The sequence below is a fragment of the Daejeonella sp. genome (assembly GCF_030684675.1).
Lineage (GTDB): Bacteria > Bacteroidota > Bacteroidia > Sphingobacteriales > Sphingobacteriaceae > Daejeonella.
Genome location: NZ_JAUXXZ010000081.1, coordinates 115,344 through 165,273 on the forward strand (window position 1 = coordinate 115,344; position 49,930 = coordinate 165,273).

General features: G+C 39.1%; 41 protein-coding genes (1 of these 41 running past the window's edge). 12 read left to right on the forward strand and 29 right to left on the reverse strand.

Translation table 11 applies throughout. The features are described 5' to 3' along the window. The 5 genes from Q8M41_RS17610 to Q8M41_RS17630 all read right to left on the reverse strand — a co-directional run. Window positions 1–790, reverse strand: the 5' portion of a protein-coding gene (locus Q8M41_RS17610; protein WP_305366618.1) for a site-specific integrase. It extends 440 nt beyond the left edge of the window; only the first 790 of its 1,230 coding nucleotides appear in the window; its start codon is at window positions 788–790; its stop codon lies beyond the left edge, outside the window. Window positions 791–1,281: 491 nt separating this feature from the next. Beyond that, the gene (locus Q8M41_RS17615; RefSeq protein ID WP_305366619.1) at window positions 1,282–1,893 is read right to left on the reverse strand and encodes a hypothetical protein; all 612 of its coding nucleotides are present in this window, start codon (window positions 1,891–1,893) and stop codon (window positions 1,282–1,284) included. Between the two features lie 710 nt (window positions 1,894–2,603). Next, complete coding sequence (locus Q8M41_RS17620; protein WP_305366620.1) at window positions 2,604–4,364, reverse strand: arylsulfatase; 1,761 nt, start codon at window positions 4,362–4,364, stop codon at window positions 2,604–2,606. Window positions 4,365–4,573: 209 nt separating this feature from the next. Next, on the reverse strand, window positions 4,574–4,957 hold the full coding sequence (locus Q8M41_RS17625) for a hypothetical protein (RefSeq protein ID WP_305366621.1): 384 nt from the start codon (window positions 4,955–4,957) through the stop codon (window positions 4,574–4,576). Between the two features lie 47 nt (window positions 4,958–5,004). Next, window positions 5,005–5,190 carry a type II toxin-antitoxin system HicA family toxin gene (locus Q8M41_RS17630; protein ID WP_305366622.1) on the reverse strand — a complete coding sequence of 62 codons (186 nt, stop codon included), beginning with the start codon at window positions 5,188–5,190 and terminating at the stop codon, window positions 5,005–5,007. A 288-nt stretch (window positions 5,191–5,478) separates the two neighbouring features. On the opposite strand from Q8M41_RS17630, the gene Q8M41_RS17635 reads away from it, so the two are divergent. The 3 genes from Q8M41_RS17635 (at window position 5,479) to Q8M41_RS17645 (ending at window position 8,467) form a co-directional block, all read left to right on the forward strand. Next, complete coding sequence (locus Q8M41_RS17635) at window positions 5,479–7,203, forward strand: FAD-dependent oxidoreductase (protein WP_305366623.1); 1,725 nt, start codon at window positions 5,479–5,481, stop codon at window positions 7,201–7,203. A gap of 59 nt (window positions 7,204–7,262) precedes the next feature. Next, complete coding sequence (locus tag Q8M41_RS17640; protein ID WP_305366624.1) at window positions 7,263–7,784, forward strand: neutral/alkaline non-lysosomal ceramidase N-terminal domain-containing protein; 522 nt, start codon at window positions 7,263–7,265, stop codon at window positions 7,782–7,784. A gap of 134 nt (window positions 7,785–7,918) precedes the next feature. Further along, on the forward strand, window positions 7,919–8,467 hold the full coding sequence (locus Q8M41_RS17645) for a hypothetical protein (RefSeq protein ID WP_305366625.1): 549 nt from the start codon (window positions 7,919–7,921) through the stop codon (window positions 8,465–8,467). Window positions 8,468–8,528: 61 nt separating this feature from the next. Here the strand turns inward: Q8M41_RS17645 and Q8M41_RS17650 are convergent, their stop codons facing one another. The 6 genes from Q8M41_RS17650 to Q8M41_RS17675 all read right to left on the reverse strand — a co-directional run bounded on the left by Q8M41_RS17650 (window position 8,529) and on the right by Q8M41_RS17675 (window position 18,634). Continuing rightward, window positions 8,529–10,118 carry an exo-alpha-sialidase gene (locus Q8M41_RS17650; protein WP_305366626.1) on the reverse strand — a complete coding sequence of 530 codons (1,590 nt, stop codon included), beginning with the start codon at window positions 10,116–10,118 and terminating at the stop codon, window positions 8,529–8,531. 25 nt (window positions 10,119–10,143) lie between these two features. Next, a complete protein-coding gene (locus Q8M41_RS17655; protein ID WP_305366627.1) occupies window positions 10,144–11,394 on the reverse strand; it encodes an MFS transporter in 1,251 nt (416 codons plus the stop codon). Between the two features lie 15 nt (window positions 11,395–11,409). Beyond that, window positions 11,410–12,582: a kelch repeat-containing protein gene (locus Q8M41_RS17660; protein WP_305366628.1), complete on the reverse strand. Its 1,173-nt coding sequence runs from the start codon at window positions 12,580–12,582 to the stop codon at window positions 11,410–11,412. Continuing rightward, entirely contained in the window at window positions 12,575–13,516 is a 942-nt protein-coding gene (locus tag Q8M41_RS17665) for a dihydrodipicolinate synthase family protein (RefSeq protein WP_305366629.1), read from the reverse strand. Before Q8M41_RS17665 ends, Q8M41_RS17660 begins: the two co-directional genes overlap by 8 nt. A 196-nt stretch (window positions 13,517–13,712) precedes the next feature. Further along, window positions 13,713–15,284, reverse strand: a complete 1,572-nt coding sequence (locus Q8M41_RS17670; RefSeq protein WP_305366630.1) for a RagB/SusD family nutrient uptake outer membrane protein — start codon at window positions 15,282–15,284, stop codon at window positions 13,713–13,715. 68 nt (window positions 15,285–15,352) lie between these two features. Further along, complete coding sequence (locus Q8M41_RS17675) at window positions 15,353–18,634, reverse strand: SusC/RagA family TonB-linked outer membrane protein (RefSeq protein WP_305366631.1); 3,282 nt, start codon at window positions 18,632–18,634, stop codon at window positions 15,353–15,355. Window positions 18,635–18,789: 155 nt separating this feature from the next. Between Q8M41_RS17675 and Q8M41_RS17680 the strand changes: the two genes are divergently transcribed. From Q8M41_RS17680 to Q8M41_RS17690, 3 genes are all read left to right on the forward strand, one after another. Continuing rightward, window positions 18,790–19,497 (forward strand): FadR/GntR family transcriptional regulator, encoded by a 708-nt coding sequence (locus tag Q8M41_RS17680; protein WP_305366632.1) that lies wholly within the window; start codon window positions 18,790–18,792, stop codon window positions 19,495–19,497. Window positions 19,498–19,632: 135 nt separating this feature from the next. Continuing rightward, on the forward strand, window positions 19,633–20,130 hold the full coding sequence (locus tag Q8M41_RS17685) for a RidA family protein (protein WP_305366633.1): 498 nt from the start codon (window positions 19,633–19,635) through the stop codon (window positions 20,128–20,130). A 34-nt stretch (window positions 20,131–20,164) separates the two neighbouring features. Beyond that, window positions 20,165–20,719, forward strand: a complete 555-nt coding sequence (locus Q8M41_RS17690) for a RidA family protein (RefSeq protein WP_305366634.1) — start codon at window positions 20,165–20,167, stop codon at window positions 20,717–20,719. A gap of 91 nt (window positions 20,720–20,810) precedes the next feature. On the opposite strand, the gene Q8M41_RS17695 is transcribed toward Q8M41_RS17690, so the two are convergent. The 7 genes from Q8M41_RS17695 to Q8M41_RS17725 all read right to left on the reverse strand — a co-directional run bounded on the left by Q8M41_RS17695 (window position 20,811) and on the right by Q8M41_RS17725 (window position 30,100). Then, the gene (locus Q8M41_RS17695) at window positions 20,811–21,749 is read right to left on the reverse strand and encodes a sugar phosphate isomerase/epimerase (RefSeq protein WP_305366635.1); all 939 of its coding nucleotides are present in this window, start codon (window positions 21,747–21,749) and stop codon (window positions 20,811–20,813) included. A gap of 246 nt (window positions 21,750–21,995) precedes the next feature. Continuing rightward, complete coding sequence (gene eno / locus Q8M41_RS17700; RefSeq protein WP_305366636.1) at window positions 21,996–23,300, reverse strand: phosphopyruvate hydratase; 1,305 nt, start codon at window positions 23,298–23,300, stop codon at window positions 21,996–21,998. A 65-nt stretch (window positions 23,301–23,365) separates the two neighbouring features. Beyond that, window positions 23,366–24,340: a phosphotransferase family protein gene (locus tag Q8M41_RS17705; protein WP_305366637.1), complete on the reverse strand. Its 975-nt coding sequence runs from the start codon at window positions 24,338–24,340 to the stop codon at window positions 23,366–23,368. Window positions 24,341–24,393: 53 nt separating this feature from the next. Continuing rightward, on the reverse strand, window positions 24,394–26,049 hold the full coding sequence (locus Q8M41_RS17710) for a sodium/sugar symporter (RefSeq protein ID WP_305366638.1): 1,656 nt from the start codon (window positions 26,047–26,049) through the stop codon (window positions 24,394–24,396). 723 nt (window positions 26,050–26,772) lie between these two features. Next, a complete protein-coding gene (locus Q8M41_RS17715; RefSeq protein WP_305366639.1) occupies window positions 26,773–27,792 on the reverse strand; it encodes an asparaginase in 1,020 nt (339 codons plus the stop codon). Window positions 27,793–27,882: 90 nt separating this feature from the next. After that, a complete protein-coding gene (locus Q8M41_RS17720) occupies window positions 27,883–28,650 on the reverse strand; it encodes a TatD family hydrolase (protein ID WP_305366640.1) in 768 nt (255 codons plus the stop codon). A 49-nt stretch (window positions 28,651–28,699) separates the two neighbouring features. Then, window positions 28,700–30,100, reverse strand: a complete 1,401-nt coding sequence (locus tag Q8M41_RS17725) for a pseudouridine synthase (RefSeq protein WP_305366641.1) — start codon at window positions 30,098–30,100, stop codon at window positions 28,700–28,702. Window positions 30,101–30,319: 219 nt separating this feature from the next. On the opposite strand from Q8M41_RS17725, the gene Q8M41_RS17730 reads away from it, so the two are divergent. Then, window positions 30,320–31,144: a lytic transglycosylase domain-containing protein gene (locus tag Q8M41_RS17730; RefSeq protein WP_305366642.1), complete on the forward strand. Its 825-nt coding sequence runs from the start codon at window positions 30,320–30,322 to the stop codon at window positions 31,142–31,144. Here the strand turns inward: Q8M41_RS17730 and Q8M41_RS17735 are convergent. The 3 genes from Q8M41_RS17735 to Q8M41_RS17745 form a co-directional block, all read right to left on the reverse strand. Beyond that, window positions 31,059–31,310 (reverse strand): transposase, encoded by a 252-nt coding sequence (locus Q8M41_RS17735; RefSeq protein WP_305366643.1) that lies wholly within the window; start codon window positions 31,308–31,310, stop codon window positions 31,059–31,061. The genes Q8M41_RS17730 and Q8M41_RS17735 overlap by 86 nt on opposite strands. A 10-nt stretch (window positions 31,311–31,320) precedes the next feature. Further along, window positions 31,321–31,572 carry a hypothetical protein gene (locus Q8M41_RS17740; RefSeq protein WP_305366644.1) on the reverse strand — a complete coding sequence of 84 codons (252 nt, stop codon included), beginning with the start codon at window positions 31,570–31,572 and terminating at the stop codon, window positions 31,321–31,323. A 62-nt stretch (window positions 31,573–31,634) separates the two neighbouring features. Beyond that, window positions 31,635–31,868, reverse strand: coding sequence for a hypothetical protein (locus Q8M41_RS17745; RefSeq protein WP_305366645.1), 234 nt, complete (start codon window positions 31,866–31,868; stop codon window positions 31,635–31,637). 375 nt (window positions 31,869–32,243) lie between these two features. On the opposite strand from Q8M41_RS17745, the gene Q8M41_RS17750 reads away from it, so the two are divergent. Beyond that, a complete protein-coding gene (locus Q8M41_RS17750) occupies window positions 32,244–32,942 on the forward strand; it encodes a ComF family protein (protein WP_305366646.1) in 699 nt (232 codons plus the stop codon). Window positions 32,943–33,067: 125 nt separating this feature from the next. Here Q8M41_RS17750 and Q8M41_RS17755 read toward each other — a convergent pair whose 3' ends face one another. The 3 genes from Q8M41_RS17755 to Q8M41_RS17765 form a co-directional block, all read right to left on the reverse strand. Next, complete coding sequence (locus tag Q8M41_RS17755) at window positions 33,068–36,199, reverse strand: PAS domain S-box protein (protein ID WP_305366647.1); 3,132 nt, start codon at window positions 36,197–36,199, stop codon at window positions 33,068–33,070. A gap of 25 nt (window positions 36,200–36,224) precedes the next feature. After that, entirely contained in the window at window positions 36,225–37,496 is a 1,272-nt protein-coding gene (glyA, locus tag Q8M41_RS17760; RefSeq protein WP_305366648.1) for a serine hydroxymethyltransferase, read from the reverse strand. 62 nt (window positions 37,497–37,558) lie between these two features. Further along, window positions 37,559–38,320 carry a ScpA family protein gene (locus Q8M41_RS17765; RefSeq protein ID WP_305366649.1) on the reverse strand — a complete coding sequence of 254 codons (762 nt, stop codon included), beginning with the start codon at window positions 38,318–38,320 and terminating at the stop codon, window positions 37,559–37,561. Window positions 38,321–38,427: 107 nt separating this feature from the next. On the opposite strand from Q8M41_RS17765, the gene dxs reads away from it, so the two are divergent. Next, the gene (gene dxs / locus Q8M41_RS17770) at window positions 38,428–40,356 is read left to right on the forward strand and encodes a 1-deoxy-D-xylulose-5-phosphate synthase (protein ID WP_305366650.1); all 1,929 of its coding nucleotides are present in this window, start codon (window positions 38,428–38,430) and stop codon (window positions 40,354–40,356) included. A gap of 29 nt (window positions 40,357–40,385) precedes the next feature. Here dxs and Q8M41_RS17775 read toward each other — a convergent pair whose 3' ends face one another. From Q8M41_RS17775 to Q8M41_RS17795, 5 genes are all read right to left on the reverse strand, one after another. Further along, a complete protein-coding gene (locus tag Q8M41_RS17775) occupies window positions 40,386–41,408 on the reverse strand; it encodes a hypothetical protein (protein WP_305366651.1) in 1,023 nt (340 codons plus the stop codon). A 112-nt stretch (window positions 41,409–41,520) separates the two neighbouring features. After that, complete coding sequence (locus Q8M41_RS17780) at window positions 41,521–41,883, reverse strand: SxtJ family membrane protein (protein WP_305366652.1); 363 nt, start codon at window positions 41,881–41,883, stop codon at window positions 41,521–41,523. 4 nt (window positions 41,884–41,887) lie between these two features. Beyond that, the gene (locus Q8M41_RS17785) at window positions 41,888–42,037 is read right to left on the reverse strand and encodes a DUF5989 family protein (RefSeq protein WP_305366653.1); all 150 of its coding nucleotides are present in this window, start codon (window positions 42,035–42,037) and stop codon (window positions 41,888–41,890) included. 31 nt (window positions 42,038–42,068) lie between these two features. Further along, complete coding sequence (locus tag Q8M41_RS17790; protein WP_305366654.1) at window positions 42,069–43,934, reverse strand: carbamoyltransferase N-terminal domain-containing protein; 1,866 nt, start codon at window positions 43,932–43,934, stop codon at window positions 42,069–42,071. 43 nt (window positions 43,935–43,977) lie between these two features. Then, the gene (locus tag Q8M41_RS17795; RefSeq protein ID WP_305366655.1) at window positions 43,978–44,886 is read right to left on the reverse strand and encodes a GDSL-type esterase/lipase family protein; all 909 of its coding nucleotides are present in this window, start codon (window positions 44,884–44,886) and stop codon (window positions 43,978–43,980) included. A gap of 944 nt (window positions 44,887–45,830) precedes the next feature. Between Q8M41_RS17795 and Q8M41_RS17800 the strand changes: the two genes are divergently transcribed. The 3 genes from Q8M41_RS17800 to Q8M41_RS17810 all read left to right on the forward strand — a co-directional run bounded on the left by Q8M41_RS17800 (window position 45,831) and on the right by Q8M41_RS17810 (window position 49,462). Further along, complete coding sequence (locus tag Q8M41_RS17800) at window positions 45,831–47,120, forward strand: O-antigen ligase (RefSeq protein ID WP_305366656.1); 1,290 nt, start codon at window positions 45,831–45,833, stop codon at window positions 47,118–47,120. 167 nt (window positions 47,121–47,287) lie between these two features. After that, a complete protein-coding gene (locus tag Q8M41_RS17805) occupies window positions 47,288–48,415 on the forward strand; it encodes a glycosyltransferase family 1 protein (RefSeq protein WP_305366657.1) in 1,128 nt (375 codons plus the stop codon). A gap of 66 nt (window positions 48,416–48,481) precedes the next feature. Then, a complete protein-coding gene (locus Q8M41_RS17810) occupies window positions 48,482–49,462 on the forward strand; it encodes a GDP-mannose 4,6-dehydratase (RefSeq protein ID WP_305366658.1) in 981 nt (326 codons plus the stop codon). The last annotated feature ends 468 nt before the right edge of the window (window positions 49,463–49,930 follow it).

Consider the following 49,930-nt stretch of genomic DNA (forward strand, 5'->3'; position numbering starts at 1 on the left):
TTTGGGAATAATCAGAAAAACGAAGTCCGGTAAAACAACCAATCAAAAACAAATCTCTGGTTCTGTCTAAATATGGTTGATCACTCAAATCAAGATTCACAATTTTCTGTATTTCATCACTACTCAGATAAATTTTATCAGATTCTTCTTTAAAGCTTTTAAACTTCTTTTTCTTGAATTCAAGATTCTCATTTAATCCTCTGTCTGTGGCATCATTTAACATGGTTTTAAGCGTCTTTATATTCTTTCCTATGGTATTTGTTGCCAGTTTTGCTTCATTGATTAAATAGGCTACATAATCATTATAGAAGTTTAAATCGATTGTATCAAAATCAACCCGCTTCTGCTTTAGTTTAGCATAGTTCTTCAAATGGTTAAAAGTGGAATTATACACTTGCAGACTTCCCTTTGCTTTAAATGTTTTACCCTCCTCTTTATATTTCTCTATGAACTCAAAGAGAGTAATTCGGGACTTTTGGAATTTGAGTTCCAATTCAATCTCTAATTCATGTTTAAGCAATTCAGTTGTAACCGGAATTTTATTGTTCAATAACCTTCGGTATGAATTATTAATTGCCGTTTCAAAATTTTTCAATCTTGAATTAAACTCTGCATGTTCCGGAAAATTTTTAGATTCTTTAGCTTTTTGATCGTCAAAATTCCAATACTTCGGTAGTATCTTCTCTCCGGTTGAATACTTGAATCTTTTATAGTTGAAATTGTAAATAAGGTAAACTAAAGTCTTTTCAGTTGACTTAGGTTCTTTGAGTATAAATCGAGCTTCTGCCATGAGATTATTGAAAGCTCTAAGGTGAAAAAAATAATATTAGGGTGCAATAGAGGGGACGAATAAATTTGTTTTGACCTTATTTAGCTTTATTTGCCCATACTATAAACTGCATATAAAAGCTATATAGCAGTATTTTAAAGTATGATTCAGTAAAAAATGATAAAAATGGTTCGAGTTCCACCCTCTCCGCAAGACAAATGCTGTTCCACCTTTGGTGGAGCGGCATTTTTTATTTGGAGATCGTCAAGCTCGCTTGAACGATCGGAAAATAAAAATGCCGGCAAGCGCAGCGACAGCATTTGGCTTGACAATTCCCCCTTCAGGGATCAATGAAATTAATCCCACACTCCCCTAGCAAGATTTAATGCACAATTATGTGGTTGGTGATAACACCGACCACAAGGAAAAGCTTTACCAATCTTAAAGACGAGCGGGCCATAGGTCAATTATTATATGAGGCTTCGCCTCCACAATAACTGACCGTTAACAGCCTATTTGCTCGCCACCGCTGGAATCTTCACAACGGGATGACTGTACTCCGCCAAAAGCAGTAATTCCTTATCAATCTTAATTCGCCACTCCTTCTGCTTTTCAGCGGAACTGTAGCTATCGTTATCGAATGCTACCTGCTGAGTTTTATATTCTTCGGTTAGTGAACGGATTATCTTGGGAACCTTTTTGCTTGCCGCAGGTATATTTAAGTTGACCAAAATATAGGCTCTTCTCATCTTTCGCGCAAGCAGCTCGGTCATGTCGAAGTGCAGTTGCTCATGTTCTAGATACCTGTCAGTTTTCCAATTGGCATTTACGGAGGATAGAAAGCGGTTGAAGGTCGCTCTTAGCATTAATGATATTGTATCTGGCGATTCCTTGGATCGAAGATACTCTCTCTGAATTCCAACTCTGCTTACTGCAGCTGTTCCGGGTATGCCCTGTACAGATTTATGAAATGAGGTCCCTCTAAAATCTTCCCAGCTTATTTTATCTTGCTCATCCCAATACATAAATTGCTTCTCTTTTATTTTCTGGGCGGAGGTAATGCTTGCCACCAAAATAAGGATCAAGAGAGGGAGAGCTGCTTTCGGAGAAAAAAGGTTCTTCAAGTGTTAAGTGTTATCGATTGGGTGATAAATATAGAAAATAGAGGGTAGTTTTCAACGTTGGTTACATTAATCCCGGCAATACTTCTGGTGCTTACAATTTGCTTTAGTAGTTGCTTCGGCGTTATTTGGATAAAATCAAGAGGGATGCGGCTTGATATCGTTTCCCTTTTTTAATGGTAGTAAATTTTCGCTTATCATTCAGACCATTTAGATATTATTTCAAATAGTGACTGTAATAGTTTAATCAGGTTTACTATAGAAATTAGATTTCCCCACGTAAATGATTTAAATTGTTTAGAACGTTTCATTAGACCGAACTGTAAACGGAGCTTTATTGCTCCATATGGTTAGTGTCAGCAACCTTTATCTTTTTTCGTTTAAACAAATTTTTTTTAAAGTCAACATCTTGTACAGGCTTTCTTGGTGGAAGGATTTAGTAGTTGAGAGCGACCATAGTCAATTAATATTGTCTATTAATGAAACAAATAGTATAGTGAAACGCTTAAATAGCATATATATCAAGCTGTTGTAAGCTTGCAATTTCGGGGAAGTTTACAAAACGATTGGAATGCAAAGTTAAGTGGTCGGTGACAACACCAACCACAGGGAAAGCAAAATTTGTCTCACTCAGCGAAGTTCCCTCCCGCGAAGGGCGGATCGGGATGACAGTACCTTTAGTGGCAGTAGCTTTATTTTAGTCGATTGCTCCTTCAATCAATTTTCTCCATTTCAACCCAAAATGGAAATATGTTTTTTGAGCCAATACTATAGTATGGCCTCAGTTCGCAATCCATATCGGTAAAGAAAACGTTATTCATCTCGATTATATCTGCACCCTCTTTATTATTTTGAATTTGTCTTATTAAGGTATTCGCTTCCAGATACATTCTACCATTGGCTTTAAGCGGCTTAAGGAATTTAAATTTTATATTGTAATATCCTTTCTGAATACTAAGCTTCCAGTTACCATTAATTTCTTCCTGCTCCCAAATTCCACGATCTCCTCCCGCATCATTACGGTTGAGTATAATTGGATTTTCGAATTTGCTTCCAACGATGATAGGAGGTTGAATGATGAGGTTTTTAGAGCTTATCAAGTCATTGTATGTCCTATCAAGCTCTTGCTTGAGGCTAGCTGCAAGATCTTTGTTTTCCAAAACGATATTTTTTTGTTCATATACATCCTTGTCAAGATCGAATAACTCAAATTCCTCAATTTTGGCATTATAGTCTGTATTACCAACCAATTTAAAATTTCCTTTATGCAATGACATTTTGGAATATAACTCTGGAAATCGCCGTGTCCAGTAAGTAAACAATGACCTATTAGCCCAATCTGCCTGATTTCCTTTAATTAGTGGTACCAGACTTTTACCATCAATTATCCGATCATCAGGTAATTCAACATTACAAAGCTCAGCCACCGTAGGTAAGATATCCAAATGAGCAGCCATAGTTTCAATTTCTTTATTCTTCCCAAAAGATGAAGGATATTTAATATAAAAGGGGACCCTTATTCCTCCCTGATAAACATTTCCCTTCAAACCCCGCATACCAGCCACATATCTCGTTTGCTGAGGACCATTATCAGTCATAAAAATAATCATGGTGTTTTCTGCAATATTTAATTCATCCAGTTTCTTTAAAAGTTTTCCGATGTTGTCATCAATGTTTGTGACCATTGCATAAACTTTTCGGGCATCCTCTTTATCTTTCTCCGTCATTTTAGATAGAGGTTTCTTGTCGCCTTTGAAACCCGAAGCCGGATCAATGTCTTTGTATTGCGAATAGTACTTTTCAGGTACCTGTAATGGGGTATGAGGAGCGTTAAATGAGAGGTAACAGAAAAAGGGGGCTTTCGAATTTTTACTGATAAAATTTATAGCCTGCTCTGTGAAAATATCTGAGCAATAACCCTGGTAGGTTTCCTTTATATTGTTGTGCCAGAGTATAGGATCAAAATAACTACTATCTCCTTTAAAATAAGTTGTAATATCGCCCACCTGGCCCATTCCACCCGAGAGATGGATCAGCGATTCGTCAAAACCCTGATCGCTGGGTCTACTTGGATAGTTATCGCCTAAATGCCATTTGCCAAAGATGCCAGTTTTATAATCTGCTTTCTTTAGCAATTCTGCAATTGTGACCTCACTTGAAGCCATTATTGCTCCACCATTATAGGTATCTCTTACGCCTGTACGCAACGAATAGCGCCCGGTCATAAGACTAGAACGGGTTGGGGCACAAACCGGCGATACATAAAAATTATTAAAACGAATACTTTCAGCCGCAAACTTATCAATCACGGGGGTCTTAACGTGAGGATTTCCTGTGATCCCGAGATCCCCGTAACCCTGATCATCGGTTATGATTATAATAACATTTGGATGTGGTTTTACTTGAGCAAAACTCCCTGCAGAAAACAATAACAGAGAAATTGCAATTGCTTTATGACTATTTATAAATATCATTTTCCGCTTTTTTAAGCTTGCTTAGGTGTGCAGTTTGTCTAAAAATCAATTCATTATTATCGGTTGAACTGCAAACTAAATATAAGTGATTTATAAGGATAAGGAAATAGGTTTTGGTTTGTGGGATTAATATTTCGAAAGGAAGTGCAGATGACCGGTATGGTGACAACACCAACCGGAGGGAAATAACACCACCCGTAGGTAATTAATTATACGTAGTCAAGCTCCATCAGCTCTTTCCCAAATTCTTTTAACCCCCTGGTAATCTTTGAAACTTGCTTGGGTGATGGTTCTTTACTACCATTTATGTATTGATTCAACAACTGAGTATTCATTCTGATTCTTTGACTAAACGCCTTTGCGTTAATCTCAAAGTAATCGAACACTTGGGCGATATCCAATTGAATAATTATACTTTCCAAAGTAACAAGATCTTTCCCCTGATGCTCGAATAATAAATTGAGTGCTTCTATGGCATTTTTCTTCACTTCTGTAATGGTTGAACCAACTGTTACCGCATTGATGTAATCATCCTTCGCGTATGCAGAGTACCCAGTATCTGTCTTCTCCACTATAAAGATGTATGTTTTCATTTTATTGAGTTATTTATATTTATATCATGTCCCAATATGAATGGGGATTACTTCAAACCAGCCCATTTTTTGATTTTTATTTCAGTTCCATTTGCCATTTCTTTTGAACCTCCATCAGGAAAGGTCATCAAATCTCCATCTGGTCTTACAAGGATCACGTGACTTCCCTTACCTTGCCGTCGAACAGCTATCCCTGCTCTTTTTAATTGTCTTAATAAATCACTGCATTTCATTACTCCTCAAAAATAAGCACAAATGTAAACTATAGTATACTTTTTTAATACAAATGTATAATATTTTATACTTTTAATCTTACGGGTTGGTCTTCTTGACCTGACATTTCAACCAATTCCCTACTTAACTAAGATTAATTTTATTGGAAGTGCAACACAATTTTCGTCTCCTTTCATACGGTTTACGGACAAAAGAAAGTGCCAGAAACATATTATTCAGAAAACACAAATATTTCCTTAGTTTTAGTTTAGTTGTATTTCAATATTGATAAAATAGATTTTATGTATATGATAAATTTTTCTCCGAAGTCCATTAAAAGAATCGGTATTCTGCTGGTTACTCTGATTTCATGTGTAAATCTGTCCACTTTCAGCCAAAACATTCAAAACTTTGATATCGTAGTTTATGGTGCCACATCAACCGGTATCAGCTCGGCAATTCAAAGCTCAAGAATGGGGAAAAAAGTGATATTAATTGAGCCTACAAACAGAATCGGCGGACTCACAACCGGAGGACTCGGGCAAACTGATATTGGAAACAAACAGGCAATCGGCGGTTTATCACGAGAATTCTATCAGCTGGTAAAAGCCTATTATCAAAAGCCGGAAAACTGGATCTGGCAAAAAAGGGAGACTTATAAAGATGGCGGACAAACAACCAGTGCAGCACACGAAGATGCGATGTGGACCTTTGAACCATCTGCCGCATTGAAAATCTTCAAGGAGATGTTGAGTAAAGAATCAAACATAAATCTGGTATATAATCAGCGTTTGAATCGTAAAAATGGAGTTAAGAAGACCTCAGGAAAAATAACATCCATACAAATGGAAAGCGGGCAAGTCTATCAGGGCAAGATGTTTATCGATGCGACCTACGAAGGGGATTTAATGGCTGCTGCCGGAGTAAGTTATACCGTTGGGCGTGAATCCAATGATCAATATGGCGAAACGTTAAACGGTATTCAGGCAAACAAAATTAGTCTGACGCTACGCAGAACCATTTCAATGAATACCTATAATCATAACTTCATTGAAGGGGTTGATCCATATATTAAGAAAGGTGATCATAAAAGCGGACTACTTCCATTTATTACTCCCGGAAAGCCGGGAATTGATGGAAAAGGAGACAATAAAATCCAGACTTATTGTTTTCGCATGACCTTAACGAATCATCCCGATAATAGAATACCATTTGCTAAACCTGCTGGATATAAAGAACTGGATTATGAATTATTATTCAGAAACTACGAAGCAGCTGCAGGTCCGGTAGAAAAAATGTACGACTATGGCGACCCATTGGTCCCATGGATAAATTCGGATATGCCTAACCGTAAAACAGATACCAACAATCAAAAAGGATTTTCTACTGATTTTATCGGCCAGAATTATGACTATCCGGAAGCGAGTTATGAAGAGCGCGAAAAAATTGCTGAACGACACCGAAAATATCAGCAGGGTTTAATGTGGTCATTGGCCTATCATCCCCGAATTCCTAAAAAAGTTCGTGATGTGGTATCTACCTGGGGCACTTGCAAGGATGAATATGAAAGAGAAGATGGCTGGCAGGGACAATTATACATCAGGGAGGCAAGACGTATGATCAGCGATTATGTGATGACTCAAAAAAATTGCGAGCGCCTGCTTGTTGCAGAAGATCCGGTTGGAATGGGTGCTTATGGTATGGATTCACACAACATCAAACGTTATGTGGATGTGAATGGTTTTGTAAAAAATGAGGGCAATGTTGAAGCACATGTTGCAAGTCCTTATCCGATAAGTTATAAATCGATTGTTCCGAAAAAATCTGAAGTAAACAATCTTTTTGCACCTGCCTGCTTGTCTGCAACTCACATCGCCTTCGGATCCATCCGTATGGAGCCTGTTTTTATGGTGCTGGGACAATCCGCAGCAATTGCCGCCAGTATTGCTATCGATAAGAATTACAGTGTACAGGATATTCCATATAAAGAATTGGAAACAGATCTTCTAAAGTATAAACAGGTGCTTCAGTAAGGTTCTAAAATTAAGATCTTCTATATAGGGAATCTAAACTTTGCATTTTTTATCATGTTATGAAAAAAAATCTCGTTCTAATTACTTTTTTTTCTCTAATCATTCTATTCACTCAAAACTTATCCGCAAGGGATAATAATCAGGCTGGCTGGAAAGCCGAGGTAGCGAGTGTAATTATTACTCCTGAAGAATCGATGTGGATGGCTGGATTTGCAGCCCGTACCCGTCCGTCGGAAGGCAAACTTCATGAACTTTGGGCAAAAGCACTCGTATTTGAAGATGCTGCAGGCAAAAAAGCGGTGCTCATCACTACTGATCTCTCAGGCATTCCAAAAAGTATTTCAGATAATATCCGGAACCGTCTCGAAAAAAGCTTCAAGCTTTCACGAAGTCAGATCATTTTCAACACTTCCCATACCCATTCAGGTCCGGTACTGCAGGATGCGCTTCATGCACTTTATCCGCTTAATGAGCAGCAAAAAGAGGCTATCAGGATTTATACCATAAAGTTTGAAAATCAGATCGAAGCATTGGTTAAAAAGGCTTTAAACTCCATGATGCCTGTCATAATACGGTATTAAGTGGTTATGAATGGTCGGGAGATTATGCCGGCTATGCCCAGATTCAGGTAGAAAAAGTACATCCCGGCGCCACAGCCTTATTTTTTCAGGGCTGCGGAGGTAACCAGAATGCATTGCCACGAAAATCAGTCCCATTGGCTAAGCAATACGGACAGGAACTGGCATTAGCCGTAGAGGCAGTACTCGAAGGGGAAATGAGAAAACTCGAACCACGTTTGAAGACCGCCTATTCAGAAGTAAATATTGAATTTGAAAACCCACCGAGTAAGGAAGAGTTAAACCAAATGCTTGTCAAAGAAAGCGGTTACATCAGGAACTGGGCTCTTGAAATGATCCGGAAATACGAAAAGGGAGAACGCATATTGAACAGCTATCCCTATCCTGTTCAATTCTGGCAATTGGGCGATCAGTCGGTGGTTGCTCTTGGAGGTGAGCCTGTTGTGGATTATGCGATCAGACTTAAAAAGATCTTCGGCCCTGAGTTGTTTGTGATGGGATATTCAAATGATGTGATGGCCTATATTCCAACTGTTGAAATTCTGCGTGAAGGTGGATATGAAGGTCATACGTCCCAAATGGCATTCGGATTGCCTGCAAAATGGAAAGAATCAATCGAGCCAACCATCATGCGGGAAGTTATAATTTTGGCTGAGCAGCTTGGTATAAAGGCAAAATCTAAATGAGCCAAAAAGGTTTCAAATTTAAATTGGCATTTATGGCTAGAAAAACACCAATTTAAACGTCCTAATTCAAAACATCGCTCACCGGCACTCTCATAAAATACAAATCACCTGAGCCTTCATAAACAATACCTAAGGTGTTTTCTTCAATCCTTGTTAAGGAAGAATATCCATAGCAGGGGCGTTCGTCAAGTAAGAGCTCATTGGCAGAACGCCAGGTGTTGCCCAGGTTAAGACTTGCTTTGATTGTCATATTTTTCCGTGCAATCTGGCTGGACACATTACTGAAGAATAAAACCTCATCTAATCTGCCATTTACATTCACAACACCTTTAATAAGACTTGCCATACAAACTGGATCAGGAAGGGCTTCGTTGGAAGTAGGATGTTCCAGCCAGGTTTTTCCCATGTCTTTTGTGGTAGCAACCCTTCTGAATTTTCCGCGGTTATCGCGCATATTCAGCATCAGGGTACCAGGGGTAGTTTCAACAACCTGACTTTCAGTAGTATTTGATTTGGCACCAACTCCACTTTTCCAGGTCTTTCCATGGTCTTGACTATAAATAATGGAGGAGTGAGGCATTCCGGGTTTTTTACTTTCATCCCAATATTGGGATGGAAAAACGAGGGTACCATTTTGCATGACCATTCCATTACCGGGGCCATTGAAATAAATATGCCATTTGGGATCTTTTACCTGTGAAGTAATATTATAGGGCTCCGACCATGTTTTACCATCATCATCGCTGCTTACCATCACCATCTGACCTGTTGTCTCCGGCGAAAGACCGGGCTCTGAACCGGCAATTGACCGGTTTCCTTTACTCCATAATGCGGCTACCCATATTTTTTTAGTAAGGGGATCAATCAATATGGCCGGGTCTCCAATTCCACTATTTTCATGAGGAGGACCCATATCCATGATTATTTTCATCGGCTCCCAAGTCTGTCCTCCATCTGTACTGCGGCTCATCCCAACATCAATATTTGCAGGAAGATCACGAGAATTTACATAGCGAATATCATACACGGAAATCAACGTTCCCCTTTCTGTGGTGGCAAGCCCGGGAATACGATAGGTATGAGCGCCATCATCACCTGCCTTGCGGAAAGCAATACCTAATCTTTTTGTAAAATTGGCCTTCCCGCCTGAGCTATTCAGAGCTTTGCTAATTTTATGAATAGATGTTCCGGTACTTAATGCGGAAGCACGAATTGTTAGCTGCTTTGATAAATCGGCATTGCTTTTAACTACCGGACTGATCCATATAGTATGTAAGCCGGCCTTAAAATTAACATCAATGGGAACAGTTACTTTCCCCGACAGATCTTTATTTGAGCCAAGAAGAGTTGCACCAGTTAAAAAAGCACGTTCATTATCCTTTCGGATATAAACATCTATCCTTTCAAGAGCATTTACGGCATTTTCATCCAAAAAGCATTGAACACTTTTATAGTTGACTTCTGTACCCTCCTTTACATAAATACGTATCTGAATTGCCTCATTATAAGTATCGCGGATAATTAGAGGAATATCTGCATAAATCGCTGAAAGCTGCGGAGCTGACGTATCTGTTGTTTTATTTATTGGCGAGCAGGCTGAAATGACAAGAGCCAGAAATAGCAGACAAAAATTAACAGTTTTAGGTTTCATAATTAAGGTTTTAAAATCAATACATTTATTGACTTTCATACGCTGTAAAGTCGTTGCTTTTTGGCCGTAAAAAGGAGACCTGTACGATCAGAGCAACAAGAACAATTCCCGCAAGCATGGCAAAGTCATTTCCGAGGTTGCCCGCATCTGTTGATTTCCCTAAAAGATTGGTGATATAAGCTCCGGCAAAAACACCAGTCATGTTCATAACGCCATAGGCAGTTGCCCGATGTTTGGCAGAAACAAACTGGCAGAGTATTGGCATATTATTGGCATCGAACATCCCAAAACCAATCCCAAAAAATGCTCCTGCCCCAATCACATGAACAAGGCTGTCGCCAAATCCTAATAAAAGCAAAGAAGGAATGGTCAACCCAAGTCCGATTGCACTGGTATAAATTCTCCCTTTCAGATTTTTCTGAACCCATCGGTCTGAAAGAATTCCGCCTAAAATCACGCCTATAAATGAGGAAGCAGCAATGGTAATGGTTGACAAGGGACCAGCCAGGGTCATTGGAATATTTAAGTTTTCAGCAAATAAGGTAGGGAGCCAGTTTTTGGTCGCCCAGCCTGGTAAACTAGGAATAGCAAAATAAAAAAGGATGATCCAGAATGAGACATTGGTAAAAAGCAGGGCTAAACCGCTGAAAAGCGAAGATCCTTTCTTCAGGTGAATCTGATCAATACCTTCAACAACTTGTTCAGAAGATGTTTTATCACGCAAAAAGAATATCAGGATCATTGAATAAATGATACCGATAAAACCGAAGGTATGAAAGGTCGCTTGCCATGAGTAAGCATTTGCCACTGTTGCACCAAAGCCTCCCAAAGCTTGTCCCATGTATAAACCTGTCATATGAATTCCAATAGCGAGCGACCTTGTCTTGGTGCTGTGGAAGTCGGCAATTAAGGATAAGCCTGCAGGAATATATAAAGCCTCACTAACTCCCATAATCGCTCTTAATACGTAAAGCTGATTAAATGTGGTCGCAAATCCCAAAGCAAAAGTTACTCCCGACCAGACAAATAAACTCCCGATTATGAGCCATTTACGGCTGAATTTATCAGCAATAATACCTGAAACAGGACTCATAAAGCCATATATCCATAAAAATATAGCCATGAGATATCCAAAACTGGCGGCAGATTGAAGTTCTGAAATATCAATTTGCATGGCAGGGCGCATGGTTGCCAGTATCTGCCTGTCCATGTAATTCAGGAGAGCAACCACCCAAAGTAAGCCAACCAGTATCCAGGGATAATTTTTCGAGTTCATATCTGTATAAGATTCCTAGAAGACAGGCTTCCCCAACATAATATTTGGTGTTCTGATCCCCGGCTTAATTTCGCCACTAGATAAAACAATGGAGTCGCCCCATTTAATAGCGGTAGTAGTTACATGCGCGGGAAATGGAAGTTTTCCGATCTTATTCCATGCATTTGCTCTTGTATCATATACTAAGAGTCCTCTGTCGAAACCCTGGTGATTGATTACTAATTGATTTTTCTTAGCAGTTAAGACTTGTTTTTCCTCGGCAGATTTAGCTTGAGCAATCTGAACCAGATAGGTTTCAATTTTGTGAAAAATGTTGCCATTATCCCCGCCTGCGATCAATAATAAATGATCAGAGACTGCAATTGCGGCACCGGCTGAAAAATTTATAGTACTTGCGCTATCAAAAATTGGAGATCCGTAATTCCAGGTCTTTGTTTGCGGATTGTATATAAGTAAGGTATTGTACAATGTACTGATACCTGATGAATCCTTTGAACGACCACCAATAACATAGATATTTACTCCATCCGGACCATTCTGTAGCACTGCTGCTGAATTTGCCAGGGCAAGGGGCATATCCGGAAGTCGCTTCCATCCTTCCTCCTTTGTATCCAGATCCAGACTTAAGAAAGCCTTGGATGAAACGCTTGGGCCATCACCTCCAATCGCATAAACCACATTCCCGATATTGATCAGAAAAAGATTGGTTAAAGGGTTTGGCAGATCAGGGAGTGAAAAAATCAGCAACCTGTCTTCCGGTGAACTGAATTTAATCAAAAAAACTTTTCTAGACAGTCCTGCTTCGTTTTCACCTCCCGCATAAACAATACCTGACTTGGTGGATGTATTCCCGCAATATGCTATTGGCACAGGTAATTTTGCTTTTATTTTTTTGTTCCAAAAATACTTACTACCCTGTTTCTGAAGGATGTGAATTTCATCCGAATAAATTTTTTTTCCACCTTCCCATGGCATTTTATTAGGAAAATTAGCACCTCCAGCAATTATTAAAGCATGATCATAAACAGCACTAATAGCCCCAGCAACACCTATTGACCCGCTCCCATCTGCATTTTTCAGGGTGGCAATCTTCTCCCATTGAATAGTTGCAATAGCATTTTCTTGAGAAAAGCCCTCTAAGTTTATGAGCATGATAAAAAGAGAAAGAGAGAATAAAAACTTATTCATAATTAGTTAGCTGGTCATTGCAGGACTTGAATTTATCGAAACCAAGTGCTTCAACATCGAGTTTAAATGCTTCGAAATCCTTACTGCTCATATTTTTAACCGGGAGTCTGAATTCACCACAGTCCATACCTGCCAATTTCATATATGCTTTCCCAACAGATATCCCGCCGTATTTGCCCAATAAGCGAATAAAATCAATTGATTTTTGCTGTAATTCCCCAGCCTTTTTCAAATCATTTGTATTAAATGCTTCAATCAGCGCATAATAAATCGGAGCGATATAATTAAATGTACTCCCCACCGAGGCCTTTGTTCCAAGTGCTAGAGCGGAAAGCATATTCTCATCGCGTCCCCACATCATATCATATTTGCCATTTTGAAAATTCATACAGGATTGAAAATCCATAAAATCTTCATGCGTATATTTTATTCCTGCAAAGTTAGGAATCTGCCCATCAATAGCCTTCAACAGGTCATACATGGCAATATTCACTCCTGTTAGAACGGGTATATGGTAATAGTAGAAAGGCATATTCGGAACTTGCTCTGCTACCGCTTTGCATGAACTTGCAAGAACCTCCGCATTTGCAGGTTTGAAATAAAATGGTCCAGTAAATGATACGGCATATAATTCAATTTGTTGTGCATGCCTTGCGAGGTCAATACAATCAGCAATACATGTTCCACCCAGAAACATCATGACTTTAAACTCTTCGTCATGATTTGAACACGCTGCCCACGCTTCTGCGACAGCTTTTTTCTCGGCAAGTGTCAACGAAACACCCTCACCGGTAGATCCGCAAATAAAGGCACCAGTAACGCCATTCGACTTTAAAAATTTATAATAATCTGGAATTAATGACAGATTTACCTCACCCATATTATCAAATGGAGTAAAGGGGGCAGATATTAAACCTTGCAAATGGTCTTTCATTTTACATAATTAATTTAAGCACCTATAATGTGCTTAGCTATATTAAAACTATTTATCAGGATTATCAATACGGTTCGTTCATTTCGCAACTATTGAATCTTCACTGACTATATCAGAGCCATAGCGATCTGATTATCAATCGGAATAATACAAATTGCAGAAGCTGTTTTTCAACTCCTGCAATTTATTAAACTTATCAGGTTCCCGGATAACCTGTATTTTGATCATTTTTCAAAGTTTCATCACTAGCCAGAGTGCTCCTATCGATAGGCCATAGTACTTTATGAGCTTCAGTACCTTTATCAAGTACACCTACAAGCGGAAGATCTTTCCTGAAAACCAAAGGTTCAGCAGAACCATCCTGCATGCGACGCAGATCGTACCAACGCTTACCTTCAGCAACGAACTCCTTCCCTCTTTCCTCAAAAATAGCCAGCTCATTTTGCTCAAATGACCCGCTGATAAAAATTGGTGCAGCTGCAGCACCATGGGCGCGAACCCTTATCGTGTTGATTTCAGTAGCAGGGCTTTCTCCCTGTTTATTTTTTATTTCAGCCAACAAAAGATAAGCTTCCGCCAAACGGTAGATGGGGAAATCATCCGAAAAACTACGGGCACCTTCAATAAAGGTTCCAAGGAACTTCCGGAGATTCAGTGCTTTAACTGTCCCCTTATTAAAGTTTAAAAAAGTAACATTCGCTCGGGTATCTGTAGTACCATATTTTGAATAAAGTTCATATTTGTATTCATAGCGGATGATAGTACCTCCACCGGCAACCTGCAATGGATCACTTGAAGGAATTGCGACACCTTTATCATCAACATAGCCACTTAAGGGATCAGTGATTGCATAGATAAACTGTCCATAGTTATTTGTTGCTTCTCCTTGCTGATATCTTAAGGCAAAGATGATCTCATTATTACCACGACTTGCAGCTACAGCTGCTGAATTAAAAACATTAGCAAATGAAGGCTGCAAGCTGAACTTGCCAATAACCTGTTCAACAACTGTACGGGCAGTTGCCAGATCTGCTGCTGTAGTAGTTGGGGCACTTCCATCAATTTTAACTTTCGCCGACCATAAATAAACTTCTGTTTGCAACATCTGACTGGCAGCTAATGACCACTGAGCTTTTTGGAATTTAGTTGTGTAATTAGCGGCAAAGCTGCTGACTGATTTATTCACATCACTCTTGATAAAATCCAAAGTTTCCTTCTCAGTTTTAGCACGTGCTAGATATGCGTCCTTGGATGTGGACGGGGTATTAGTTATGACTTTCGGTTCAAGGGCCAATGGCACTCTTCCATAGGTACGATAAAGTTGAAAGTAATAATATGCTCTCAATCCATAAGCTTGTCCTAAATAATAAGATTTATCAGCAGCGCTTAAATAATCTGCCTTTTCAACCTGAAAAATAAAATTGTTAACCTGAAATATCGGTCCATAAAAACCTGCCCAATCGCTGATTCCGGGAGATGATTCACGAATATCCTGCCGTATAACTGCGGCAGAGTTTAGGGATGCTGTACCTGTGAAACTGGTACCCTCACGAAGGGTTCCTCCTCTTAATTCACCCAAGGTGAATATGGTGAATTGAAAACCTCTTAACTGGTTATGGAGTCCTACCATTGCTCCATCAACCTGTGATGTTGTTTTCCAAAAACTTTCACTGGCAAAATAATCTTCAGGAGTTAAATCCAGCTTTTGGCATGCGCTGAAAGTAAGGATCAGCACAATACTTAATATACTTCTATATATCTTTTTCATCTGTTTATTTTTTGTTTTTTTAATATTGATGAGGTTGGGAATCCCAATTTTACATTCATCATTCTTTGTTAAAATGTTAGCTGAGCTCCAAAAATCAAAGTCCGGGGTAAAGGATACCCTCCCGATCCTCCAATACCGATACTTCCTGACTCAGGAGAGTATAAAGTCGACTGACTGAAATAGGTTAGGTTTTGTCCTGAAATGGATAAATTAATGTTCTGACTTTTAATTTTATTTGCCCATTTAGATGGGAGTGAATAGGTTATATTAACCTCTCTTAATGCCAGGTAATCTCCCTTTTTATAGAACATACTGGATTCTCTGAATGTATTATTTTTATATAACTGATCAGCCCAGTAATAGGTTGGGAAAGTAGCATTTGTATTCTCGGGAGTGTAAGTATCAAACACATCGTCTGTCGTATTAAATGTTCCCTGTGCATTACTCAAAAACCATGATCTCGGTCCATCGTATTGAACAAATCCCAATGCATAATCAAACCTGGAATATAAAGAAAGGCTTTTCCATTTGAGGTTTGCTCCAAAACCACCGATCCATTTGGGTACAGTACTTCCCATCCTAACCCTGTCAAAAGAGTTGATAGTTCCGTCACCATTAACATCCTGCCATTTTACATCTCCCAAAGCGATTGGAAAAACAGTTGCTTTCTGTGTTGTGGTCATTCCACTATAAATGCCCGGGCCAACTAAAACTTTAGCACCCAAAAGGTCTCTTCTGTTTGCGTCCTGATCCAGGTCAGCCTGCGTTCTGTAAAGATTCTGAGCAACGTAAGCATAAGCAACATTCGGATCCTGACCTTGTTGAGTTCCTCCCACAAATATCAATTGTCCACTTTTCGGATCATAAACTTCAAACCCACCGATACGGTTATTTAGCAATCCATTTTCTGGCAGCTTTAACACCTTATTGGTATTGTAAGCCATGTTTGCGGAAAAATTAATGTTCAAGTCGCGTTTGCGCAGAACATTATAATTCAGATCAACTTCAACACCTCTGTTTTGCATACTACCATTATTTGTAGTTAATGAGGTAAAACCAGAAGTTGCTGGCAATGTGAAGCTTGAAATCTTATCTGTTGTTTTACGATCATAGTAAGCAACAGAAAAATCAAGTCTGTCCAATAAGCGCGACTCTAATCCAATTTCATATGTCGCAGAACGCTCCCATAACAGATTAGGAAAAGGTAAACCGCCTGCTAAATACCCTATGCTTCCATTGTATTTATTGGTCGAGTAAGACCCCTGCAGGCCATATTGACTTATACCACTTACATTTCCATTCTCTCCGTAACTAGCTCTTAATTTTAAGGAATTTACCACATTGCTAAAGGATTTAAAAAAATTTTCCTTGTGAATATTCCATCCGGCAGAAATACCTGGGAAATTACCCCATCGGTTGTTCAGTAATTTCGAGTATCCATCACGGCGGAAGGTCAGTGTTAAAAGGTATTTTTCATCAAAATCGTAATTTGCACGGCTAAAAAATGATAAAATACTCTCTCTATTATGGTAAGAATCAATTGCACGTCTGTCCTTATCCGAGTTTGTTAAAGCAAGATCCATGAAATCATCTGAAGGAGAACCTGAACCTGAAGCCGAAAGACCCTTAGCATAGCTATCAAAGAATTCTGATCCTGCCATTAGGTCAAAATGGTGTTTGTCAGATAATTTAGCCCTGTAGTTTAAGACACCATTATAGGTTTGATTGAGGCTACGTCCGAAGGAAGCGCTGCTTGAGCGGGTAACATTTATGTTTCCCGGACTGTTCAGGTAATCCCTGTTATAAGATTCAAAATGACCTTCATCATAGTACCAGTTTCCACTCGCTCTGAAACTCAGGTTGGGAAGAAAATCAACTTTAAAAGCTTGTGATAAAGTGAACTTATTACTGTTATTTCTTCTGATCAATTTAGCATCATTCACAGCAGGATTACCATCTGAAATATCCCTTCCTATTAACAAATCGCCCTTTTCATTTACACCTCTCATCGTTGGAGGAGCTCCTAAAGCACGGGTTAAATAGTTTCCTTCTCCAGAAGTAGCAGGATCCCGCCATTTTGCATCCGCAAAGTTCAAACTTGAGATTGATGTTAGCCATGGCTTTACTTTATATTCACCATTAAACACAAAAGTTAGTCTTTTATAAAAGGTATTGATTGGCATTCCTGCTTCATCATAAGCACCTAATCCTGCATAATAACTTCCCTTTTCATTTCCGCCTGTCATAGACACATTGTAATCTTGTGTTATGGCCTGATCACGCAAAGCAAAATCTTTATAACTGAAATTATTAAAGATCAACTCTCTACCAGTAATCGGATCAGTCATAGTCTCCCAGCCATCTTGTAATTTTACTCTGTTTACATCATCCAGAAACATTGTGCTCCACACAGCTGTACCTGTTTTATTTCCATCTAAAAAATTACCGCTTGCATCTTTAAATAAGTTTCCAGTACCAAAAGGACCAGTCGACGTCAATTGCGTTAATCTGCTTGGCTCGTATAAACCGGAAGTTTGAATGGCCTTCCTTGACCAATAGAGGTAATCTCTGGCATTTAAAAAGTTGAATGGAATATTTAATTTATTGACGCCAGTTTTACTCTTAAAAGAGATATTCGAAACACCTTCCTTACCCTTTTTAGTAGTAATTAAAATGACCCCGTTATTGGCTCTGGCACCATAAATAGCGGTTGCAGATGCATCTTTCAAAACTTCAATAGATTCGATATCATCTTGATTTATATCACTAAAGCCACCACGTAGCAAACCATCAACTATAACCAATGGCGAACCACCTCCACCGTAAGTAGTTCCTCCACGTAATACAATGTTAGGAACCGCTCCCGGTCTACCGGAAGTTTGCTGAACCCTTAATCCCGGAATAGTCCCTGCCAGAGCGGAAGCTGGATTTGAACGAATGCCAGTCTCCAGAATCTTAGGATCCAATTTTGAAACCGATCCGGTAATAGTCGATCTTTTTTGGGTTCCATATCCCAAAATAACTATTTCGTCCAATTGAGATACGTCCATTCTTAATGATACATTTATAATTTCAGAAGTGCCTATCCGGATCTCCTGAATTAAATATCCGACGAATCTAAACACAAGGATATCGTTTGTTGAAGCCTCAACAGAGTACTCTCCTTCTGCATTAGTTTGGGAAAGGGCAGATTTACCCTTTACCTGGATAGTAACACCTGGTAATGGGAGCTTATCATCTTCAGAAATGACGCGACCTGTGATTCTACCGGTTTGAGCCTGTGCCACAGTAAACAGCAATAACGCAATTACCGAAAACAAGCACCTTAGTAAGGTATTTTTTGATTTCATAATTCTTTAAATTAATTTGTATTATGTATGACATAATACAAATATGTTTTTTTTATTTTATATTTCCAAATACTAGGGGAAATTATTTTGAGGAGCTGGAATATGAATACCGTTTTAAAAATCGATCTCGTTTAATTACTTTGCAACCGAAAAGAATGAAAAAAATAAATACAGATAATAAGCTTCAAAAAATAGATACCACCTCATTGGTTGACCGGGTTGAGAAGAGCATTATTGAATTTTTGACAGGGAAGAACCTGAAAGTTGGCGACTCAATTCCAAAAGAACTTGAGCTATCTGCTGCTCTTGGAGTGAGCCGCACCGTCATAAGAGAGGCATTGTCGCGTTTACGAATGATCGGCTTACTTGAATCCAAAAAGAAAAAAGGATCCGTTATCACCAGCCCGGATCTGATATCGATACTTAGTAAAAGTATGGATCCAAGGCTTCTGGATGATGAAACCTTAAAAGAAATTTTTGAAATGCGACTATCTCTTGAGATAGGAATGGCTGATTTCGTTGTAGAGCGTGCTACCGATGATGATATTAAGGAATTACGTCAGATTGTAGCCAATGACCCTCCCCGATCTTTTGATACCATGTTTTTAATTGAAGAAGAGATCAAATTTCATGGAAAACTATATGAAATTACGAGAAATGAAACATTGAAAAAATTTCAGAAACTCTTGCTCCCGGTATTTAATTATGTCCACCTTAGCGGGCTACTCAAGAAACCAATGATTAATAAAAGATATGCTTCACATAAAGAACTGGTAGATGTTATTGAAACCAGGGATGCTGAAGCTTTCAGAAATGCGATGCGCAACCATCTTGAAAATCATTTCTCAAGATTATTTGGGTGATTTTAGGCAATTGTTGCTTCATTAATGGTTTTTAGCACTCAGGCATAGTGAATATATCAAAAAATCACATGAAATAACTAACTCCTTGTTAAAATTACCTGCAATTATTTATATTTAAGTTTACAACAGGTAACAATGAAACGAAGGGAAATACTAAAAGGCTTAACAATTTTGCCACTAGCTGGAGTAGCAGGTGGTGCCATTGCCAATCAGACACTTGAGGAAAAATCAGAATCTGTAAAGCTAGCAGCCGAAGAATGGCTTCCAAAGAAAGAATTGATTAAAACACCTGCAGGCTCCTGCCTTCGTTCAGGGCACTTATTGTTCATCGGTGGAATTGGTGGCTGGTATGCAAACCAAAGAGCTGAACCGGGAGATATTCAGGTGCAGATCCGCAGTGTTCTGACAACCATGAAGGGGATTCTGGAAGGTGCCGGATCATCCATGGCCAACGTGCTGAAGATACAGATGACTGTAGCCGAGCCAAACAAAAACATGGCAAAGCTTAATGAGGCTTATGCTGAGTTTTTCCCTGAAAATCCACCTGTACGTTCATACAGCGGGTCTAAAACGAGTCAGATGGGCAGGGAAGGGATCCTTTGTCAGGTGGCCTGTATCGCTTATGTTGATTAATTAAACGCATTTAAAATTTTAATAAAATAATATTATGGATCGCAGAAAGGTTCTAAAAAGTCTGAGTCTTCTTCCTTTAGCAGGTGCAGCAGCAGCTATTCCTACAGAAGTCAATGCTCAAAACAAAAAACAAAAGGGACAATGGACACCCAAAAAAGAGGTAATCCGGCGGAGTAACAGCGGAGGCAATACAAATCCTACAGTTGCTGCCCCGGCAGCAGGCGGAGCCCCAAGACCGGGAGGAGTATTATCGGGATGTATCCGTTCAGGGCATCTCTTATTCCTCTCAGGAATCGGAGGCTGGTATGCTGAAAGACGTAAAGAGCCGGGAGATATTCAGGTGCAAATACGCAGCGCATTAGACACCATGAAAGAAGTACTTGAAGGTGCAGGATCGTCAATGGCTAATGTGCTCAAAGTACACATGACTGTCGCAGAGCCAAATAAAAATATTGCTACCCTTAACGAAGCTTACCGTGGATATTTTCCAGATCCTGCACCGGTACGTTCATACACAGGATGCGGAACTGATCTGATGGGAAGGGACGGGATTCTTGTACAAATTGATTGTATTGCTTACGTAGATTAAAAAGGGCATAAAAAAGGGCAGGATGCAAATGCATCCTGCCCTTTTTTATTTATTTGGCAACCCATCCTTGTTGTTTTATACAAGTACCAACCTATACCCCTGCCTTTTGAAGAACTTCCAATGTTTTTCTGAGTCCGGCTTCTGCCACCATCATTAGATCTTCCTTCCAATACTCCGGATTATACATCTCTAATGAAATACATCCTTTATACCCGGTTCCCTTCAAATCTTTGAAGATTTGCGGCAAAGGCAAAATTCCATCTCCGGGATAAACCCTGTGCGAATCATTAAGTTGATCCAATGGCGGAGCTGCAGGAGCATCATTAAACTGGAAAATAGCGATCATATCACCTCTGAGTAATTTAATACCCTCAAAACCACCTTCGCTGATATACATGTGGTAAACATCAGGAATGACCATCGCTTTGGGATGATTGGCATCCAGGGCAATACCTACTGCCTGTCCCATAGTTTTAACAGGAAAATATTTAACAAAGACCAATGCCGGATTCAATTTATAGTCATTGATCCCCATTTCAATAATATCCCGGTAGCGATCAGCGGCCCATTTTTGATTATAATTTACGCCAATGGTATTGGGTATGGTCTGTATATGCTGAGCACCAATATCGGCAGCCATCCGCATCCGGTTACGGGTATCTGTTAATGACTTATCCCATAATTCCTTAGTGGGTGGTAAGGCATTCCAAAGTCCGATTACGCTCGGTACGAATAAACCATTATCCTTTATTTCTTTACCAAGATCTTTCAGGTTACCGCCATCTGCCTCAAACTTTTGCAATTCGCCATCCCATGGTTCAATAGCATCATAACCGGCTTTGGCCGCAATCCTGACCTTCTCTTTTAAAGATGCAGGCCTAATGGTAGCTGTATCGAGGCAAACCGGCCATGGACTCTTCCCTTTCTGGTACCTTTTCTCCTTATTTTGAAGACCCGCAACTGCAATGCCCGGTATCGAACCAGCCGCGATACCGGCTGCTCCCAGAGTAATGAATTTTCTACGTTCCATAGGTTAGGATTAAAATATTTCTGAAGGCAAACCTTATATTAATATGAATTCGACATATAAATAAAGACAATCAATATTTAACCACATAGTTTAATTAATACTATGATTTAAATTACACACAGTCTGTAACTACAACAGATTGAAGCGAAGCTTCAGGAAAATGTGGCTTTAAAGAAAAGCAGCAGCTATTAATCTATGTTTCTATGTGGTTTTTTAAAATTGTATCGTGTTCAGGTTAAATTAAATTTAATATAAGCCAAAAGATTTAAAAACAGAACTTCCTGCATAATTACTCCCTATCTCTTCATTGATTCTTAGCAGTTGATTATACTTGGCTAATCTCGAAGATCCGGCTACTGAGCCAATCTTGATCTGCCCGCCGTTTAATCCAACGGCAAGGTCCGCCAGAGTAGCATCTTCGGTTTCACCCGAACGGGCCGAGACCACTGTACTGAAACCCCCATTCTTTGCCATCCTGAGTGTATTTACAGTCTCGGTTAATGTTCCGATCTGATTCATTTTCACCAGGATCGAATTTCCGGCTTTCAGGTCAAAGCCTTTCTGCAATCGGACTTTATTTGTAGTAAAGAGATCATCGCCAATCAACTGAACATTTTTGCCTAATCGTTGTGTTAGAACCTGCCATCCCTCCCAGTCATTTTCAGCCAGGCCATCTTCAATTGATATAACCGGATGCTCCCTGGTCCACTTCTCAAGCATATCAATCATTTGCTCAGAACTAAGGGAACGGTCTTCAGAATGCAGATGATACATTCCTGTAGCTTCATCGTAGAAATGAGATGAAGCCACATCCAGTGCTATCGCAACATCAGTACGTGGTTTATAACCACAAGCATGAAATACTTCTCCCAAAACCTCCAGAGCAGCTTCATTTGAAGGTAAAGCAGGCCCGAAACCGCCTTCATCAGCAAGCAAATAGGCATTATATCCCTTTTTTATCAGTATTTCCCTTGTTTTCCAGTACACATTATAGATCATTTCGAGTGCATCCGGATAGTTTTTGGGCGATACAGGTATGATCAGAAAATCCTGCAAATCAATATTCTTACCGGCATGCAATCCTCCACTGATGATATTTACCATTGGAACAGGCATTGATACCGCATCTCCTGCAGGAAGGTATTTCTTAGCGAGGTATCTGAATAAGGGTTCTGATGCTTCATTCGCAGCCGCATGAATACAGGCAAAAGAAGCACCGAGAATTGCATTCGCGCCCAGCCTGGATTTTTCGGGAGTCCCATCCAGCTCAATCATTAAATTATCAAGATGGTCCTGGTCTTCAATATCCTTACCAATCAATGCATTTCTGATTTCCTTATTTACATTCGCTACAGCTTTGCTCACCCCTTTACCCCGATGCCTGTTGCCCCCATCACGTAGTTCCAATGCCTCAAATTGACCGGTAGAGGCACCTGAAGGAACCATCATTCTTCCCATTTTACCTGATTCCAGAAATACATCAACTTCAACGGTTGGGTTACCGCGGGAATCGAAAATTTCTCTGGCTTTTAAATCTTTTATTTTTGACATGACATATTAAAATTAAGGGAATAAACGTGTGTATTCCGGAGGTAAAAATATCAAAAGAAACGATTTCAGAACTGCTTTTTGATTGCATCGAACACATTGAAGCCAGAATCTGCTCCTCTGATCCAGTCAATGGCCGTAGTACGGATAATTTGCTTTAACGTTTCATCCTGAATATAATTTACAGGTGATTTTCCATCCATCCGGGCAAGCAGCATCAAACCAAGATGCGGTAGCAAATTACTGACCTGGCCCTTATAATTTGTAATGAAAACGTTAATCAGTTCAAGTATCTGAGCAGGTTTTTTTAAATGCCAGGCTTTTAGCATCAGGTGACCCAGACAATAAGCAAGATCAAATACCGGATTTCCCCAATGCGCCACTTCGTAATCGATCAAAACAATACGCCCGCTCTTTTCAACAAGCATATTCTTTGGAGAGAAATCTCCATGAACCAGACAGGTCTTTTGTTCAGTCAGTTCTTCTATCAAAGCATTGATTTCAGCCGAAAGCTCAGGATATTTATTGATTAAGAAACGGTGGAAGGGATCAATCCGGAGCTGAATGAAATATTTCTGATCGCTGAATCCTGCCTTCACCTGCTCATCAATTTTATGGCTCTGGCTATGAATCAGACTAAGAATATCGGCGGCACTTTTCGCAGTATCAGCATTGAAGACCCCATCCATCAGGCATTCCTTCCAGGTCTGAACACCTTCTTCGGCACAGGTCATCATATAGATGTGGTTGACATAATCAACATGCAGGATCTTAGGGATATTGGAATCAGGAATGACCAGCTCCAGTTGCTTCATCACCTCATGCTCGCGATGGATTCGCTCCACATCCGAAAACCAGTCTGCCTTTACATCAAGTTTTTCAAGGGCCTGTTTGATTACCCAGCGATCATTATTGACACTGATCTTCCAAACCCGGCATGAAACCCCTCCGGAGAGATGCTCTACCCGGGCATCATCATCCCCATTTATAAGCCCTTCCTGATTGAGATATGTAATTACTTCTTCCTTTGAATCAAGTATCATGTCTAATTGTATGCTAATTCGCTAAAATAGTCCAGAATTGATTTAACCGGATTCTACCAGTAAATACCATACAATGCTGCAATTATCCCGATTATGAATAATGCTCCAACTGCAAATCCCGGAGTTGTACGGAACATGCTGTTATCCACTTTCAAAGCATTCGGAATAACGCCATTTCTGTTTTCATAGATGCTAATCAGGTACATAACCAGCACACAAATAATAAAAACAAATCCCATTCGGTCTATGAATGGAATCTCATAAACCCCTGCTGCATTTGCAACCGAAAATCCTGTAGAATTCAGGAATTGCAGATCCACGTAGTCGGGCATGAATTTAAAAAGTATTGAGAGTAGAAAGCCGCCAATGGTTGCAAATAAGGCCGCATTGGAGGTAGCCTTTTTCCAGAAAAACCCGAGCAGGAACATCGCCAGAATTCCCGGAGAGACAAAACCTGTATACTCCTGAATGTACTGGAAACCTCCTTTTTTATCAATGCCCAAATAAGGTGCGATAACCACAGCCATGATCATGGAAATCACAATAACCCAGCGCCCAACTTCTACCTGCCTTTTTTCATCCGCAACCGGATTTAATACCTTTTTATAAATATCGAGTGTAAAGATAGTTGCAATACTATTGGCCTTACCGGCGAGTGAAGCTACCACAGCAGCAGTAAGTGCTGCAAAAGCAAGACCCTTTAATCCTACAGGCAATAAATTCAAAAGTACAGGATAAGCCCGGTCGGCCATAACCTCTCCGTTCAGCATCATTTCATCTCTGAAAACATTCTCTTTAAATAAAACATAAGCTGCAATGCCCGGAAGAACCACGATTACCGGCATTAATAGTTTCAGGAAAGCTGCAAAAAGAATTCCGCTGCGGGCCGTTTGAAGATCCGCACCCAATGCTCTCTGGGTAATGTATTGATTACAGCCCCAATAATTCAGATTGACGATCCACATCCCGCCAACAAGCACTGCAAGTCCGGGAAGGTCAATAAAATAAGGATCGTCCTTTTCAAAGATCATCTGAAAATGATCTCCCGAATTTTTAGTCAGTAGATTGAAGCCGTTGACCGGCCCCTCTGAGCCAAAATGCTGAGCCACCATATCCAATGCAAGATAAGTGGTTACCAAACCGCCCAGCACCAGGAACACTACCTGGATTACATCGGTATAACCGATCACATTCATCCCCCCAAGGGTAATAACAATGGCAAACAATGCCAGTCCGACCATACACACAGCAAAATCAAGTCCTGAGATGCTGCTTATTGCCAATGCACCCAGAAAGAGTATGGAAGTTAAGTTGACCACTACATATAATAAAAGCCAAAAAACGGCCATAATCATCGCAACAGTCTCATTATACCTCGTTTTGAGAAACTGCGGCATGGTATAAATCTTATTCTTGAGATAGATCGGGATAAAAAATACCGCAACTACGAGGAGGGTAACTGCTGCAAGCCATTCATAGGCAGCGATGGCGAGCCCCATGGTAAAGCCCGAGCCACTCATTCCGATAAATTGTTCGGCAGAAATATTTGATGCGATCAGCGAGGCACCAATAGCCCACCAGGTTAAGGAGTCTTTGGCAAGGAAATAATCCTTGGAGTCTTCATGCTTCTTTCGCTTGTACACATACCATCCATATGTACTAACTATAATAAAATAAATAAAGAATACTATATAGTCTGGTGTTTGCATACTCTTAACAGATTGATTAAATAAACCTATTAAAAATTTTGCAATTATTTATCGCAACAAGAAGCTATGCACTTCAAATTGAAAGCTTACAGTCAAAAGTTTGGAATGAGGATAGCTAAATTTAATTTCTGATGAGATAAATCAAAAACCTAAATGCTATAGATAATCAATATTTCTAAATTGTAACACTTATTAGACAAAGACGTACAACTGTGATAGAACATAAAACCAATTAATAAACAGCAAATATTTTTAATTAATTGCGGTAGTCTTAATGAGAGTCTACGTTTAAATGTTCAGATTAATTCTGATCTGAAATCTGATTAAAAAACTATTATCAATTAAAAATGTAAACTCATGGTTATGAATCGAATAACTTTTTTTATTTTATTGATAATTCCTTCATTTCTTGTAGGCATTCTAATTGCTTATCTAGATGAAATTTTTGGAGACAAATATTTCAAGCTAGTGATAAGTCTTTGGATAATTGTCTATATACCGGTTCTAATTATTCTCAGAATGAGAAGTTTGGGCTTTACCTTAAAAGAAGGTTTTAAAGCTATGGTCCCATTTTTGGGTTCTAATCTTAGAAATAGAATCTGGTTTGGAAAATAAATGATTGAGGATAATGAGTCTGGCTTATTATCCTCAATTTGCCATGTATTTGAATAGCTTACCCCTCGAAAACACGAGCTTTATTTCACATAAAAATTTTGTATAATTCTAGTAAACTGTGAGTTCACCTCTCAGATCAGTTTCAAGATATTCTGCGATCTTCTTATTGCTCTTAAAATTACCCCGTAGATACATCAGTTTGGTTACTGCAGCTTCAAAGGTCATATCGTACCCGCTGACTACCCCCATTTCCCTGAGTTCCCGGCTGGTTTCATATCGTCCAAGTTCCACAGTACCAACCTTACACTGGGAAATATTCAAAATAAGCTTGCCACCCATAATTGCTTCGCGCAAGAGATCCAGAAACCATTTTTGAGTGGATGTATTCCCAGATCCGAAAGTCTCCATAATTACCGCCTTACACTCTGCTGAAAGGGCCGACTTTACAATTGCCGGACTAATTCCAGGGTATAATTTCAATATTCCAATCGCACTATCCAGCTTTGTATGAAATTTTACAGGTTCGGAATTCGGTTTCAGAATATAGTTTCTATTGAACTTCAGATAAACACCGGCTTCAGCAAGTATCGGGTAGTTTGGCGATCTGAATGCTTCGAATTTCTCGGAATTGTACTTGAATGCACGGTTACCTCTGAATAATTTATAATCAAAGTAGATACAAACCTCGGGTACCATGGCTTTGCCTTTTCTTTTTTCTGCTGCGATCTCCAAAGCAGTAATCAGGTTTTCTTTCGCATCGGTACGTATTCCGTTTACGGGTAGCTGCGATCCTGTAAAAATTACAGGCTTGTCCAGATTCTCGATCATGAAACTCAAAGCTGAGGCAGTATAAGCCATCGTATCTGAACCGTGCAGGATGACAAAACCATCATACTGATCATAATCTCTTTGAATGCGCAATGCCAGCTCCTTATAGATCTCCGGACTCATATTGGATGAATCAATCAAAGGATCAAATGAGTGTACTGTAAACTGATACTTAAGCCTTTTTAGTTCGGGCACATGATCAGTGATCTGCTCAAAATTAAAGGGAACCAATACTCCGGATTTCGGATCATTGATCATACCGATCGTACCTCCGGTATAAATTATCAGAACATTGGTCATTGTGTAATTAATTGGTTATTGGATTGTAAAGATAGAAAAAGAAGGTAAATGAAATCATTTCCTGAATTGAGTTTGGTTAATATCAAATGCCTAAACGCCAAAGACCTTTTCAGAATTAAGGGTAGTTATTCTGGCAACTTCTTCAATAGGAATCTGCATCAGATCTGCAAGCTTCTGTGCCACATAAACCAGGTAACTGCTTTCATTTTGTTTTCCGCGGAATGGAACAGGTGTTAGGTATGGCGAATCAGTCTCAAGAACAAGGTGCTCTAATGAAATATCCTGTACAACTTTATCCAAACCTGAATTTTTATAGGTCAGCACTCCACCAATACCAAGATAAAATCCGAGGCTGATTACTTTTTCTGCCTGATCAGCATCCCCGGTAAAACAATGGAAGATACCCCTGAGTTTATCATCCTTTAATTCATCCAGAATTTCAAAGATCTCATCAAATGCTTCCCGGCAATGGATCACGATGGGCAGACTCATTTGCTTAGCCCAGCCAATCTGAGTGCGAAAGGCTTCCTGTTGTATGTTTAAAGTAGATTTATCCCAGTAAAGATCAATACCGATCTCGCCAATAGCATAAATTTTTCTGATGTTTGCTTCTTTATAGATATGTGCTAACTCCTCTTTGAAATCTTCTTTCACATCACAGGGATGCAAACCCAGCATAGGAAAACAATGCTGCGGATATTTCTCTGCCAGCCCAAAAACCAATGGTATTGATTTGGAATCAACATTGGGCAAAAAGAGTCGGCTAACCTGATTATCCAGACTTCTTTTCATCAGCTCTGTCAGTTTTGCAGGATCTGTTTCGTAATATAAATGGGTATGGGTATCCGTCAGAATCATTCTGCAAATTAACAAAAAAGCCTTCGGGTAATCCCAAAGGCTTTAAATCTTATTTAATCAGGTGTTTAAGCTGAATGATCTCTTTTTCTTCCAGATATCTCCAGCGACCTCTTGGAAGGTCCTTTTTAGTCAGCTGAGAATAGACTACACGGTCAAGTTTGACTACTTCATAACCAAGACTCTCAAAAATCCGCCTGACCACCCTGTTTTTTCCACTATGGATTTGAATCCCAACCTCTTTTTTACTCCCTCCCGCAACATAACTAACCTGATCAGGCTTAATTACACCATCTTCAAGCTCAACTCCAAATTGGATTTTATTCAAATCACCCTGAGATAAACTTTTGTTCAATTCAACCTGGTATAGTTTTGTAATATTATTTCGGGGGTGGGATAATTTCTCTGCGAGATCACCATCATTGGTCATCAGCAATAAACCCGTTGTATTTCTGTCAAGACGCCCTACCGGATAGATTCGCTCACGCGAAGCTTTCTCAACCAGACTCATAACCGTTTTACGTTCCTGAGGATCGTCAGTGGTAGTGATATAATCTTTCGGTTTATTCAGTAAAACATAAACCATTTTCTCTCTTTTCAGGTTCTCTCCGTTGTAACGGATTAAATCCTTAGCAGGATCAACTTTATATCCGAGCTCAGTTACCGGAACACCATTCACAGAAACCACTCCTGCTGCAATCAATTCATCGGCTTTTCTTCTCGAACAAATACCTGCATTGGCAATAAAACGATTCAAACGGATTAGTCCGTCATCTTTTACTGCTACAGGCTTTTTACTTCGCTTATTTCCTAAATGCTCTTCTGAACTCCATTTTCTGTCATCAGATCTGTATTTAGGACGATCGAATTCGGAAGATTCACTGGGCTGACGTGATTTGAACGGCTTATCATTGAATCTTTTTACAGGTGCATTTTTGTCAGAATATTTATTATCACGGGACTGGAACGGTTTCCTTTCGGTGTCCTTAGATCCTGAAAAGGGTTTTCTATCTCCTTGAGGTTTTTCAGAAAACGACCTTTTGCCACTTTCGCTTCTATCTGAATAAGGTCTTTTTTCTGTTTGAGATCTGTCAGAATAAGGTTTTCTGTCTCCTGTTTGTGGCCTGCCTCCATGTGGTTTTTTATCACCGAATGGTTTCCTTTCTGGACGATCAGAAGCTGAACGGCGATCATCAGAACGTCCGAAACTCTTTGGACTTCTCTTTTCTGAGGAGAAGCTGGAACCTGATTTATCATCAGAACTTCTGAAACTGCTTTTAAATGGTTTCTTTGGATCGTCTGAGAATAACTTCTTCTTGGTGTTGCTGGTACTTTCCTGACGGTCTGATTTGTAAGAGTTACTTTTCGAACCAGAACCTGAAGCCGGTTTTGTAGTTCGCTTAGACTTTTCGGATTTGTCGTCGCGACTGTTCCTTTTATTTTTGAATGGCATGATACGCTTTTTATCTCCTTAAAAGAGAACCACAAATGTAAGCAAAAATACGGAAACAGAGCTGATTTAATATTGAAAATCAGATCCTAAACTCCATCAGAAAATTACTTCAAAAACAGCTCCATCACAGGGCCGATTTCATAACTATTTGATAATTAGATATATATTTTATACCTTTGTAAAAAATATCCTTATTTGGAACTAAAAAGAGAGGTAAAAATGATAAAGAAACACTTGATAACGTGTTCTGTGATGTTGGGCTTGCTGTTAACTGCCAAGATGTTTATTTATAGTACTCCTGCAACTTTTGATAATTATTTAAAAACGATTCAGGGGGCTCAAAACGACGAATTTTCAATCGAACCCTATTTCAATACACTGAGTTTCGCTAATGAAACTCTACCATTGGGAGATCAGCGCATCAAGCTGAAAATGAATGCTATTTTAAGCGCTCATTCTTACGAGGCATTACAGACTTCAAAACTTCACAGGCAGGCAGAAAAATGGTTCCCGATCATTGAACCTATATTGAAGCAATACGGAATTCCTGCTGATTTTAAATATGTGCCTTTGGTTGAAAGCGGACTTCAGGGTGGAACCTCACCTAAAGGGGCATCAGGTTACTGGCAATTTATGCCACAAACTGCGCGGGATTTTGGACTTAAAGTAACCACTGAGCTTGATGAAAGGCAAAATATTCGTAAATCGAGTATTGCTGCTGCAAAATACATCAAATCTTTATATCGTGAGTTTAATAGCTGGACACTGGCTGCTGCTGCCTATAATATTGGTGAGGGCAGTCTTAAACGTCAGATGCATAAACAAAGCCAGGACAACTACTATAAAATGAAGTTGAACAGAGAAACAGCTTCTTATGTTTATAAGCTAATCTCAATGAAAGAGATTATCGAAAACCCCACCCGTTACGGATACAACAACAGGGCAAGCAGGCTTTTAGTTAATGCGAATGCAGAAAGTAAATCACTTTTTGATGCCAATACCGGAAGAAATAATACTTCTTACCCGCAAATCTTAAAGAACTAACCATAATAAACCAATCAGAGAGGGCCGGATTTCTCCCAGTCATGGTCGGAAGAAATTCCGGCCATTTTTTATGTTTTAAAAAGCGAAAGAATACTTCTATATCCCACCTTCGTCTGTACGCTTGTGCAATTTCTCCTGCAGAGCGGTCAAAGTCATTAGTTAGCAACCAATATTCTTTACCTTGCTTTGCTTTCTACGACAACAAGGCGGAAGTGACTCTCTACGAGTTCTTCTCTATAATGCTTATTGCCGCGTTTGTTATTAATGAGGATGCCCGTATATAATTGCACCTTGCAATCCCTGATAAGTCTAGATTCCCCCATATCAAGGTCTTGTCCTTCAGCCATGAATGATTCCAGTTCAACAAACTTCCTGTTTTCCTTTGCCCGGCAGATGAAGGCTACACGCTCCATGGTAAAAGCTTTCATTGTCCTGGTTGATTGCAGCCCCCTATCCAATAAATAGATGTTTTGGCGACCGGTTTCTTTTTTCACATGTCCATTACAACCTCTAGCAGCGCGTTATCTTCGTTGCCATACTTTGGGCTGGTGAACACATTGGAATGACAGGGTAGGATGCCGTCAAAAGCAATGCTGTATTTGACCGCCTTCTTGCCGCTTTTGTTATCGATCCTGGTGGTCTGCGACAAATTTGCAATCAATGCCTCGGGAATGAAACCTAGAAGCTGTTTTACTTTAATGTTATGATCTTTGAAAATTGCCATATCTTATTGATTATCAGCTATTAAGATAGTAAATCAATATAACAAAAACAAACTTAAAACACTGATAATCAGATATTTATAATAATAAATCAATACCTGTAAAAAAGAAAAAGTCGGAAGAATAATCTTCCGACCATGACTGGTTTTATCCGACCCTTTTCTGTTTAGAAATCGAAATCACCTGGGTGATTAGAAAGTTGATTTCGTCAGTCGCAATAATTGGAGCATTAGAAAATGAGCAACCCGATAGCCTTTGGTTTTAACAAACAACCAAAAAGAATAATCTGTCAATATGACAATGTCCATTTTTACCGTTTCCTAAACAATTAGATACACCACCTCTCTTTCAATACATATGTCTCATATCTTCATCTCATGAAGATGTTTCTGGCTTATTTCAACGATCTTTTTTGTCTGTTCTTTCCAGATCTTTGTGCAGCATGTGGGCGAAATCTGTTCAGAAATGAAAAAATAATCTGCACTAATTGTATCTATCATCTTCCTCGTACAAATTTTCATATTGATACTCAAAACAAGATGGCAAGGCAATTATGGGGCAGGTTTAACTTCGAACAGGCTATAGCCTTTGTTTATTTTCAGAAGGGAAACAGGGTTCAGAACTTAATGCATCAGTTGAAATACAATAAAAAACCAGAAGTGGGAATCAGAATGGGTGAACTCTACGCCTGGCAATTAATCAGGTCTGAAGGTTGGATGAACGCAGATCTGATCATACCAATACCTTTGCACCCGGTAAGACTGAAAAAAAGAGGCTATAACCAAAGTGAGGAAATATCCAAAGGCTTGGCTTTAGTTCTAAAACTTCCTGTAAGTACACAACATTTGGTTCGGATAGAGAACACCGAATCACAAACCAAAAAATCAAGATTTGCCAGATATGAAAATCTGAAAGATGCCTTTATCATCAAAAACACCTCTGAACTGATTCAGAAACACATTATCCTTGTGGACGACGTAATGACCACCGGGGCTACTATGGAAGCTTGCAGTGTAGAATTGCTGAAAATAGACGGAATAAAGGTCAGTATTTGCACGCTGGCTTATGCTGAGTGAAAATAATCTGATCAAAAATTGAAAATTACTGAAACCTATAAAACCCCGCTCCGTAGAAGTATGCGAGAGCGTTAATTTAGATTGAAAAAGCTGATTGCCACAGGCGTCAGCTTTTTCTGTTATAACTAAGATTTAACACTGAGATATGGTCTGATTTTATTGTACAGATCATTAGGTACAAATGGTTTGATTACAAATCCATCCATGCCGCATTCTGTAATGGTTTCGAGTTCGTGAGCAAAAAGAGATGCAGTTAAAGCGATGATAGGTACCTCAGCATAATATCCACGAAGTCTTCTTATGGCTCTGGAAGACTCCATACCATCCATTACAGGCATATGGAGATCCATCAGGATTAAATCATACTTTTTATCCTGCACTTTTTCAAAGGCAACCTTTCCGTTTTCTGCAAAGTCAACACTCACGCCCCATTTAGTTATTACTTTACTGGCAAGTAGACGATTGATTTCATTGTCATCGACCACCAAAACGAGTCCGGTTAATTTTTGTAAGGGAGTCTTATTGTCAACACTGACAGCCGACGTTGTTGAGCGGTCAAACTGAATAATGAAGCTGAATGCTGAGCCCTTACCCAACTCGCTTTTTACACTTATTTCCGAATTATGAAGTTCTATGAGACTCTTTGTTATCGCTAAACCAAGTCCGGTACCTCCATATTTTCTAGTAGTATCTGTGCTGGCCTGAGTATAAGAATTGAAAATATCATCAATCTTATCAGCAGGTATTCCAATACCAGTATCCGATACTTCAAAACGCACCTTTACAAATTTCTTATTTTCGTCAACGAGATCGAGCTTTAGTTTTACCTCTCCCTTTTCCGTAAATTTAACAGCATTGCCCAATAAATTGATTAGAATCTGGTATAAGCGGGTATTATCTCCTATAACATTCGCAGGAATACGATGGTCAATTTCTGATTTCAATGCCACATGCTTTTCTGCAGTCTTGAATTGAAGAGAATTCAGGGTTTGGGCAACTAGCTCTTTCAGATTTACATTAACGCCCTCAAGAACCATGTTTCCGGTCTCTATTTTTGTAAAATCCAAAACGTCATTAATCAGATTAAGCAGATTCTGGGCAGAAAATCCTAAAATCTTCAGATTCTCAGTTTGTGATTCTGTAGGATTATCATCCATTAGAATATATGACATACCGATTACTGCATTCAAAGGAGTTCTGATTTCATGACTCATCACAGAAAGGAATGTTTCCTTTGCCTTGCTAAGCTGCAAGGCTTCTTCGCGGGTTTTGATCAGTTCCTTTTCAGCGAGCTTTCTTTCTGAGATATCATTAATAATCTCAACCTGCTGGTCAAGACTTCCATCCTTATTAAATGTTGGTGTATTTGAAATGGATAGCCAGATTTGAGCTCCATCCTTTTTATAACTAAGCAATTCAATATTTGAAGGTTTGCAATCTGTAGCCTGCTGCCTTGCCTTCTTCAGCAATTCCATGTCAGTGCCTTCACCTGCCAAAAGATCTCCCGGACGGGTGTTCTGAAACTCCTCAAGGGTATAACCCGTTAAATCCTTTAGCGACTGGTTTATCCATTTGATCTTACCGTCACTGCCACTGATAGCAACACCATTAATAGTTTTGCTGGCAACAAGTGAAAGCAATGTGAGCTGTTCTTCAGCAAATTTACGTTCTGTAATATCATTGATGATCTCTACCTGCCGCTCTATCTCACCATTCTCATTAAGTATTGGTGTGGTAACTGCATTGACCCATATTGCGGAACGGTCTTTTTTATAAATCAGCAGGTCAATATTATATGGTTTTTTAGCCTTTATTGCCATTTCCGCAATTTCAAGTGACTGCGGTGAGGTGCCCTCACCGATAACAATATCACTAAAACGCCTTCCTTCAATTTCACTAAACTTATACCCAAGCATATTTTCGAGTGCAGCATTAACCCAGGTAACTCTGCCTTTACCATCCCTGATTGCAATACCGCTTGCCGACTTACTGGCGACCATCGATAAAATTTCAAGTTCCAGTTCAGATTTTTTTCTAGCAGTAATATCAATAATCACCTCTACTTCTTTGTCGATATTCCCATCCCTATCCAGAATGACCGAATTCAGAATTGACAACCATATTGGAGTGCCATCCTTTCTGTATGCAAGCAGATCAACTGAAAAAGATTGTTTATTTTTTGTTAACTCACGGGCATTAAGAATTACTTCTGTGTCAGTTTCCTTCCCTTTTAATACGTCGCCAAGTTTGCGCCCTTTCAGATCATCGAGACTATATCCTGTAATTTCTTTTGAAGCTTCATTTGCCCAGATTACATTACTATTATTATCACTAATGATCACGCCATTGTTCACCTTATTCGCGACAAGGGATAATTGCTCGAGTTCTTCGACCATTTTCTTCTTATCGCTGATATCACGCCCATTCGCGAACCATTTTGCGTTCCTGACAGCAATAGACCAGCCCATCCATTTGGTTGTGCCATCCTTTAATTTGATCCTGCCCTCAAGTTCAAAACTTTTTTGCCCGCTTCCCAAACCCTTCTCGAGTTGAGGAACCATTTCCAATATATCAGCTTCATAAAAGAATTCCCAAATTGATCGCCCAATAACTTCCTCTAATGTATAGCCTAGCAATCGCTCAACTATATTGTTCATTAGCTCAATGGTTCCATTACGATCTAAAATACAATGCAGTTCGGCCGAACTGTTGAACATAGTACTGATATCCTCGTACTTCTGAATCAGATCATTTAATATCCTATTTTGACGTTTTACTTCAAGATGAGTCATGACCTGATCTGCAAGGATCTTCAATGCCCCCTTTTGCTGTTCATCAAGGCCACCTGGTACCACATCCATTACACACAATGAACCCAGAGCATATCCCTCTGGATTTATTATTGGGACACCGGCATAAAATCTGAGCTTTGCTCCGCCTGTAACACATTTCAAACCTAAAGTCCTGATATCTTCCAGGGTATCATTAATCTCGAGAATCTCTGATCCTTTGATAGCAAACTGACAAATAGAATCCTCAACAGAAGACCGCTCACTACTAAATCCTACCTGTGATTTAATGAACTGGTACTCTCCATCCAGAAAGCTGATAGTAGCAATTGACTTTTTACTTAAATATGATGCTAAACGCGTAATGGAATCAAATTCACTTTCAGGTAATGAACCCAAAACCTGGTATTCATAAAGTGCCTTCAATCTGAGATCTTCGAAATCTTTCCCCGCAACGCTATCAGACATAATTATTCTGTATGAATTAATTTAATTATTGATACAATGGATGTTTACCCATCATCTCATTAACCTTCTTACGAACCTTTTTTGCATTGGATTCGCTATCCGGATTTGAGATCACCTCATCAATGAGTTCAACGATTTTTTCCATATGTTTTTCTTTTAATCCTCTGGTACTGACAGCAGCAGTACCAACACGAATACCAGAAGTTACGAATGGGGATTTATCGTCAAAAGGAACCATATTTTTGTTAACAGTTATTGCAGCCTCACCAAGAGCATTTTCAGCATCTCTGCCGGTTATATTCTTATTTCGCAGATCAATCAACATCATGTGATTATCTGTCCCGCCCGAAATAAGCTGGTAACCCCGATTCACAAGGGCAGCTGCCATTGCTTCGGCATTTTTCTTTACCTGAATGATATACTTCATGTAACCCTCACTCAAAGCTTCCCCAAATGCAATTGCTTTTGCAGCGATGATATGCTCCAAAGGCCCACCTTGTGTGCCCGGGAATACTGCCATATCTAAAACAGAAGACATCATCCTCAATTCACCTTTTGGAGTTTTAATTCCCATCGGGTTTTCAAAATCCTGTCCCATCATGATCATTCCCCCTCTCGGACCTCTGAGAGTTTTATGAGTGGTTGTTGTTACTACATGACAATGAGGAAGTGGATCGTTTAATAAACCACGGGCAATCAGGCCAGATGGATGAGAAATATCAGCCATAACCAAAGCTCCAATCTGATCAGCAACTGATCTGATAAACTTATAATCCCAATCGCGGGAATAGGCAGAAGCGCCACAAATAATAACTTTTGGTTTTTCTTTTAAAGCCACTTGCTCCAGTTTCTTATAATCGATGAGGCCGGACTCACGATCAACACCATAAAAATGCGGTTTATATAATTTACCTGAAAAATTGACTGGTGAACCGTGAGTAAGGTGGCCCCCATGGGAAAGATCAAATCCTAAAATTTTATCACCCGCATTAAGCAAACCTAAAAGGACAGCCGCATTTGCCTGCGCACCAGAGTGCGGCTGAACATTAACCCAACTTGCATTAAATAATTCCTTAGCCCGTTCAATTGCTATATTTTCAACCTCATCAACAACTTCACATCCACCATAATACCTTTTGCCCGGTAAACCTTCAGCATATTTATTGGTAAGTGCTGAGCCCGCAGCTTCCATAACCTGCTTGCTTACAAAATTTTCTGACGCTATTAACTCTAGACCGGTTTCCTGACGCTCTTGCTCCTCATCAATCAGGCTGAAAATAAGTTTATCTCTCTTCATGGATGTATAATGGTGTTTGTTTGAACTATTAAATTTTAAGAATTATAAAGCAAAAATACAAATTAAGAATTGATTGAACCGATTTTAGCTTCAATCCAGAAATTATTAAATCCAATTCCTGTTTGTATTGAGATCAGATCCTGTTGCAGCATTTCGAGCAATGCCATAAAATTGTAAACAAAATGAACTTTATTTTCAGAATTTGTGACAAGATCCCTGAAATCAAGTCGCTTATTTATAGCCAGAAGCCTGTCAATAGCCTTTTTCTGTGACTCAATATTATAGGGGTATTGTTCAACAATATGCTCCTGTTTATTATCACGCTGCAAACTTCGCTGAAGAACTTTATTAAAAGTCATCATAAGCTTATACAGGTCGAATGACTCCAATTCCTCTCCTGGGTCAGCAGTCAATGCCATTTGCAAAACATCATGATTGATATTACCCCGCCTTTCCTGCATAAAACGCTCATTTTCGAGCAATTTGAACTGTTCGGCAAGCTGTTTAAACTTCTTGTACTCAATTAGTTTCTGTATTAGATCACGTTTTAGATCTATTTCATTACCCTCATCATCAAGATCCGGCCTGGGTAAAAGCATTTTTGCCTTTATCCGCATCAAAGTAGCTGCCACAAAAATAAATTCGCTTGCCACCTCAATGTTCAATGAGTTCATATGATGAAGGTAGTCGAGAAAATCATCGGTGATTTTGGCTATCGGAACATCCTGAATATCCAGCTCATCCCTTTCGATAAAGAACAAAAGCAAATCAAATGGCCCCTCAAATTGGGGTAGTCTGATCTCGAAAGCGTCATTTACATTCATAATTCAATCAAATGTAACGAGAGTAACATAATATACATGTCTATACAAAAAAATAAAAATGTTTAACAAATACATTATTTTTGCATGAAAATAATTATAAACCCTAAATGGAAGTTAAGGCGGGCGAATTTCTGGAACAGATCAATTACCCTTCGGATTTAAAAAAATTTAAAGAAGAAGATCTTGAACGTATCTGCTCAGAATTAAGACAGTTTATTGTTGATACCGTCTCAGTAAATGGCGGACATTTTGGATCCAGTTTAGGTGTTGTTGAATTAACAGTAGCCTTACATTATGTGCTAAATACGCCATACGACCAGCTTGTATGGGATGTAGGCCATCAGGCCTATGGCCATAAAATCCTGACCGGCCGCAGGACAGATTTCCATACAAACCGAATCTACAAAGGCCTGAGTGGTTTTCCAAAAAGATCTGAAAGTGAGTACGATACATTTGGGGTAGGTCACTCCTCTACTTCCATTTCAGCTGCCTTAGGTATGGCAGTTGCCTCGAACTACAAAGGCGAAACTGATAGACAGCATGTTGCTGTGATTGGGGATGGTGCAATGACCGGGGGACTGGCATTCGAGGCTCTGAATCATGGAGGTATTGAAAATTCAAATATTCTTGTAATCCTGAATGATAACTGCATGTCGATTGACCCGAATGTAGGCGCATTAAAAGAATACCTGACTGATATAACTACATCAAAGTCATACAACCGTTTCCGGGATGACATTTCGAATGTTCTGTCAAAAATCTCAGAGCTTGGCCCGAATGCTCATGAGGTTGTTAAAAAAATAGAGAAAACCATAAAAGGCGGATTATTAAAGAAGAGCAATTTCTTTGAAGCGCTCAAGTTCAGATATTTCGGACCAATTGACGGACATGATGTTAAACACCTTGCCAAGGTTTTAAACGACCTTAAACATATACCAGGTCCAAAGTTATTACATTGTGTAACCGTTAAGGGCAAAGGGTATTCCCTGGCAGAAAAAGATCAGACCAAATGGCATTCGCCTGGATTATTCGATAAGATTACCGGAGAAATACAAAAAACTGCGAGCGAAAAACCTGCCGCTCCAAAATATCAGGATGTCTTTGGCCATACTCTTGTTGAACTTGCACAGTTGAATTCAAAGATAATGGGAATAACTCCTGCCATGCCTTCGGGTTCATCAATGAATATTATGATGAAGGCTATGCCAGATCGTGCATTTGATGTAGGTATAGCTGAGCAGCATGCCGTAACCTTCTCGGCCGGCCTTGCAACCAGAGGAATGGTTCCATTCTGCAATATCTACTCAACATTCATGCAAAGAGCCTATGATCAGGTTATTCATGACGTGGCTCTGCAAAAACTGAATGTGGTTTTTTGCCTCGATCGTGCCGGATTTGCAGGTTCAGACGGACCAACGCATCATGGCGCTTATGATCTTGCTTACATGCGTTGCATACCGAACATGATCGTTTCTGCACCGATGAATGAAGAGGAGTTAAGAAACCTGATGTATACTGCACAACAGGAAAATATGGGACCATTCAGTATCCGTTACCCAAGAGGAAACGGGGTAATGCCTGAATGGAGACGCCCCCTTAAAACCATTGAAGTTGGTAAAGGCAGAATTATCTGTGAAGGTGAAGATGTCGCAATTTTAAGTATAGGACATATCGGAAACGAAGCTGTAAAAGCCTGCTATGAGCTCAATGCAGAAGGAATTCATCCGGCCCATTATGATCTGCGTTTTGCAAAACCTCTTGATCAGGAACTTCTTCATCAGATATTTAAAAAATTTAAATATGTCATCACGGTTGAAGATGGTTGTATCCAGGGTGGAATGGGAAGTGCGGTGCTGGAGTTTATGGCTGATAATAATTATTCCTGCAACGTTGTTCGCCTTGGTATTCCCGATAAGGTTATCGAGCACGGAGAACAGCCTGAGCTTTGGGCGGAATGTGGCTTCGATGCACGTGGAATTGTGACGACTGTTAATAAATTCGCCGTAAGCAGGGCTACTAAGACTATCGCATCCTGATATTCGCCTGGCAATGTTCCAGGCGTCTTCTACCTTATAAAAATTAATTTCTTTATAATTTTTCGAACCAACTCTACAACGGGTTTTACCAGTGGAACTTTGGTTTTAAACCTGTCTGTTATGGTGTAATAAGAATCTGATTTAAAGAACGCGTATTTTCTTAAATTTTCCAGGTATTGTTCAAACACCGGGACGATATCGGGTCGATCAGTAAATGTATACCGATCCTGGCTTACCGACGGATTATTTTTCTCAAAACAATCCATCCCCGCACCGCTGAAATGGAAAAAGATAAGCGGTGTCTCATTATTATTTATAAAAAAATCCTCTCCCCTTTTAATAACTTCTCTTTCATGCAGGTTCCAGTAAGCTACATTACATCCTTTATGACGCAAAACCAGTACGTTATTAAAATATAAAGGAATAAGATTCATCCAGAGTTGCTCGGCGAACATCCCCTTCCTGGGCTCAAAAAAGCCTTGGTTCCTCAATTTCTTCATCCACCAATCCAAAAAGCTTCCTGCATCTTTATCCCGGCGAACTGCAAAAAAACCTGCATTATATATTCCCGATCTGAGAAAGTTCCGGTCATCAAAAATGAAACCGCTCTCTACTGTGCTCATGGAATGAGGAGTGATAACAATACTATGATCTTGTAATGCCTCAAAGACTGGTTCCAGTTTGTTAAAGAGTAATATATCACTATCAAGATAAATTAACCGGTCAATCTGATATTTGTCTAATAAAAAGCTCGCAAAATATGGTTTAAGGGCACTGTTTAACTCCAGGGTTGCGTACTTTATATACATCTCCCTAAAAAAAGGCAATCTCATCTCTTCTGCGCAGACCAGGTCGTAATCCCCGGCAGGAAGCTGAGATCTATCCACAACATCTACCAGGCAAATAATGAATTTTATTTGTGGGTGGTATTTATGAACGGAGTCGAGCAATGAAAATGCACGCGATAAATGGTTTACCGTACAGCTTGTATAAATTGCATCCATATTGCCTGCAAAAATAGAAGAATATTTTCCTTTGAGAAGCATATGCATTATTTACCTTTAAGAGGTCTAATGAATGCAACCAAGGATCTTTAATTTGTGATTATGCGCCACGTACTAAATAAAATCGTGGTTTATGCAATCTGAAATTTTTGAACCAACTTTACCACACATTCTCCAAACTTTCCTTTGTATAGGTGAAGTTTCTATCTTTAAAATAACTTTGAGCGCCTGGCTTAAGCCGTATCCCATTCTTTTTGCTAAATGTTCTTGATAGAAATGAAAGCGGCAACAATACCACAACGTATACAAGGGTAAGTAAAACCTTACTCATAACATAACCCATTAAGTGAGCAAGTTTCATCCACGCCCAATGTATTTTATCTGCAAGAAAAGGAATGAATATTCCTATGAACGCGAGAATACCGGCAGCAAGAAGCAGGTATGTTTTATGAGTTAGCCAAAAAAATACACCGAGCGCAAAAACCAATACCAAAATCGTTTCTAAATGCTTTTCCCTGTTCATGTGGTTAAAATAAGGTATAAATAAATGGTGATATTGCCGAACTTCCGCCCAGTACAATTAATATTCCAATCAATAACAGAACAAAGATCAGCGGCGCTAACCACCATTTTTTCCTGGCTTTCATAAAACCCCATAAATCTTTAAGAAAATCCATATTATTATTTTTTAAGAGTGATAATTTTTTGTTAATCTAAGAAGAACTCTTTTCTCCAGTCATCTTTTTCCTTCCATTCAGGTTGGTCCTTTTTATCGAAAATAAAATTACCTGCTATAAGGTAATCCATATCTGTTCGCATAAAGCAACGGTATGAATCTTCAGGAGTATTAACGATCGGCTCGCCGCGAACATTAAAGCTTGTATTAACCATAACAGAATAACCGGTTATCTTTTTAAATGCATTCAGCAGTTTCCAAAACCTCAGATTTGTTTCTTTATGAACCGTTTGAAGTCGTGCGGAATAATCTATGTGAGTAATTGAAGGAATATCACTTCTTAGAAAATATAATTTATCAAGCAATTCCTTCGCGCTGAAATTTGAAGGGTAAGGGATGCGTCTGTTTACTTTAACCGGTTTTACCAGCAACATGTAAGGCGAAATATCATTGTGTTCAAAATATTCGCTAACATCTTCAATTGGTACTACAGGCGCAAACGGTCGGAAACCTTCGCGGTATTTAATTTTCAGATTCAGTTTTTTCTGCATTTTGGGATTCCGTGCGTCTGCAATAATACTTCGTGCCCCCAACGCTCTGGGACCAAATTCCATTCGTCCCTGGTGCCAGCCAATTATGTTACCCTCAGCAATCAATGCGGCAGCCTTTTCCACAAGGGCATCTTCCGTTTCAAATTGCTTGCATGGGGCACGATATTTTTTTGCGACTGTATTTATCTCCATATCAGAATGCTCAGTACCCAGATAAGACCCCTTTAAACCGTCAAGCCTTGTTGGATCAACCTTTCTTTCATTGCCATAATAAATATAATGTGCAGCGTATGCTGCTCCTAAAGCTCCACCTGCATCCCCGGCTGCAGGTGTGATAAAGATCTGTTTGAAAATTTTAGCATCGTCAAGCTTGCCATTTGCCACACAATTAAGTGCTACGCCACCCGCCATACATAGGTAATCAGCATTTGTTAGCTTTTTTGCTTCTTTGCCAAGGTTAAGCACAACTTCTTCGGTTACTTGCTGGATTGCCAATGCAAGATCGCAATGATTTTGCTCAATCAGAGATTCTGAATTACGACGCGGAAATCCGAAAAGTTGCTTCCATTTGTCATCATACACCATTCTTAATCCTGTTGCATAGTTGAAATAATCCTGGTTAAGGAAAATTGAACCATCTTCTTTCAGTTCAACAAGATTAGTTTTGATAACACTTACAAAGTGCTTTACTTGTTCAGAATTATGGTTGCCATAAGGTGCAAGGCCCATTAGCTTATACTCTCCTGAATTAACTTTAAAACCGCAGAAATAAGTAACAGCAGAATATAGCAATCCCAACGAATGAGGAAAGTCCAGCTCCTTTAAAATAGTGATCTTATTACCTTCTCCAAGACAAATAGAAGCAGTAGCCCATTCGCCTACACCATCAATAGTCAGGATAGCGGCCCGCTCATATGATGATGGATAAAACGCACTTGCAGCATGAGATAAATGATGTTCAGGAAACAAAAGTTTTACTTTTTTCCTGTCAACTTTTTCAATGGTATCCAATGCTTCCCATATCAGTTTTTTCAGAAATAACTTTTCCTTTAGCCACACCGGCATTGACATCATGAATGATTTCAATCCTTTCGGCGCATAAGCATAGTAGGTTTCTAGCAATCGCTCAAATTTTAATAAAGGCTTATCATAAAAAACTACAGCATCTACATCATTAATTGAACGACCTGAATATTCAAGACAAAAACGGGCTGCATTTACCGGAAAATCCGGGTCATGTTTTTTGCGGGTAAAGCGTTCTTCCTGTGCGGCTGCAATTACTTCTCCATTCTCAATAATAGCAGCTGCAGAGTCGTGATAAAATGCGGAAATACCAAGTATTATCATTATGCGGTTCTATAGATTAAAATTTTAGGAACAAAGAGGCAAATCAATTTACCGCCTTGTGATCTGATAAAATGTATTCACTGATCTTTTGCCCCAACATCTTATGAGTTTCTGCTGAAATATGTCTGCTTCCATGTTTAACGTGAATTAAAGAAATCTTGCTGTAATCAGTGATCATATTATCATAATTAAACAATGTGTCGCAACTTTTTTTTACATGAGGTACCAAATTTTTTGGAATAGAGGGTGAGGTAGAGACAATAGGATCCAGCTGGGGAATATCAAGAATAATTAATTTAATTCCCTGTGCTTTGCAGTAATCATGGAAACGGCCTATCAACTTTTTCATAAGCTCTTCTGAATAGTTGGTATTTGGATTAACTGCAATGGCAAGTTCAGTTTCCTTACCTGAAGCTGCTTTTTGATTCAGTTTTTTAATAAAGTCCCACACGGTATTAAACGCATAGCCATACAAATACGACTTTTCTCCCAACCACCTGAATATTCCATATTTATAGAGTTTATTCTGAATGCTGACACCTGGGATATATTCATGATTTTTAACTACTAAGGAGTCATTCCTGAGTTCAAACAGATCACTTCTAATATTATCTTGATAATCATTTGCGAACAAAGCCACCACTACATAATCTGGTTTATATTTATACCCCTCATTTTCCAAAAAGACTAATTCTTCTGCGGTGCTAAACCCTGAAACACCAGCATTGATAACAATGCTTTTTAAACCATTCTTATTTAACATGTTTTCAGCAAAACTTGAAAAGGTTTCATCCTGGTTAACATCATAGCCTTGCGTATGCGAATCACCTAAAGCAATAACCCTGATCTCTCCCTTTTCTTTTTTGTAATTAATATCCTTATCATTTCTAAATCCTTTATTGTTGGTTTTAAAATTAAAAGAGCCCTCAAAACTTGTATGCGTAAAAGTCATATTAGGTCTAATCCGCCTAATCTTAAAGTCTCCATATGTAACATCAGTATGATATCGCGGATACAATACCATCTCTTTTTTATACATCAGTCTAATAATCACTTCCCCAATCAATAAACCTATAATTATAGATATACTAAAAATCAACAGACCTCCGAGAAAAGACTTTAAATTATTTTTTTTGCCAGATTGTGTTTGCATTAGGTGGACTTTTGTGTTTGCATATTGTTTTTCTTTTCGTCAAAAAAGCTAAATCATTGAATTCCAAATTTCTAATGCTTCTGAAAAACAATATCTATTTGTTTAAACTTAATCCTTATTTAAATTTTAAAAGTAGATAAATTTAATGTATATTCTTCTAAGAGCGGCTGCTTATCAAAGCAGCAAAATTTAATCTCAAAGCATCAATCAATGAAAACTGATGAATTTTCGAAAGGTCAGTAGTACATGCCGCTACCTGGATGGCCACGATCCACGACTTTCAAAAAACAATAATGAGTAGCTCTATTAATTTGGTCAACATACCAACATGAGCCCTTAAATTGTTCTTTTAACCTATGGTCGGTGTTTTCTTTGCCATATCTATATAAGCGCGGTATGGTGAAAAACACCAACCGTGTAAATTTAGGAATTAGACTATTTCATTAATGTGAATCTTAATCTTTAGATAGTTCAATATCGAACTCACATTTCTTTAAAGTCCGGAATAAGGTTTCATGCTGGATTTTACATTACACCTAATAATCAGCTTTGGGAAGGAGAAAAAGCTGGAATTGAAAGCCTAAACAAATGCTTTCGACAAATATTTTCGTCAACCTAATGATTTATGTACTTTTAAACGGTAAAATCAGTTCCGATCTCGCATGTTTGTATTTCCGCTCCTTTATTTTTTCGCTTTCTTAAAAGCAATAAAGGATATTTTTCATAAAAATCCTCAGGGCGGGATGTTATTTATAATCTTCGGATTATCAATCTACAATACAACACTTTCAATTCTTAATCAAGCCGGTTATAAGTCCTTGATTTTTTTATTCCAACCTTTTAAAGAGATAGTAATCCTTGCAATGCTGGCAGTATCAGTCTTGGGATTAAAAGAAAGGATCCGATTTCACGTCATTGATTATTGCGTAGCAGGATATTTCCTGTATACAGGCTTGTATGTTTTTCTTCCGTTGGGAGATTTTGGCTTCATGGAGCGGCTTTTAGCCTATAAAAACACTTCATTTTTCGCATTGATTTATTTTACAGGCCGTCTGATAGATCCCCGCACATTACAGATAAGTAAGTATTTCCATTTTATTTTGATTGTGGCAATTTCAGCAGCAATACTAGTTGTTTACGAGGCCGCATCTGACCAGCACTTTCAATCATTAACCGGATATTCTGATTATGTATTTGACTTTTTCGGGCAGCAGCAAGAAGGAAATTATGGTTTGACATGGACCTTTGAACGATCCGCAAATGGGCTCAAGCGATTTGCCAGTTTTTTCTCTGATCCTCTGGAACATGCTTCAGCTACATTACTTTCCATTTGCGTTATCGCTGCATTATTTACGAAGAAAAATAATGCTTTTAATCCCACCAAGCTTGGCTTAATAGCCTTAGCAGCATCTTTTGTTTCTTTATTTTTCTCCATTTCCAGATCCTCAACGGTGAGTTATTTTGTAATCATATATGTATATGCTTTAATAACTCACAAAAAGTACATTTTACACACCTCCCATGCACTTATCGCATTGGGCTTTATATATATTGGCATTCTCCTGGAGAATACAGATCTGTATGACTATATATTATCAACACTCACTTTACAGGAAGAGTCAGCATTGGGACACTTAATCGCATGGATTGAAGGCCTGACAGCAATTATCAACAACCCTTTTGGGCTCGGGCTCGGCATGTCGGGAAGAATAGCAGTTAGCCTGGGATCTACAATTGGGGGAGAAAACCAGTTTATTATTCTTGGTGTACAGGTCGGTGTTGTCGCTGTCCTGCTTTACGTCTTCATTCATTTCGCGGTAATTGCTTACTCCTACAAATGGTTCCGGCATCTTGACGGCAAAGAAAGGATGGTAGCTTTATGCATATTCCTACTGAAAGTCGGAATTACTCTGCCTCTTTTTACAGCAAGTCTAGATATTTTTTCATACATAACCTATATAAACTGGTTCCTGTCAGGAGTTTTTGTTAACATGATCATGAGAAAGGAGAGTGATGACCATGCCCTTACTTAAAATTGTATACTGTAAACGAATTTATCATACCCAGGACAGTGCAAACGCATTAAAATCTGGGTTATTTATCAGGGTGCTGGAACAGAAATCGGCCCGAAAATATGAGTTAAAAACATATTAACACTATAATACTTTATATTTGACAGCTCTATAATAAATGCAATTATATGAATAAGTCTCTCATTATAGGTATTGATGTCCGCGATCTGAAAATTGCTAAAACTGGTGCTAAAACCTATCTTGAAGAAATATTAAATGAGTTTAAAAGTGATGGCCATGGTTGCGAAATTAAGTTTTTTGATTCCTCTTTACCGGTTTATACAGGCCCAAATAAATTTTTGAAATTAATAGAACATGTACGGTACTTTTTCTGGAAGCAGCTGGTACTACCGATAAAGGCCTATGCTAATAACTGCGACTTGCTTTTCTGTACCGATTATTTTGTTCCTTATATCCATTTGGGATATAAGCCGATACCTATGTTTTACGATGCCTTCTTTTACGAATACCCCGAACAATGCAATCCTTTATGGCTAAAAATGTTCAAGACATTGGGTGTGAGTGCTGCGAAAAGAGCCCCATACATCATCACCTTATCGGAATATTCCAAAACCCGACTTGTCCATTTTACGGGAATTGATCCTGATAAGATAATTCCAATTCACCTTGCACCAAAAAAGACAGCAGCAAAAAAAACAGACCCCGATTTTATACCTTCGTTCAAGACACCCACATCAAAATTCATATTGCATGTTGGCGTGTTGGAAAAAAGGAAAAACCTGGTAAGACTGGTAGAAGCTTTTAAACTACTTCGCGATAAAGGCCATACAGATTACTCCCTGGTATTTGTAGGACAGCCAAGTTCAAAAGATGAAATGGATGGATCTGCGGAGCTAGTAGCAGCTATTCAACGTGAAAACCTGGAAGATTTTGTAATGATGTCTGGATATGCCAGTGATGATGAACTAGCTTATTTTTATAAGTACGCTTCGTTGTATGTATTCCCCTCTCTAAACGAGGGATTTGGCTTACCGGTCCTGGAAGCATTTCACCACCAGTTACCTGTTCTGGTCTCAGATAATACCTGCCTGCCAGAAGTAGGAGGCGATGCGGTTTTATGCTTCGATCCCTTCAATGTTGAAGATATCAGTAAAAAAATGAGTGCCCTCATCGAGGACAATAAACTTAGGTCTGAGCTCATCAGAAAGGGAAACGAACGATTGAAACTTTTCTCCTGGGAGAAAAATGCTGAAGAATTAATAAAAACTTTTAGGGCAGCTATCAATAAAAATTAGCATTTTCGTAAACTATTTATCATTTTCTGCGTATTCAATTTGAATACAGGCTATTAAACTAGATACGTGAAGAAAGCTTTAATTTGCGGGGTCTCTGGACAAGATGGTTCATACCTGGCTAAATTTTTACTTGAAAAAGGCTATTATGTTTATGGAGCATCCCGTGATGCGCAAACATCCCCCTTTATCAATCTGAAAAAACTTGGGATAAAAGACGATATCAACCTGATCTCTATAAATATTACTGATTTTGGTAATACCCTCGAATGTATCAACAAGATAAAACCAGACGAAGTCTATAACTTGGCAGGTCAGAGTTCTGTCCGTTTATCTTTTGATCAGCCCCATGAAACTCACGAAAGTATTAGTACCGGAAACCTGAATCTTCTGGAAGCAGTAAAATTCAGCAATCTGCCTATCAAATTGTATAATGCCGGTTCAAGTGAGTGTTTCGGAGATAGCAGCATTCCTGCAAATGAAAACACCATTTTCCATCCAAGAAGTCCGTATGCAATTGCCAAAGCAACTGCATTCTGGCAAATAGATAATTACAGAGAAGCATATAACCTCTTTGCCTGTACAGGCATACTGTTCAATCATGAATCACCCTTAAGACCAGAACACTTTGTAACCAAGAAGATCATATCAGCAGCCTGCAAGATTCACAGGAACAGATTGAATAAGCTTAGTCTGGGGAATATCAATATCGAGCGGGACTGGGGATGGGCTCCTGATTATGTAGAGGCAATGTGGTTGATGATGCAGCAAGACCAACCAAAAGATTATATCATAGCCACCGGCAAGAGTCATACGCTTAAAGAATTTATTGATTTTACATTCAAAGCTCTGGATTTGAACTGGGAGGAACATGTCGTTATTGACGAAGTGCTAAGGAGGCCTACCGATTTACAGATTGGTCGGGCAGACCCTGGTAAAGCTAACAGGGAATTGCAGTGGAAAGCTAAACTCGGACTTAATTCAATTATTGAGAACATGATTGAACATGAATTAAGCTATTCAAATCTCAACTCTCCAAGCTCCTATTAAACCTGAGCCACCCTTTAAGGACGAAAGGATTGATTGAATAAAAATCCTAACCTTTTGGATAGCCTTATCGTTGAATAGCCCGGTGTTTTAGTTCCGGGTGAAGATGCGGTTTTCGATTGGGCTAAAGCCCAATGTAATTTTCCTCAGATCTCTCTGAATATTGGGCTGAAGCCCGCCCGGATGAACTCCGTTCGGACTGGCCCGAAAACGAACAACCTCATTGACCCCAGCTAAAGCTGGAGCCTATTGAGCAATCGTCCTAGTGTCATGATTAAATAAAAATACTGAGCCTTGGGATAGCCGTATCGCTGAATAGCCCGGTGCTTTAGTGCTTGTTGCGCAACCCTGCGCTGAAAGATTCAACATTGTAGGTGTTAGTGAGCATATTATTGGGTGATAGGTAGCAGATTAAACCATCCCCTGTAAAAGAGAGCTACACTGTTAGTAAAGTCATTAAAGCTGATATCT

Bases quoted from the DNA above. Each gene is read 5' to 3' on its own strand.
- Q8M41_RS17715 (WP_305366639.1), bottom strand. From the start codon at position 27,792: ATGACCAATGTTCTGATAATTTATACCGGAGGTACGATCGGTATGATC.
- Q8M41_RS17705 (WP_305366637.1), bottom strand. From the start codon at position 24,340: ATGATACTTGATTCAAAGGAAGAAGTAATTACATATCTCAATCAGGAA.
- Q8M41_RS17725 (WP_305366641.1), bottom strand. From the start codon at position 30,100: ATGCCATTCAAAAATAAAAGGAACAGTCGCGACGACAAATCCGAAAAG.
- Q8M41_RS17640 (WP_305366624.1), top strand. From the start codon at position 7,263: ATGAAAAAAAATCTCGTTCTAATTACTTTTTTTTCTCTAATCATTCTA.
- glyA (WP_305366648.1), bottom strand. From the start codon at position 37,496: ATGAAGAGAGATAAACTTATTTTCAGCCTGATTGATGAGGAGCAAGAG.
- Q8M41_RS17710 (WP_305366638.1), bottom strand. From the start codon at position 26,049: ATGCAAACACCAGACTATATAGTATTCTTTATTTATTTTATTATAGTT.
- Q8M41_RS17780 (WP_305366652.1), bottom strand. From the start codon at position 41,883: ATGAACAGGGAAAAGCATTTAGAAACGATTTTGGTATTGGTTTTTGCG.
- Q8M41_RS17685 (WP_305366633.1), top strand. From the start codon at position 19,633: ATGAAACGAAGGGAAATACTAAAAGGCTTAACAATTTTGCCACTAGCT.
- Q8M41_RS17630 (WP_305366622.1), bottom strand. From the start codon at position 5,190: ATGAAATGCAGTGATTTATTAAGACAATTAAAAAGAGCAGGGATAGCT.
- Q8M41_RS17670 (WP_305366630.1), bottom strand. From the start codon at position 15,284: ATGAAAAAGATATATAGAAGTATATTAAGTATTGTGCTGATCCTTACT.
- Q8M41_RS17775 (WP_305366651.1), bottom strand. From the start codon at position 41,408: ATGCATATGCTTCTCAAAGGAAAATATTCTTCTATTTTTGCAGGCAAT.
- Q8M41_RS17790 (WP_305366654.1), bottom strand. From the start codon at position 43,934: ATGATAATACTTGGTATTTCCGCATTTTATCACGACTCTGCAGCTGCT.
- Q8M41_RS17745 (WP_305366645.1), bottom strand. From the start codon at position 31,868: ATGGCAATTTTCAAAGATCATAACATTAAAGTAAAACAGCTTCTAGGT.
- Q8M41_RS17635 (WP_305366623.1), top strand. From the start codon at position 5,479: ATGATAAATTTTTCTCCGAAGTCCATTAAAAGAATCGGTATTCTGCTG.
- Q8M41_RS17680 (WP_305366632.1), top strand. From the start codon at position 18,790: ATGAAAAAAATAAATACAGATAATAAGCTTCAAAAAATAGATACCACC.
- Q8M41_RS17665 (WP_305366629.1), bottom strand. From the start codon at position 13,516: ATGAAAGACCATTTGCAAGGTTTAATATCTGCCCCCTTTACTCCATTT.
- Q8M41_RS17765 (WP_305366649.1), bottom strand. From the start codon at position 38,320: ATGAATGTAAATGACGCTTTCGAGATCAGACTACCCCAATTTGAGGGG.
- Q8M41_RS17675 (WP_305366631.1), bottom strand. From the start codon at position 18,634: ATGAAATCAAAAAATACCTTACTAAGGTGCTTGTTTTCGGTAATTGCG.
- Q8M41_RS17795 (WP_305366655.1), bottom strand. From the start codon at position 44,886: ATGACTTTTACGCATACAAGTTTTGAGGGCTCTTTTAATTTTAAAACC.
- Q8M41_RS17805 (WP_305366657.1), top strand. From the start codon at position 47,288: ATGAATAAGTCTCTCATTATAGGTATTGATGTCCGCGATCTGAAAATT.
- Q8M41_RS17730 (WP_305366642.1), top strand. From the start codon at position 30,320: ATGATAAAGAAACACTTGATAACGTGTTCTGTGATGTTGGGCTTGCTG.
- Q8M41_RS17650 (WP_305366626.1), bottom strand. From the start codon at position 10,118: ATGAAACCTAAAACTGTTAATTTTTGTCTGCTATTTCTGGCTCTTGTC.
- Q8M41_RS17740 (WP_305366644.1), bottom strand. From the start codon at position 31,572: ATGAAAGCTTTTACCATGGAGCGTGTAGCCTTCATCTGCCGGGCAAAG.
- Q8M41_RS17720 (WP_305366640.1), bottom strand. From the start codon at position 28,650: ATGATTCTGACGGATACCCATACCCATTTATATTACGAAACAGATCCT.
- Q8M41_RS17625 (WP_305366621.1), bottom strand. From the start codon at position 4,957: ATGAAAACATACATCTTTATAGTGGAGAAGACAGATACTGGGTACTCT.
- Q8M41_RS17620 (WP_305366620.1), bottom strand. From the start codon at position 4,364: ATGATATTTATAAATAGTCATAAAGCAATTGCAATTTCTCTGTTATTG.
- Q8M41_RS17750 (WP_305366646.1), top strand. From the start codon at position 32,244: ATGAAGATGTTTCTGGCTTATTTCAACGATCTTTTTTGTCTGTTCTTT.
- Q8M41_RS17800 (WP_305366656.1), top strand. From the start codon at position 45,831: ATGTTATTTATAATCTTCGGATTATCAATCTACAATACAACACTTTCA.
- Q8M41_RS17755 (WP_305366647.1), bottom strand. From the start codon at position 36,199: ATGTCTGATAGCGTTGCGGGGAAAGATTTCGAAGATCTCAGATTGAAG.
- eno (WP_305366636.1), bottom strand. From the start codon at position 23,300: ATGTCAAAAATAAAAGATTTAAAAGCCAGAGAAATTTTCGATTCCCGC.
- Q8M41_RS17660 (WP_305366628.1), bottom strand. From the start codon at position 12,582: ATGAATAAGTTTTTATTCTCTCTTTCTCTTTTTATCATGCTCATAAAC.
- Q8M41_RS17695 (WP_305366635.1), bottom strand. From the start codon at position 21,749: ATGGAACGTAGAAAATTCATTACTCTGGGAGCAGCCGGTATCGCGGCT.
- dxs (WP_305366650.1), top strand. From the start codon at position 38,428: ATGGAAGTTAAGGCGGGCGAATTTCTGGAACAGATCAATTACCCTTCG.
- Q8M41_RS17655 (WP_305366627.1), bottom strand. From the start codon at position 11,394: ATGAACTCGAAAAATTATCCCTGGATACTGGTTGGCTTACTTTGGGTG.
- Q8M41_RS17690 (WP_305366634.1), top strand. From the start codon at position 20,165: ATGGATCGCAGAAAGGTTCTAAAAAGTCTGAGTCTTCTTCCTTTAGCA.
- Q8M41_RS17785 (WP_305366653.1), bottom strand. From the start codon at position 42,037: ATGGATTTTCTTAAAGATTTATGGGGTTTTATGAAAGCCAGGAAAAAA.